Annotated in this window: 50 protein-coding genes, 1 tRNA gene and 2 pseudogenes (2 of these 53 running past the window's edge); 30 read left to right on the top strand and 23 right to left on the bottom strand. The window is 62.4% G+C overall.

Going from position 1 to position 57333, the window contains the following annotated elements; all coding sequences use genetic code 11:
- Positions 1-571 carry the 3' portion of a GT4 family glycosyltransferase PelF gene (pelF, locus tag RTH74_RS07640; protein WP_316914262.1) on the top strand. 956 nt of this gene lie to the left of the window's left edge, so 571 of the gene's 1527 nt are visible here — the last part of the coding sequence; its start codon lies off the left edge, out of view; the stop codon is at positions 569-571.
- Complete coding sequence (pelG, locus tag RTH74_RS07635; protein WP_316914261.1) at positions 571-1941, top strand: exopolysaccharide Pel transporter PelG; 1371 nt, start codon at positions 571-573, stop codon at positions 1939-1941. The genes pelF and pelG overlap by 1 nt, the downstream gene beginning before the upstream one ends.
- 97 nt (positions 1942-2038) lie before the next feature.
- Here pelG and RTH74_RS24175 read toward each other — a convergent pair whose 3' ends face one another.
- From RTH74_RS24175 to RTH74_RS07625, 3 genes and pseudogenes are all read right to left on the bottom strand, one after another.
- Positions 2039-2743 carry a methyl-accepting chemotaxis protein gene (locus RTH74_RS24175; protein WP_420713141.1) on the bottom strand — a complete coding sequence of 235 codons (705 nt, stop codon included), beginning with the start codon at positions 2741-2743 and terminating at the stop codon, positions 2039-2041.
- A gap of 150 nt (positions 2744-2893) precedes the next feature.
- A pseudogene (locus tag RTH74_RS24170) lies at positions 2894-3649 on the bottom strand (MCP four helix bundle domain-containing protein); the annotation flags it as partial.
- A gap of 104 nt (positions 3650-3753) precedes the next feature.
- Entirely contained in the window at positions 3754-4551 is a 798-nt protein-coding gene (locus RTH74_RS07625) for an EAL domain-containing protein (RefSeq protein WP_316914259.1), read from the bottom strand.
- A gap of 448 nt (positions 4552-4999) precedes the next feature.
- Between RTH74_RS07625 and RTH74_RS07620 the strand changes: the two genes are divergently transcribed.
- Entirely contained in the window at positions 5000-6007 is a 1008-nt protein-coding gene (locus tag RTH74_RS07620; RefSeq protein WP_316914258.1) for an AraC family transcriptional regulator ligand-binding domain-containing protein, read from the top strand.
- A gap of 163 nt (positions 6008-6170) precedes the next feature.
- Positions 6171-7151, top strand: a complete 981-nt coding sequence (locus tag RTH74_RS07615; protein WP_316914257.1) for a GntR family transcriptional regulator — start codon at positions 6171-6173, stop codon at positions 7149-7151.
- A 144-nt stretch (positions 7152-7295) separates the two neighbouring features.
- Here the strand turns inward: RTH74_RS07615 and RTH74_RS07610 are convergent, their stop codons facing one another.
- On the bottom strand, positions 7296-8831 hold the full coding sequence (locus tag RTH74_RS07610) for an altronate dehydratase family protein (protein ID WP_316914256.1): 1536 nt from the start codon (positions 8829-8831) through the stop codon (positions 7296-7298).
- A gap of 228 nt (positions 8832-9059) precedes the next feature.
- On the opposite strand from RTH74_RS07610, the gene RTH74_RS07605 reads away from it, so the two are divergent.
- The 7 genes and pseudogenes from RTH74_RS07605 to RTH74_RS07575 all read left to right on the top strand — a co-directional run bounded on the left by RTH74_RS07605 (position 9060) and on the right by RTH74_RS07575 (position 15136).
- On the top strand, positions 9060-9563 hold the full coding sequence (locus RTH74_RS07605; RefSeq protein WP_037001854.1) for a TRAP transporter small permease: 504 nt from the start codon (positions 9060-9062) through the stop codon (positions 9561-9563).
- A 67-nt stretch (positions 9564-9630) separates the two neighbouring features.
- Positions 9631-10911 (top strand): TRAP transporter large permease subunit, encoded by a 1281-nt coding sequence (locus tag RTH74_RS07600; RefSeq protein ID WP_316914255.1) that lies wholly within the window; start codon positions 9631-9633, stop codon positions 10909-10911.
- 103 nt (positions 10912-11014) lie between these two features.
- The gene (locus tag RTH74_RS07595; protein WP_256833981.1) at positions 11015-12037 is read left to right on the top strand and encodes a TRAP transporter substrate-binding protein; all 1023 of its coding nucleotides are present in this window, start codon (positions 11015-11017) and stop codon (positions 12035-12037) included.
- A 59-nt stretch (positions 12038-12096) separates the two neighbouring features.
- Positions 12097-12585: pseudogene (locus RTH74_RS07590) on the top strand (NAD(P)-dependent oxidoreductase); the annotation flags it as partial.
- Complete coding sequence (locus RTH74_RS07585; protein WP_316914318.1) at positions 12559-13023, top strand: NAD-binding protein; 465 nt, start codon at positions 12559-12561, stop codon at positions 13021-13023. The pseudogene RTH74_RS07590 and the gene RTH74_RS07585, both read left to right, overlap by 27 nt.
- On the top strand, positions 13020-13868 hold the full coding sequence (locus tag RTH74_RS07580; protein ID WP_316914254.1) for a fumarylacetoacetate hydrolase family protein: 849 nt from the start codon (positions 13020-13022) through the stop codon (positions 13866-13868). The genes RTH74_RS07585 and RTH74_RS07580 overlap by 4 nt, the downstream gene beginning before the upstream one ends.
- Before the next feature lie 62 nt (positions 13869-13930).
- Positions 13931-15136, top strand: coding sequence for an alpha-hydroxy acid oxidase (locus RTH74_RS07575; RefSeq protein WP_316914253.1), 1206 nt, complete (start codon positions 13931-13933; stop codon positions 15134-15136).
- A gap of 176 nt (positions 15137-15312) precedes the next feature.
- Here RTH74_RS07575 and RTH74_RS07570 read toward each other — a convergent pair whose 3' ends face one another.
- From RTH74_RS07570 to RTH74_RS07555, 4 genes are all read right to left on the bottom strand, one after another.
- Positions 15313-17049 (bottom strand): IlvD/Edd family dehydratase, encoded by a 1737-nt coding sequence (locus RTH74_RS07570; RefSeq protein ID WP_316914252.1) that lies wholly within the window; start codon positions 17047-17049, stop codon positions 15313-15315.
- Between the two features lie 66 nt (positions 17050-17115).
- Positions 17116-18417, bottom strand: coding sequence for a TRAP transporter large permease (locus RTH74_RS07565; RefSeq protein WP_013713415.1), 1302 nt, complete (start codon positions 18415-18417; stop codon positions 17116-17118).
- Between the two features lie 15 nt (positions 18418-18432).
- Complete coding sequence (locus tag RTH74_RS07560; RefSeq protein ID WP_316914251.1) at positions 18433-18987, bottom strand: TRAP transporter small permease subunit; 555 nt, start codon at positions 18985-18987, stop codon at positions 18433-18435.
- 69 nt (positions 18988-19056) lie between these two features.
- On the bottom strand, positions 19057-20082 hold the full coding sequence (locus tag RTH74_RS07555) for a TRAP transporter substrate-binding protein (RefSeq protein WP_316914250.1): 1026 nt from the start codon (positions 20080-20082) through the stop codon (positions 19057-19059).
- Between the two features lie 186 nt (positions 20083-20268).
- On the opposite strand from RTH74_RS07555, the gene RTH74_RS07550 reads away from it, so the two are divergent.
- Positions 20269-21240 (top strand): LysR substrate-binding domain-containing protein, encoded by a 972-nt coding sequence (locus tag RTH74_RS07550; protein WP_316914249.1) that lies wholly within the window; start codon positions 20269-20271, stop codon positions 21238-21240.
- A gap of 119 nt (positions 21241-21359) precedes the next feature.
- On the opposite strand, the gene RTH74_RS07545 is transcribed toward RTH74_RS07550, so the two are convergent.
- The 5 genes from RTH74_RS07545 to RTH74_RS07525 form a co-directional block, all read right to left on the bottom strand.
- Positions 21360-22406, bottom strand: coding sequence for an Ldh family oxidoreductase (locus RTH74_RS07545; protein WP_316914248.1), 1047 nt, complete (start codon positions 22404-22406; stop codon positions 21360-21362).
- The gene (locus tag RTH74_RS07540; protein ID WP_316914247.1) at positions 22403-23938 is read right to left on the bottom strand and encodes a tripartite tricarboxylate transporter permease; all 1536 of its coding nucleotides are present in this window, start codon (positions 23936-23938) and stop codon (positions 22403-22405) included. Before RTH74_RS07540 ends, RTH74_RS07545 begins: the two co-directional genes overlap by 4 nt.
- Positions 23939-23948: 10 nt before the next feature.
- Positions 23949-24398, bottom strand: a complete 450-nt coding sequence (locus RTH74_RS07535) for a tripartite tricarboxylate transporter TctB family protein (RefSeq protein WP_316914246.1) — start codon at positions 24396-24398, stop codon at positions 23949-23951.
- Positions 24399-24467: 69 nt separating this feature from the next.
- Positions 24468-25454 carry a tripartite tricarboxylate transporter substrate binding protein gene (locus RTH74_RS07530; RefSeq protein ID WP_316914245.1) on the bottom strand — a complete coding sequence of 329 codons (987 nt, stop codon included), beginning with the start codon at positions 25452-25454 and terminating at the stop codon, positions 24468-24470.
- Between the two features lie 156 nt (positions 25455-25610).
- On the bottom strand, positions 25611-26549 hold the full coding sequence (locus RTH74_RS07525; protein WP_316914244.1) for a LysR family transcriptional regulator: 939 nt from the start codon (positions 26547-26549) through the stop codon (positions 25611-25613).
- A 168-nt stretch (positions 26550-26717) separates the two neighbouring features.
- Between RTH74_RS07525 and RTH74_RS07520 the strand changes: the two genes are divergently transcribed.
- The gene (locus RTH74_RS07520) at positions 26718-27899 is read left to right on the top strand and encodes a fumarylacetoacetate hydrolase family protein (protein WP_316914243.1); all 1182 of its coding nucleotides are present in this window, start codon (positions 26718-26720) and stop codon (positions 27897-27899) included.
- An 8-nt stretch (positions 27900-27907) separates the two neighbouring features.
- Here RTH74_RS07520 and RTH74_RS07515 read toward each other — a convergent pair whose 3' ends face one another.
- Complete coding sequence (locus RTH74_RS07515; RefSeq protein ID WP_021487613.1) at positions 27908-28843, bottom strand: LysR family transcriptional regulator; 936 nt, start codon at positions 28841-28843, stop codon at positions 27908-27910.
- 121 nt (positions 28844-28964) lie between these two features.
- Here RTH74_RS07515 and araD1 point away from each other — a divergent pair, with 121 nt between their 5' ends.
- Positions 28965-29966: an AraD1 family protein gene (gene araD1, locus RTH74_RS07510; RefSeq protein WP_316914242.1), complete on the top strand. Its 1002-nt coding sequence runs from the start codon at positions 28965-28967 to the stop codon at positions 29964-29966.
- 206 nt (positions 29967-30172) lie between these two features.
- Positions 30173-31756 (top strand): aldehyde dehydrogenase (NADP(+)), encoded by a 1584-nt coding sequence (locus RTH74_RS07505; protein WP_316914241.1) that lies wholly within the window; start codon positions 30173-30175, stop codon positions 31754-31756.
- A 69-nt stretch (positions 31757-31825) separates the two neighbouring features.
- Here the strand turns inward: RTH74_RS07505 and RTH74_RS07500 are convergent, their stop codons facing one another.
- Positions 31826-32599, bottom strand: a complete 774-nt coding sequence (locus RTH74_RS07500; protein WP_316914240.1) for an alpha/beta hydrolase — start codon at positions 32597-32599, stop codon at positions 31826-31828.
- A gap of 102 nt (positions 32600-32701) precedes the next feature.
- Between RTH74_RS07500 and RTH74_RS07495 the strand changes: the two genes are divergently transcribed.
- On the top strand, positions 32702-34132 hold the full coding sequence (locus RTH74_RS07495) for an HD domain-containing phosphohydrolase (protein WP_316914239.1): 1431 nt from the start codon (positions 32702-32704) through the stop codon (positions 34130-34132).
- Positions 34133-34136: 4 nt separating this feature from the next.
- Here RTH74_RS07495 and RTH74_RS07490 read toward each other — a convergent pair whose 3' ends face one another.
- From RTH74_RS07490 to RTH74_RS07475, 4 genes are all read right to left on the bottom strand, one after another.
- Positions 34137-34331, bottom strand: a complete 195-nt coding sequence (locus tag RTH74_RS07490; RefSeq protein ID WP_316914238.1) for a hypothetical protein — start codon at positions 34329-34331, stop codon at positions 34137-34139.
- 117 nt (positions 34332-34448) lie between these two features.
- Positions 34449-36698, bottom strand: a complete 2250-nt coding sequence (locus RTH74_RS07485; protein ID WP_316914237.1) for an ATP-binding protein — start codon at positions 36696-36698, stop codon at positions 34449-34451.
- On the bottom strand, positions 36695-37309 hold the full coding sequence (locus tag RTH74_RS07480) for a biliverdin-producing heme oxygenase (RefSeq protein ID WP_316914236.1): 615 nt from the start codon (positions 37307-37309) through the stop codon (positions 36695-36697). The genes RTH74_RS07485 and RTH74_RS07480 overlap by 4 nt, the downstream gene beginning before the upstream one ends.
- A gap of 238 nt (positions 37310-37547) precedes the next feature.
- A tRNA-Arg gene (locus RTH74_RS07475) sits at positions 37548-37624 on the bottom strand.
- A gap of 348 nt (positions 37625-37972) precedes the next feature.
- Between RTH74_RS07475 and gabD the strand changes: the two genes are divergently transcribed.
- The 4 genes from gabD to RTH74_RS07455 all read left to right on the top strand — a co-directional run bounded on the left by gabD (position 37973) and on the right by RTH74_RS07455 (position 42675).
- Entirely contained in the window at positions 37973-39424 is a 1452-nt protein-coding gene (gabD, locus tag RTH74_RS07470; RefSeq protein WP_316914235.1) for an NADP-dependent succinate-semialdehyde dehydrogenase, read from the top strand.
- A 157-nt stretch (positions 39425-39581) separates the two neighbouring features.
- Entirely contained in the window at positions 39582-40862 is a 1281-nt protein-coding gene (gene gabT / locus RTH74_RS07465; RefSeq protein ID WP_075744809.1) for a 4-aminobutyrate--2-oxoglutarate transaminase, read from the top strand.
- A 119-nt stretch (positions 40863-40981) separates the two neighbouring features.
- The gene (locus tag RTH74_RS07460; protein WP_316914234.1) at positions 40982-41509 is read left to right on the top strand and encodes a helix-turn-helix domain-containing protein; all 528 of its coding nucleotides are present in this window, start codon (positions 40982-40984) and stop codon (positions 41507-41509) included.
- On the top strand, positions 41506-42675 hold the full coding sequence (locus RTH74_RS07455) for an MFS transporter (RefSeq protein ID WP_316914233.1): 1170 nt from the start codon (positions 41506-41508) through the stop codon (positions 42673-42675). Before RTH74_RS07460 ends, RTH74_RS07455 begins: the two co-directional genes overlap by 4 nt.
- A 73-nt stretch (positions 42676-42748) precedes the next feature.
- Here the strand turns inward: RTH74_RS07455 and RTH74_RS07450 are convergent, their stop codons facing one another.
- On the bottom strand, positions 42749-43108 hold the full coding sequence (locus RTH74_RS07450; protein ID WP_036999879.1) for a cupin domain-containing protein: 360 nt from the start codon (positions 43106-43108) through the stop codon (positions 42749-42751).
- 254 nt (positions 43109-43362) lie between these two features.
- Here RTH74_RS07450 and RTH74_RS07445 point away from each other — a divergent pair, with 254 nt between their 5' ends.
- Both RTH74_RS07445 and RTH74_RS07440 read left to right on the top strand, forming a co-directional pair.
- Positions 43363-44856, top strand: a complete 1494-nt coding sequence (locus tag RTH74_RS07445) for an aldehyde dehydrogenase (protein ID WP_106735031.1) — start codon at positions 43363-43365, stop codon at positions 44854-44856.
- Between the two features lie 246 nt (positions 44857-45102).
- Positions 45103-46251 carry an MFS transporter gene (locus tag RTH74_RS07440; protein WP_316914232.1) on the top strand — a complete coding sequence of 383 codons (1149 nt, stop codon included), beginning with the start codon at positions 45103-45105 and terminating at the stop codon, positions 46249-46251.
- Between the two features lie 6 nt (positions 46252-46257).
- On the opposite strand, the gene RTH74_RS07435 is transcribed toward RTH74_RS07440, so the two are convergent.
- Positions 46258-47712, bottom strand: a complete 1455-nt coding sequence (locus tag RTH74_RS07435) for a PLP-dependent aminotransferase family protein (protein ID WP_316914231.1) — start codon at positions 47710-47712, stop codon at positions 46258-46260.
- Between the two features lie 182 nt (positions 47713-47894).
- Here RTH74_RS07435 and RTH74_RS07430 point away from each other — a divergent pair, with 182 nt between their 5' ends.
- Entirely contained in the window at positions 47895-48119 is a 225-nt protein-coding gene (locus RTH74_RS07430; protein ID WP_316914230.1) for a DUF1127 domain-containing protein, read from the top strand.
- A gap of 74 nt (positions 48120-48193) precedes the next feature.
- Here the strand turns inward: RTH74_RS07430 and RTH74_RS07425 are convergent, their stop codons facing one another.
- Positions 48194-49507, bottom strand: a complete 1314-nt coding sequence (locus tag RTH74_RS07425; RefSeq protein ID WP_316914229.1) for an FAD-binding oxidoreductase — start codon at positions 49505-49507, stop codon at positions 48194-48196.
- 228 nt (positions 49508-49735) lie between these two features.
- Here RTH74_RS07425 and RTH74_RS07420 point away from each other — a divergent pair, with 228 nt between their 5' ends.
- A complete protein-coding gene (locus RTH74_RS07420) occupies positions 49736-50089 on the top strand; it encodes a YkgJ family cysteine cluster protein (protein WP_125835249.1) in 354 nt (117 codons plus the stop codon).
- 187 nt (positions 50090-50276) lie between these two features.
- On the opposite strand, the gene dadR is transcribed toward RTH74_RS07420, so the two are convergent.
- A complete protein-coding gene (dadR, locus tag RTH74_RS07415) occupies positions 50277-50765 on the bottom strand; it encodes a transcriptional regulator DadR (protein WP_017678280.1) in 489 nt (162 codons plus the stop codon).
- Positions 50766-50921: 156 nt separating this feature from the next.
- Between dadR and dadA the strand changes: the two genes are divergently transcribed.
- The 6 genes from dadA to RTH74_RS07385 form a co-directional block, all read left to right on the top strand.
- Entirely contained in the window at positions 50922-52220 is a 1299-nt protein-coding gene (dadA, locus tag RTH74_RS07410) for a D-amino acid dehydrogenase (protein WP_125835248.1), read from the top strand.
- A gap of 39 nt (positions 52221-52259) precedes the next feature.
- A complete protein-coding gene (locus RTH74_RS07405; RefSeq protein ID WP_316914228.1) occupies positions 52260-52607 on the top strand; it encodes a RidA family protein in 348 nt (115 codons plus the stop codon).
- Between the two features lie 214 nt (positions 52608-52821).
- A complete protein-coding gene (gene alr / locus RTH74_RS07400) occupies positions 52822-53895 on the top strand; it encodes an alanine racemase (protein ID WP_316914227.1) in 1074 nt (357 codons plus the stop codon).
- Positions 53896-54090: 195 nt separating this feature from the next.
- Positions 54091-54639: a cupin domain-containing protein gene (locus RTH74_RS07395; RefSeq protein WP_099524758.1), complete on the top strand. Its 549-nt coding sequence runs from the start codon at positions 54091-54093 to the stop codon at positions 54637-54639.
- Positions 54640-54752: 113 nt separating this feature from the next.
- Positions 54753-55175, top strand: a complete 423-nt coding sequence (locus RTH74_RS07390) for a c-type cytochrome (protein ID WP_099524757.1) — start codon at positions 54753-54755, stop codon at positions 55173-55175.
- Between the two features lie 126 nt (positions 55176-55301).
- Positions 55302-57333, top strand: partial view of an acetyl-CoA hydrolase/transferase C-terminal domain-containing protein gene (locus RTH74_RS07385; RefSeq protein WP_316914226.1) — the 5' portion only. It continues 101 nt past the right edge of the window; only the first 2032 of its 2133 coding nucleotides appear in the window; it begins with the start codon at positions 55302-55304; its stop codon lies off the right edge, out of view.

The following is a 57333-nucleotide window of genomic DNA, read 5'->3' as shown; positions in this document are numbered from 1 at the left end:
GGTAGCCGGCCTGGTTGGGCGGGTGGTACCGATCAAGGACGTCAAAACCTTCATCCGCGCCATCCGTGGTGTGGTTAGCGTCATACCCGAAGCCGAAGGCTGGATCGTGGGTCCGGAAGAAGAAGATCCGGATTACGCGGCCGAGTGCCACAGCCTGGTGGCCAGTCTGGGGCTGCAGGACAAGGTGCGTTTTCTCGGCTTCCGCCAGGTGCGCGAAGTCGTACCGCAGCTGGGCGTGATGGTGCTGACTTCGATCAGCGAGGCGCAGCCGCTGGTGGTGCTCGAGGCTTGGGCGGCCGGCACGCCGGTGGTGACCAGTGATGTAGGGTCGTGTCGCGAGCTGGTCGAAGGCTCCACGGAGGAGGATCGCCAGCTTGGCTCGGCCGGTGAAGTGGTAGCAATTGCCGACCCGCAGGCCACCTCGCGCGCCATCCTCTCGCTGTTACGCAATCCCGAACGCTGGAAGGCGGCCCAGGCCGTCGGCCTGGAGCGTGTGCGACGTTACTACACCGAAGAACTGATGCTCGCGCGTTATCGCGAGTTGTATCGCGAAGGCACGGAGAGCGCGTAATGGCGGGTATAGGCTTTGAACTGAGGAAGATCCTGTCCAGGGACTCCTACACATCGACGATGCGCGCCTACCTGTATGCCGGCCTGATCAGCTCCGGCCCGTGGGTATTGTCGATCATCAGCGTGATGCTCATCGGTGTACTGAGCCTGGGGGCGGTGCTGCCGGAAACGCTGATCGGTCAGTTCCTGGTCACCGTGACGTACCTGATGGCCACTTCGCTGATACTTACCGGCGGGCTGCAGCTGTTCTTCACCCGCTTCGTCTCCGACCGGTTGTTCGAGAAACGCCTGGATCTGATCCTACCCAACCTGGTGGGCATACTGCTGCTGGTGACCATCGTTTCGGGGCTGCTGGCGATCTGTGTGCTGGGCCTGTTGTTCGATCAGTCGTTTTCCTATCGCCTGCTGGTGATGGCCAACTTCGTGGTGCTGTGCAACCTGTGGCTGGTGATCATCTTCCTGTCCGGGATGAAGGCCTACAACCGCATTCTCGGGGTGATGTTTCTCGGTTACTCGCTGATGGTCGCCTCGGCCTATCTGCTGCGCTTTCTCAATATCGACGGCCTGCTGCTGGGCCTGCTGATCGGTCACTCCAGCCTGCTGTTTATCTTCCTGTTCGACATCCTTCGCGAGTACCCGGCCGAGCGCCTGGTCGCGTTCGATTTTCTCAAGCGTCGCCAGGTATTCGGCAGTCTGTTGCTGACAGGGCTGTGCTACAACCTGGGCATCTGGATCGACAAGTTCATTTTCTGGTTCAACCCCTCGACTTCCGAAGCCGTGATCGGCCCGTTGCGGGCATCGATCCTCTACGACCTGCCGATCTTCCTCGCCTACCTGTCGATCATCCCCGGCATGGCGGTGTTCCTGGTGCGTATCGAAACCGACTTCGCCGAGTGGTACGAGCGTGTCTATGACGCGATTCGCGGCGGGGAAACCCTGCAGCACATCGGCTGGCTCAAGGAGCAGATGATTCTGGCGATTCGTCAGGGCCTGATGGAAATCTGCAAGGTCCAGGGGCTGACTCTGGTTCTGCTGTTTCTGCTCGCGCCGCAGTTGCTGTCCTGGCTGGGTATCTCGCACTACTACCTGCCGCTGTTCTACATCGACGTGATCGGCGTGAGTATTCAGGTGGTGTTCATGGCCTTGCTCAACGTGTTCTTCTATCTGGACAAGCGTGCCATCGTCCTCGAGCTCTGCGTTCTCTTCGTCCTGGCAAACGGTGCGCTGACCTTGTTCAGCCAGATGCTTGGCCCGACTTTCTTCGGCTATGGCTTCACCCTGTCGTTGCTACTGTGCGTGCTCTTGGGGTTGTATCGTCTCAATGAGGCGCTGGACGATCTCGAGTTCGAAACCTTCATGCTCAGCCGCTAAGCAAGGCGACTCGTCCTGCATGCTCTGACACGGACTCAAGTGCGAGCGCACTTGCCCTTGAGTCCAAGTAGCTGAGAGAGACAGTCGTATTGTGGTGTCACAACCGAAAGCGCGTCACCAGCGTGCTGAGGCCGACTGCCAGATGCGACAACTCCTGGCTGGCGGCAGTGGTCTGATCGGCGCCGGCCGAGCTTTGCAACGACAGATCGCGGATGTTCACCAGGTTGCGATCCACCTCGCGTGCCACCTGCGCCTGTTGTTCCGAGGCGCTGGCGATCACCAGATTGCGTTCGTTGATCGCGCTGATGGACTGGGTGATTTCTTCCAGCGCTTGCCCGGCGGACTGGGCCAGGTCGAGTGTCGAGCCGGCACGCTGCATGCTGGTATCCATCGCCTGTACGGCCTGTTCGGTCTCTTTCTGAATCAGCTCGATCATCTGCTCGACCTCGCCGGTCGATTGTTGGGTGCGATGAGCAAGTGCGCGTACTTCGTCGGCCACTACGGCGAAGCCACGGCCCTGCTCGCCGGCACGAGCGGCTTCGATGGCGGCGTTGAGCGCCAGCAGGTTGGTTTGTTCGGCAATGGCGCGGATAACGGTTACCACCTGTCCGATGTTGCGCACATTGTCGGCCAGGCGGCGGATCTCTTCGCTGGTGGTGGAGATGTCTTGCGTCAGCAGGCCGATTGACTCCACCGTTTGGCCTACCTGGTTCCGACCTTGGCGGGCGGTATGGTCGGTTTCGCGCGATGCCTCGGATGTGCTGACGGCGTTGCGCGCGACTTCTTCCACCGCGGCGGTCATCTGGTTGACTGCGGTGGCGGCCTGCTCGATCTCGTTGTTCTGCTGGTGCAGGCCGCGTGTACTGTCCTCGGTCACGGCATGCAGTTCTTCGGAGGCAGAGGCCAGTTGGCTGGACGAGTCGGCGATCTGCTGAATGGTGTCGCGCAGGCTACGCCGCATGGTGGAAAGTGCCGCCAGCAGTTGCGCATGCTCGTCGCGGCCATCGTCGCTGACGTCCTGGCTGAGGTCGCCGCCTGCAATGTCTTCGGCCAGGCCAACAGCTTTGCCCAGGGGAATGATGACGCTGCGAGTGAACAGTAGGGCGAGGATGATCGTGAGTAGCACGGCCACGGCAACGGCGGCCTGCACGATGTACTTCGCGCTCTCATACGCGTCTTCACTCTGCGCCGAAGCGTTGCCGGCGCCAGTCTTGTTGAGCTGCATCAGCGCCCGCATCGATGCCGCCAGGTCGTCGGCCGTTTCGCTCAGGGTGCCTTCTACCAGCTGACTGACCCGTGTGTCGTTATCCGTGAGTATCGCTTCCATCACCTCGGCCTGACTGGCCATGTAGCGTTCCCGGCTGCTGCGAAAGCTGTCGAAGGCTGTCTGTTCTTCGGTCGAGGTGATGAAGGTGGCGTAGGTTTGTTCGACGCGTACAAGGTCCTTCTTCGCCTGTTCGAGAGCAGCTAGATCGACGCTGCGCTTTTCGGCATTGCGGGAGATATAAATGCGCAACGTCAGCGCACGAACCCTCGCTGCGCTCATGTTCATTTCATCCAGCGCCAGTACCGAGGGAAACCACTTTTCTTCGATGGCGTCGGACATATCGTCCATGCGTGACATTTGCGTCAGGGTGATCCAGCCCAGTATCAATACCAGCAGTGCGAGCATGGAGAAGCTGGTAGCGGCACGCCAACCGATCTTCATCTTTCTCAGTAACATGGCGACCTCGTGAAAAGCAGTGTGATGATTGATGGATAGGCGATAAAAGTTGATTGAGTGATCAATTTTTATATCGGTGGCCACGTCGGTTAATTAGTGATGCGAGAAGAGCCCTGCATTCCGCTAATGTCGGCAGTGGGTTGTCCGAATAAATAACCCTGTACCCAATAGCTGCCGAGACTTTGCGCGAGATGTAGGTCGGCAGAAGTTTCGATGCCTTCGACTATTACGCAGGGTGCCAATGTCTTGCATAGTTCCAGCAGATACTTGAGCGTTTTCTCGCCCTGAGTACTATTGCGCGCGCGTTGTATATAGCTCTGGTCGATCTTGATGATGTCCGGCTGGCTTTGCTGAATGAACGACAATGTGCCGAAACCCGAACCGAAGTCGTCGACTGCTACCCGGCAGCCGGCATGGCGCAGGCGATGAACCAGATCGACAGCACTACGGTGGCTGGGTGGCACGGCGCTTTCGGTGATTTCGATGACCAGGCGGCTGGTCACCTCGGGCTCGCTGGAGAAACGCTCCAGCAACTGATCCCAATCGTTGTCGAGTACGGTGCTGAGCGCGGAGATGTTGCAGCCCAGGGTCAGTGTCGGGTTGTCCTGTAGCAGCGTGAGTACAGTGCAGATCACGCGATGATCCAGCGGCCGTATGACGTGCAGCCGCTCCAGCAACGGGAAGGGATTGAAGCCCAGCCCCTCGCCTGTATGACGCAGCAGGCTCTCACGGTACAGCACTCGCTGGGTTTCGCCGGGGGCGACCACGGGCTGGAAGGCCAGGTGAAATTGACCGCGTTGTAGCTGATCGTAAAACAGGTGTGCTCGCTGCAGATCATTCAGCGGGTTGCTGGTTACAAGGCGAAAGAAAGGCTCATGGCTGGTCATGCCAGTGCGTCTCTGAAAAGGGCGGTATCGCGGGGGCTGTGCATCTTTCCCTGTCCCTGTAATGAATTCGTTGGCAATGAAAAAAAGATGCCGTCACCCGCTTTGTCGTGGTGTGCAATCACTGATCGATAGGTAATGGCGCTATGCGCCTTATGAAGTTTTTTGAACTGGCCAAGTGCCTGCGTATTGCGCACTGGCCATATGAGGTTTCACAGCGGTCGAGTGCGAGGCAGTCACATCGTTGCTCACGAAGTGACTATTTACCGATAGAGGCAACTCCAGTTTCTTGTAGAGATTAAGAATGCTGGCAACTCGCCTGCGTCATCCTCGCACTCGATTTATGAGGTGAGAAGTGTTCCGGGAAACCAATCGTATGTCCTCTGGCCCCGCCTTCTTTTTCTCCGTGTTATTTGGGTGGGCCAATTAGGTTGTCGCTCAGGAATACTTGATGCATACGATTACAAATGCCTGTTTCCAGGTAATGACCAAGGCATTTGCGAGCAAAGGTGTAGCGCTGGCCAGGTATCTACCTGGGTTGGATCAGGTCTTGGCCGGAGGCGAGCCGGTCAGGGTGATGCTGGTCTACCGTCTGCTGAGTGCAATCGCGAGCGAAACGGGTGATGCGGATATGGGGCTCAATGCCTACGAGCATTTTCACCCGTGCATTCTTGGTGCGCAGAGCTACGCGTTGATGTCCAGTCCGACGCTGGCTCATGCGTTGCAGCGCTTGGCCGATTATCACCCGATGACCAGCGACGGCTCGCACATGTTCCTGGAGCACCATGTCGACCGCCTGAAGCTGGTTGGCCTGGAGAACGCCACGGTGGCCCAGCGGGCTCCGCGAGCCTTCATCGATGCGGGGGCGGCCTTGATCTTTGCCATCGTGCACTGGCTTTCGCCGTTTCAGCGGTCCATGCCATTGATGCTGGAACTGACCTATCCCGAGCCCGCCGACACTCGGCAGTTACGGCGCCTGTTTGGCGATAACCTGTATTTCTCGGCACGGCGCAATTGCATGACGTTCAGTGTCGAGGCTGGTGCGATCGAACTGCCCACTGCGGCTGCAGCCCTGCATCCCCTGCACGTCGAATATGCGCAGGCGCGCATGAGTGAGCAGGTGGATGGATCGCTGGAAGCCAGGGTAAGGCGCGTTCTGGCCGAGCAACTGAGTCAGGGCATCAGCCCGAGTCTCAGCCAGATTGCCGATCAGCTTGGTATGAGCCGGCGCAGCCTGCAGCATGGCCTTGAGCGTGATTCGGCGAACTTCAGTCTGCTGCTGGACCAGGCCCGCCGCCGGCAGGCTGACAGTTTTCTGCGCAACACCAGCCGCAGTCTCAAGTACATCTCGGCGCAGCTGGGGTTTCGTGATCAGAGCAGCTTTCACAAGGCGTGCATGCGCTGGTTCAACACCTCGCCGAATCAGTACCGTGCTTTACAGGAGGGTCGCGCGTTGTGAGGACGTGCACATCGCCTGGCATATGTCGTCACGCTGCAACGAGTCGTCGATAAAGAGCATTGCATGCAAAAGCTGTTTTGTATGAGGCTGTCATATATAGGAGTATTGCGGGGCATGGAGCTCTGTGGTTCTTTCCCTTCCCACATACGACCCGAAAACAAGAATGAAGAAGCATCTCAACGATCAGTTATTCGAACTCATCGCGTCGAGTATCCGCAAAGGTCGGCTCAAGCCAGGAACGTTACTCCTTGAGGGGCCCTTGGCGGATCTGTTCGGGGTGAGCCGCTCGCCTGTGCGCCAGGCGCTGCTCAGTCTGCATCAGGCAGGTCTTGTCTGTACGTTCGAAGGCCGTGGTTATCTGGTTGGTGCGCAGCCTGGCAAGGTGCTGCGGCGCAAGCTCGAGGCCGCTGATTTCAAGCTGACGGATGACCAGGCTCAGGCTCCGCGCAAGACTGAAACCTGGAAATCCGTATACGACCAGATCGAACGGGACTTGTTGCACCAGTCGCTGTTCGGTACCTATCGCATCAACGAGCTCGAACTCTCCCGCCATTACGCCATCAGCCGCACGGTCTCCAGCCAGGTGCTCACGCGCCTTTCGCTGATGGGGTTGGTCGAGCGCGACGAGCGCTCCCGTTGGCAGCTCGGGCAGTGGGACGAGGCGCGTTTGGCTGAGCTGTACGAAGTCCGTCGACGTCTGGAGCCATACGTGCTCATGCGGGCTGCAGAGTTCCTGCAGCCGGAGCAACTGGACGGCTATATCGAGCGCCTGCACCAGGCCATGGATCTCTACCCGGACATGGACAGCCGCCAGTTCGACGACCTTGAAAGCGACCTGCACATCGAGACCCTGGGCCGCTGTCCCAACCGGCAGATGCTGCAGATATTGCGCCGCACTCACTCGCTGCTGCTGTCGGGCAAGCACATCCTGCTGGACAAGAGTTACTTCCCCGATGAGGAGCCTTTCTTCCGCGAGCACCTGAGCATCTTCGAGAACCTGCAGGCCGGTCGCCCTGACCTGGCGGCGCAAAGCATGGAGGAGCACCTGGTGATCGCCGAGCGCAAGGTCAAGCAGCGCCTGGCGCAGTTCCGCGCGCAGAACGTGATCCAGGCCGTGCCTTATCTGGAGCGGATCGACGCGTAGACGCCGCTGTAGGGGCCCGCTTGCGGGCGATCAAGGTGCCGGCAGAGAAAGTGGGCTGCTACGAGGCGGCACATCACAGATGCACGTCAGTAACGAAAGCGGCCGGGAATCCCCGGCCGTTTTCGTATCAGCAGAACCTGACGATCAGGTCACCGCACCCACCTGCCAAGGCACGAACTCGTTGTCGCCGTAGTTGTACAGCTCACTCTTGGACGGCTCGCCCGAGGCGATCTCGATAAGGATGTCGAAGATCTTCTGCCCGGCTTCGGCGATGCTCAACTCACCGTCGACGATGCCGCCGCAGTTGATGTCCATGTCCTCTTCCAGCTTGCGGAACATCTCGGTGTTGGTCGCCAGCTTGATGCACGGCGCCGGTTTGAAGCCGGACACCGAGCCGCGGCCGGTGGTGAAGCAGATCATGTTGGCGCCGGAGGCTACCTGGCCGGTCACCGATACCGGATCGTAGCCGGGGCTGTCCATGAACACGAAGCCGCGTTCGGTGATCGGCTCGCCCCATTCGTATACGCCGTTGAGCGAGCTGGTGCCGCCCTTGGCCGCCGCACCGAGGGATTTTTCCAGGATGGTGGTCAGGCCGCCGGCCTTGTTGCCTGGCGAGGGGTTGTTGTTCAGCTCGGCACCGTTGATGCGCGTGTATTCCTCCCACCAGGTCAGGCGGTCGAGCAGCTTCTGGCCCACTTCATGGCTGATCGCACGGGCGATCAGCAAGTGCTCGGCGCCGTAGATTTCTGGCGTTTCGCTGAGGATTGCAGTACCGCCGTGCTGCGCCAGCAGGTCTGCTGCGTAGCCCAGTGCCGGATTGGCGGTGATGCCGGAATAACCGTCGGAGCCGCCGCACTGCATGCCGACCATGATGTGTTCGACACTTTCCGAGGTGCGTTCCAGACGGCCGATGGCGTCGAGCATCTCGGTCACCTGCTCGATGGCGCGGGTGATGCTGGCGCGGGTACCGCCGGCATTCTGGATGTTGAAGACGCGGAAGTTCGGTCCTTCGCTGATGTTGTAGCGCTTCATCAGCGAGCTGATCTGATTGGTCTCACAGCCCAGGCCGATGACCAGCGCACCCGCAATATTCGGGTTGCAGGCGTAGCCCCAGATGCTGCGCTCGAGAAACTTGAAGCCTTCCGATTCGGTGTTGATCGCACAGCCGCTGCCATGGGTCAGCGCCACCACGCCATCGATGTTGTAGCGCTTGAGCAATTCCGACCCATTGAAATGCGCCGCCACTGCGCGCGACACCGTCGCCGAGCAGTTCACCGTGGACAGGATGCCGATGTAGTTGCGCGTGCCGACGCGGCCGTCCGGGCGGCGATAACCCATGAAGCGACGACGTTGTTCCGGCGGTAGCACCGGTGTGCGCTCGATGGCCGCGGGCAGTTCGCCGCTGGAGTGACTTTGCGGCATCACCACGTTGTGGGTGTGTACATGTGCGCCGGCGGCGATGTCCTGGCTGGCGACACCGATGACCTGACCGTATTTGAGAACCGGTTGCCCGGCGGCAATGCTGCAGCGGGCGATCTTGTGACCGGCAGGGATATCGTCCAGAGCCTCTAGATCGAGCTTTTCGACTCGGCTGCCCTGGGCCAGGGCGCGGCGTGCGACCGCGACCGAATCGAGATCGCTGAGGATGACCACGGCTGGGGTGTTGGTGATGAGTTGCATGGCTCGTTCTCATTGTTGTTGTGATCGACTGGCGACGATACTGACAAAAATGAACATTGCACGCAATAATTTGTGGTGTTAGTGTCGGCTCCACAGGGCTGCTTGCCAGCTTACAAAAACAACAATGTGAGGCTTTCCCGATGGCTCATTCCCATCCTTCCGGGAGCGTTGGCTGCCAGCCGACATCCTGCCTGTACGCTGTCATCGTCAGCTTGCTGGAGCGCCGTCATGCATAAGCTCGTCGACGGTTATTTCACCCTGCTCAAGGTGCTGGCGATCATCTGCCTGGTGACCATGGTGGTGCTGGTATTCGGCAACGTCGTGCTGCGCTACGGCTTCAACGAAAGCATCCTCATTTCCGAAGAAATTTCGCGTTGGGCCTTCGTCTGGCTGACGTTCCTTGGTGCCGTGGTGCTGCTGCGCGAGCGTGGTCACATGAGTGTGGACCTAGCGCTCCGGGCGCTACCGAGCTGGGGTGAGCGCGGTTGCCTGATCCTTTCCCAATTGCTGATGCTGGCCTGTTCCGGGCTGTTCTTCTGGGGCAGTTGGCAGCAGATGGAAATCAACTGGAACGTACCGTCGCCGGTCGCTGGCTGGTCGATGGGCCTGTTCTACGGCTCTGGTGTGTTCTTCGGCATCTCGGCCTGCCTGATTCATCTCTACGAGATCGCCCGTCTCGCACTGGGCGGCGAAATACCGCGACCTGACCTCTCGGCCGAGCTGCATCAGTAGCGCTTTCCAGTATTTCGCCCGGCCTGCCGCCGGCGCTCAATTTCATAATAAGAATCGGAGTGATGTGATGGTCATCATCGCGATATTCGTACTGTCTCTGCTGGGCGCCATGGCCATTGGCGTACCCATCTCCTACGCGCTGATCCTCTGCGCACTGGCCATGATGTATCACCTCGATCTGTTCGATGCGCAAATCGTCGCCCAGGGTCTGGTCAACGGTGCCGACAGCTTCCCCCTGATGGCTGTTCCGTTCTTCATGCTCGCGGGTGAGCTGATGAATGCCGGTGGTCTGTCCCAGCGTATCGTCAACATGGCCGTTGCTCTGGTCGGCCACATCAAAGGCGGGCTTGGCTACGTCACTATCCTGGCCGCCTGCGTGCTGGCCAGCCTGTCAGGCTCGGCTGCGGCGGATGCCGCTGCGCTGGCTGCGCTGCTGGTGCCGATGATGGTCAAGGTCGGTCACGACAAGGCGACCGCCGGTGGTCTTGTCGCTGCGTCAGGCATCATCGCCCCGGTTCTGCCGCCCTCGATTGGCCTGATTCTGTTCGGCGTGGCGGCCAACGTATCGATCACCAAACTGTTTCTCGCCGGTATCGCGCCCGGTCTGATGATGGGTGTGTCGCTGTGTATCGCCTGGGCCATCATCTCGCGCCGCGAGACGCTGATCACCCGCCCGCGAGCGCCAATGCGCGAAGTCGCCAAGGCGTTCTACGAAGGTGTCTGGGCGCTGCTGCTGCCGGTGATCATCCTCGTTGGCCTGCGCGCCGGGATCTTCACGCCCACGGAAGCGGGCGTGGTGGCAGCTGTCTATGCGCTGTTCGTTTCTCTGGTGATCTACCGTGAGCTGACCTGGAAAAGCATGTACCAGGTACTGGTGTCTTCGGTGATGACCACGGCGATGGTGATGTTCCTGGTCGCCTCGGCGATGGTCGCTGCCTGGATGATCACCGTGGCCGATTTGCCGAGCTCGGTGGTCGAGGTACTGGAGCCGCTGATGGACAGCCCGCGCCTGCTGATGCTGCTGATCGTCGCCATCATCGTGCTGATCGGCATGGCCATGGACATGTCGCCGATCATCCTGATTCTGGCTCCGGTGATGATGCCGGTAGCAGTCGCGGCCGGTATCGATCCTATCTACTTCGGCGTGATTTTCGTCATGACCTGCGCCATCGGGCTGATCACTCCGCCCGTTGGGCTGGTGCTCAACGTGGTGGCCGGTGTGGCGAAGATCGACTTCGTCGCCACCATCCGCGGTGTGTTGCCCTTCCTGCTCGCCGAACTGCTGGTGATCGGCCTGCTGCTGGCCTTCCCGCAACTGCTGCTGGTACCCGCGCAGTGGCTCTACTGATCGACAACACCGCATTCGTCGTGTTCTGACGGCGAATGCGGAGCGGGCTGTTTCGCCCATTTCCCCGCCATTACTGGCGGTAATAACAACAAGAGGAAACCTTATGAAATTCATCCCCAAAGCCCTCGCCGCACTGCTCTGCTCCTCGGCCCTGCTGTTGTCTGCCGCCAGCCAGGCTGCAGAGGAGATCAACCGCCATAACTTCAAGATCGCTTTCGTCCAGGCCAAGGACCACCCGCATGGCCTGGGCGCGCAGAAATTCGCCGAGATCATCAAGGAAAAGAGCGGCGGCAAGATGAAGGTCATGGTGTTCGCCAGTGGCACACTGGGCGGCGATGCTCAGGTGATCTCGTCCGTACAAGGCGGCACTGTCGACATGACGCTGGTAACTCCCGGCCTGCTCTCGGGCATCGAAAAGGGTTTCGCCCTGTATGGTCTGCCGTTCCTGTTCCAGAACTCCGCCGAGGTCGATGCCGTGCTCGACGGTCCGGCTGGACAGAACCTGCTGACCACCCTGGAGCCGCATGGTCTGATCGGCCTTGGCTACTGGGATCATGGCTTTCGTCATGTCACCAACAGCAAGCACCCGGTGCAGAAGCTGGAAGACATCAAAGGCCTGAAACTGCGTCTGCAGCAGATTCCGACCGCCATCGAATCGTTCAAGGCACTGGGCGCCAACGTGGTGCCGCTGTCGTTCACCGAGCTGTACACCGCGATGGAAACCCGCACCGTGGATGGCCAGGAGAACCCGCTGGCAGCTATCGAGACCTCGAAGTTCTACGAGGTACAGAAGTACCTGTCGTTGACCGGCCACTTCTACGATCCGCTGGTGGCGATCTTCAGCAAGCGCACCTGGGACAAGCTCAACGAAACCGAGCGTGAACTGGTACGCAGTGCATCGCTGGAAGCCCAGGCCTACGAGCGCAAGGTATCGCGCGATATGGACGTCAGCTCGCGCGAGGCGCTGGCCAAGCATGGCATGCAGATCAACGAAGTCGCGCCTGAGGAAATCGAGCGCATGCGTGAGCAGGTGCGTCCGACCGTCGAGAAGCTGGTCGCCGAGTATGGCCCGGCGCTGATGGATGAAATGAACGCCGAGATCGCCAAGGTCCGCAACGCTCAGTAACCCTTTACGCCTGTGCTCGGCACGGCTGGTGCCGGGCACAGGCGCTACATGCAAGGTGGAGTCTCATGACCGCTATCAATGTTGGGTTCATCGGCCTCGGGTTGATGGGCCATGCCATGGCCAGCAACATCCAGAACAAGGGCTTCAGCCTCGGAGTCACGGCGCACCGTAACCGTCAGCCGGTCGAGGATCTGGTTAGCAAGGGCGCCCGCGAATACGCCAACGCCGCCGAGTTGACGCGTGCTGTCGACGTAGTGCTGCTATGTCTGCCAGGCACGGCGGAAGTCGGCCGCGCTCTGGCTGGCGAGACCGGTATTCTTGCTGGCTTGCGCCCGGGGCAGATCGTCGTCGATTGCAGCACGGGTGATCCGAACCGCACCGCTGACCTGGCCGCGCAGGTGGTTGCACAAGGCGGCCATTACCTCGATACGCCGGTCAACCGGACCCCCAAGGATGCCGTGGCCGGACGCCTCAATGTGCTCGCCGGTGGCGATGCCGAGGTGCTCGACAAGGTGCGCCCGGTGCTCGAGTGCTTCTCCGAGACCATCCACCACCTTGGCCCCCTGGGCTCGGGCCACAAGGCCAAGGTTATCCACAACTTCATTTCCCAGGGCAACGCCACCATTCTCGCCGAGGCGTTCTGCACGGCGGCGAAGAATGGTATCGACCTGGCCGCATTCGCCGAGATCTGCAGCATGAGCGGCGGCTACAGCCGCACCTTCGAGCGGATCATTCCCTATGTCCTGAAGGGCGACGATTCCGGGCAGCAGTTCGCCCTGGCCAACTGCGAGAAGGACATGCGCTATTACACCGAGCTGAGCAAGATGACGCCGACCACCGGCATCGTCTCCGACGCCGTGTACCAGACCTTCATGCTGGCCAAGGCACTGGGCCATGGCGACAAGTACGTCCCGCGCCTGTTCGATGTGCTGGGTGAGATCAACGGTGTACGCGTACGCGCCTACGCGGAAGAGGAAAATGCATGAAACTGTTGCGTTACGGCCCGCCGGGCCAAGAGAAGCCGGCGCTGGTCGCGGCCGACGGCAGCCTGCGCGACTTGTCGCAGCACGTGCCCGATATCAACCCGCAGACGCTCGACGCCAAGGCGCTCGATGAGCTGCGTGCACTCGATCCCGCCAGCTTGCCGCGAGTCGAAGAGGGTGTGCGTATCGGCACGCCCATCGCCAATATCGGCAAGCTGCTGTGCGTCGGCCTGAACTACGCCGACCACGCCAAGGAATCCAACCTGCCGGTGCCCAGCGAACCGGTGCTGTTCATGAAGGCGACCAGTGCCATCTGTGGGCCGAACGATCAGGTGATCATTCCGCGCGGCTCGGAAAAGACCGACTGGGAAGTGGAGCTGGGCATCGTCATCGGGCGCAAGACGCAATACGTCGAGCGTGAGCAGGCGCTGGAGCATGTCGCCGGCTACTGCATCGTCAACGACGTGTCCGAGCGTGCCTACCAACTCGAAAGGGGCGGCACCTGGGACAAGGGCAAGGGCTGCGACACCTTCGCCCCCATCGGCCCGTGGCTGGTCACGCCTGACGAAATCGCCGACCTGCGCAATCTCGACATGAGCCTGAGCGTGAACGGCGAGACCCGACAGAACGGCAACACCCGCACGATGATCTTCTCCATCGACGAGATCGTCAGTTACATCAGCCAGTTCATGACGCTCAACCCGGGCGACGTGATCTGCACCGGCACGCCGCCGGGCGTGGGCGCGGGCATGAAACCGCCGCAATTTCTCAAGCCCGGTGACCGCATGCGCCTGAGTATCAGCGGCCTCGGCGAGCAGCGCCAGGACGTGGTGGCCTGGAGTCGCTAGGCACTGCCTGAAAGCAGGGCGGTCAGCGGCCGCCCGTCATTCGCGAGTACAGAGACCAGACTATGCAACGACGCCTTTATCCGGGGCGCGATTTTCGTCGTGCGCAGAACATCGAAGAGCTGCGCGAGATGGCTCGTCGCCGTCTGCCCAATTTCTCCTTCGAGTACGTCGAAGGCGGGGCGGACGATGAGTTCACCCTCAATCGCAACCGCACGATCTTCGAGAGCGTGACCCTGCAACCGCGCACCTTGCGTGACGTCGGTCAGCGCAGCCTGGAGCGCAGTTTCTTCGGCCGCGCCTCGCAGTTGCCGTTCATGGTCGGCCCGACCGGCTTCAACGGCCTGCTGACTCGTGACGGCGACCTGCACCTGGCGCGCGCCGCTGCAGGCGCCGGCATTCCCTTCGTGCTGAGCAATGCTTCGACCACCTCCATCGAGGACATCGCCGCTGTCGACGGCATCCGCGCCTGGATGCAGATCTACCTGTATCGCACCCGTGACCACGTGGCCAAGCTGGTCGAGCGGGTGAAACGGCTGAACCTGGAAGCCATCATGGTAACCACCGACAGCGCTATTTTCGGCAATCGCGAGTGGGACAAGCGCAACTACGCCAAACCGTTGCACTTGGACCTGCGCAACCGCCTCGATGTGCTGCGTCACCCCGAGTGGATCTGGGACGTGCTGGTGCCCGACGGCGTGCCGCGCTTTCGCAACCTCGGTGACTTGCTACCGCCCGGCAAGGATTCGGTGAAAGGCGCCGCCAGCGCACTGGCCGCCGAACTTGACCCGACCCTGAGCTGGGATGACATCGCCTGGTTGCGTGATATCTGGCACGGCAAGCTGATCGTCAAAGGCATGATCCACCCGGATGACGCACGTCTGGCGCTGCAGTACGGCGTCGACGGCGTGGTGCTGTCCAATCATGGCGGGCGCCAGCTCGATGGTGCGGTGTCGGCGCTGGAGACGCTGCCGGAGGTGGCGCGCATCAACCAGGGACGGATGGAGATTTTCCTCGATGGTGGTTTCCGTCGTGGCAGCGACATCGCCAAGGCGCTGCTGCTGGGCGCCAGCGGCGTGCTGATCGGCCGCGCCGGCCTATACGGACTGGCCGCGGGCAAGGGCCCAGGCGCCGCGCACGCGCTCGAGATTCTGCGTACAGAACTGGATCGCACCCTGGGCCTGCTCGGCTGCAGCAGCCTGGAGGAACTCACCCCAGACCTGATCCACTCGGCGCATTGGCGCGCCCTGGCTGAGCGGATTCGCAACTAGTTTCCCAACTGCCTCGTACTCCCCACATCTGCAGGTACGAGGCAGTTTTTTATTCCAACACGAAGAAGGGCGCCGAGGCGCCCTTCTTCATACCTGTATAAACCGAAGTGTTTCCCGACCCCACTTTCGCGAGGCCGGATTTGCACGCGCTTCGCTTGCCGCGAGGCTGGATCGACTCAGTGCGAATGTCGCGGCACGGCTGAGCCGCGGCAGCCAACCAGAAAGTCGAAATCGCAGCCTTCGTCGGCCTGTAGCACATGGTCGACGTAGAGGCGGCGGTAGCCACCGTCCCAGAGCAGGCCCTGTGGTTGTTGCCAGGCCGCCAGGCGCGCCTGCAATTCCGCTTCGGGGATGTCCAGATGCAGACGCCCGTCGGCGCAATCGAGCTCGATGAAGTCACCGTTGCGTACGACTGCCAACGGGCCTCCAGCCGCAGCCTCCGGAGCTACGTGCAGCACCACGGTGCCATAGGCGGTTCCGCTCATACGGGCATCGGAGATACGCACCATGTCGGTGATGCCCTTGGCCAGAACCTTGGGTGGTAGGCCCATGTTGCCGACTTCCGCCATGCCCGGATAACCCTTGGGGCCACAGTTCTTCATGACCAGAACGCAGGTTTCATCGACGTCCAGTTGTGGGTCATTGATGCGCGCTTTGTAGTCGTCGAAGTCCTCGAAGACCACCGCGCGGCCACGGTGTTGCATCAGTTCCGGGCTCGCTGCCGAGGGTTTCAGCACCGCTCCCTTGGGCGCGAGGTTGCCGCGCAGCACACAGATACCGCCATCGGCGCGCAATGGATTGTCGAGCTGACGGATCACCTCATCGTCGCCATAGATCGGCGCATCCTTGCAGTTTTCCCACAGGTTCTTGCCATTGGCCGTCAGCGCCTGCGGGTTGGGCAGCAGGCCGTTCTCGCCGAGTCGGCGAATGACGGCAGGCAGGCCGCCGGCGTAGTAGAACTCCTCCATCAGGAAGCGGCCGGAAGGCTGCAGGTCGACGATGGTCGGCGTGCCACGCCCCACGCGGGTCCAGTCGTCCAGTTCCAGCTCGACGCCCATACGCCCGGCGATGGCCTTGAGGTGAATCACCGCGTTGGTCGAGCCACCGATTGCAGCATTGAGCCGGATCGCGTTCTCGAATGCTTCGCGAGTCAGAATCTTCGACAGGCGCAGGTCTTCATGGACCATTTCGACGATGCGCATGCCCGACAGGTGAGCCAGCACATAGCGTCGCGAGTCGACCGCGGGAATGGCCGCGTTGTGCGGCAGCGAGGTACCCAGGGCTTCAGCCATGCAGGCCATGGTCGAGGCCGTGCCCATGGTGTTGCAGGTGCCCGCCGAGCGCGACATGCCCGCCTCGGCGGCCATGAAGTCATGGATCGAGATCTTGCCGGCCTTGACCTCTTCGCTGAGCTGCCAGACTACCGTGCCGGAACCGATGTCCTTGCCCTGATGTTTGCCATTGAGCATGGGACCGCCGGTTACGACGATGGCCGGGACGTCGCAGCTCGCTGCACCCATCAACAGGGCCGGCGTGGTCTTGTCGCAACCGGTCAGCAGGACCACGGCGTCTATCGGGTTGCCCCGGATCGCTTCCTCGACATCCATGCTGGCCAGGTTGCGGGTGAGCATGGCGGTTGGGCGCAGGTTCGACTCCCCGTTGGAGAACACCGGGAACTCCAGAGGATAGCCACCGGCTTCGAGTACGCCCTGTTTGACGTGCTCGGCGATCTTGCGAAAGTGTGCATTGCAGGGGGTCAGTTCGGACCAGGTATTGCAGATGCCGATGATCGGCTTGCCCTGAAACTCATGGTCCGGAATGCCCTGGTTCTTCATCCAGCTGCGGTACATGAAGCCATTCTTGTCGGCGCTGCCGAACCACTGGGCGGAGCGGAGGGGGCGTTTGTCTGTCATGAGAAAAACCTGCCAGGGTGCGAAAGGCCGCTCAGGGCCTTTCGGGTTGATCGAAAAGGGGAAGGGTTACAGCAGCCAGGTCGAGAGCGCCGGCATGTAAAGCAACAGGCCGAGGACGAACAGCTGGATGAAGATGAAAGGCACCATCGACCTGAAGATGTCGGTGAGGCTGATGTCCGGTGGGGCCACGCTTTTCAGGTAGAAGGCTGCTGGGCCGAAGGGGGGCGAGATGTACGACACCTGCATGCTCACGGCGAAGAGGATGCCGAACCACACCGGGTCGTAGCCGAGTTGCACGACAATCGGCACGAAGATCGGCAGGCAGAGCATGGCGATGCCGATCCAGTCGAGGATCATGCCCAGCACCAGGAAAATCAGCATCATCACCAGGATGATGACGAAGGGCGCTACATCCAGGCCGGTGATCGCCGAGGAGACGAAGCGGTTGCCGCCCATCAGGTTGTAGACCCCGACAAGGCAGGCTGCACCGATGCCTATCCAGACGATCATTCCGCAGGTTTCCAGCGTTTGGGTCAGGCTGCCCTGAAGCAATTTGACGCTGAACTCACCGCGCACGATCACCGCAAGCAGTACGCCCAGCGCACCCATAGCCGCGGCCTCGGTGACCGAGGCGATGCCGCCGTAGATGCTGCCGAGTACCAGACCGGCAATGGCCACTGGGTAGAACATGCCGCTGAAAGCCTCGGCGACCGTGAGGCGCGGGGTATGACTATCCTGTTCGAGATTGGCGCCGCCCATCTGCGGATAGCGCGTACACATCACCACCACGTAAATCATGTAGCAGCCCATCAGCAGAAACGCCGGCACTACCGCAGCCTTGAACAGATCGGCGATCGAGACGCTGGCGATTAGACCGTAGATGATCAACACGATCGATGGCGGCACCATGGTGCCGAGGGAGCCACCTGCGCACACGACACCGATGGCGATGCGTTTGTCGTAACCCAGGCGCAGCATCTGCGGCAGTGCCAGCAGGCCTAGCAGGACGATCTCACCGCCGATGATTCCGGAGATGGCGGCCAGGAAGAACGCCACGACCAACGTCTGTACCGCGACCCCGCCGGGCAGACGGCCCGCGAAGAAACGCATCGAGTTGAACAGGTCCCGGGCCAGGCCGGAGCGGTCGAGCAACCCGGCCATGAAGACGAACATGGGAACGGCGACCAGGGAGTATTCGGTGATGAAGCCGAACATGCGACTGGCGACCAGGGGAACGGCCATTGGGCCGAACCAGCCCAGGGTAAAGATTGCCGCCACTAGGCCGGTGACATAGGCCAGGGGCAGACCCAGTATCAGCAGGCCGAAGATGGCAAAAATGATCAGATAAGTTGCGATTTCAATGCTCATGGCGCGATTCCGGGGTCATGGGTTCTTGCGCCAGTGCTGGCTGATGCGTACGACCTGCTGCAGCGCCATGAGGGCAATCGAGACCAGGATGATGATCTTGATGAAGGCGGGTAACGGCGGGTTCCAGGAGGAGCCTGAGGTTTCCAGGCGCCAGCTGCCGTCCGGTGCATGGGTGGCGTTGAAAGCCAGAATCCAGGCGGCGTAGCCAAGGGCCAGGCAGAAGAGAATGCCCAGGACCAGGTTCAGCAGATCCAGCCAGGAGCGTTTTTGCGGCGAAAGACGATCGAGCAGGATACGAATCTGGATATGCCTGTTGGTCGCCAGCGCATAGGGTCCGCCCAGGGCGAAGATGGTCGCGACCAGGAACATGGTGGTCTCGTGAGCCCATTCCGTGGGGGCATTGAATCCATAGCGCATGATCACTTCATAAACACTGACCAGCATGGCGACGAACACCAGCCAGGCGACAGCCTGACCGATACGCTGGATGATCTGGTCGAAGCGGTTCTGGCCAGGTACGGGTTCTGTGACGGAAAGAGGACCGTCGCTCGGTGATTGCGGCAGTTTCACTGTAAAGCTCCTCGTCAGCCCCGACCGTAGCCGGGGCTGTGTGCTCTGAGTGTGGTTTGGAGAGGGGCGTCAGAGCAGGCCTTTGCTCTGCAAGTAGGCCTGGATCGAGTCGACGGCTTCCTTGGCCTCAGGGCTGCGATCACGCCAGGCGCTCCACTCGGCGCGGGCAATCTGGCGGAATTTCTTCAGCTCTTCGGCGGTGAGCGTGGTCAGGGTCACGTCGCCTTTCTGCTTGGCGATTGCCACCTGCTCTTCGTCCTTGGTCTGCAGGTCTCCGATCAACTGGGCGGTGAAGGCGTCCACCGACTCTTCGAGAATGCGCTTCTGCTCGTCGCTGAGCCCATCCCAGGTGGCCTTGTTGATGGAGATGTCCTTCATCGGCATCGAATGGAAGCCGGGGTAAATCGCGAAAGGAGCGTACTTGTGGTAGCCCTGCTGATAGTTGGTGGCGAACACGGTGTAGTCGGCGGCATCGATCACGCCCTTTTCCAGGGCCGTGTAGACCTCGGAGGTCGGCAGGTTCACCGGTGCTGCGCCGATCAGCTTGAAGGCGTTCGAGACCATGCCTTCCGGGGCCCGGACCTTGAGGCCCTTGAAGTCGTCGAGTTTTTCGATGCGCCGCTTGGTGATCAGCGACTCGACGCCGACGGCGCCGGCGCGGATCAAGTGCACGTTGTAGGGCTCGACCAGGCGGTTGTAACCGTCCTCACCGCCGTTGCGCATGTAGTCGAGGAAAGTCGAGGTATCGCTCCAGGCACCGACCATGTTGCCGTAGACGGCGAAGGCCGGATTCTTGCCGGAGAAGTAGCCGGGGTCGGTGATGTGGCCCTGGATGATGCCGGCGCCGACTGCGTCCAGGGTCTCGTTATTGCCAACGATGGTGCCGGTTGGCATCACCTCGATGAGGATTTCGCCGTTGGTCTTTTCGCCGACGCTCTTGGCCCATTCCTGGGCGATGCGGAATTCGTCATCGCCGGCATTGACGTTGATCTGGAACTTCCATTCCTCTTTCGCCAGTGCGGTGGTCGAACTCAGGATCAAAGCCAGGGCGGCGAGGCCCTTGCTTAGGCGGTAAGGGGTTGCAGTGAGTTTCATGGTGCCTCTCCGGTTATTTTTATAAGGGCATTTTCTAGCGCATAGGCCCGCGATAGAGCCTCGGCAGAAAACAGACGGGCAGTGCGACATCTGTAATTCTGAGGGTAGAGAGTAGACAGACGAGGGATCATCAACAAATATGTAATTGCGCCTTCTACATATCCAAATGGATATACCTGATTCTTTATGAAACCTCTCAATAGCAGTTGGTTTGTCCGGGCCCGGCTGAAGAGCCGGCACATTCCCCTGTTGGTGGCGCTGGGTGATACCGGCAACCTAAATCGTGCCGCCGAAGGTCTGGGTATCTCCCAGCCGGCCATCTCCAAGCTGCTCAAGGAGCTCGAGGATGGCCTGGAAGTGGCGCTGTTCGAGCGACATGCCCGTGGCGTGGTGCCGACGCTCTATGGCGAGGCGATGATCCGTCATGCACGGAGAATCCAGACCAGCCTCGAGGATGCCTTCGATGAAGTCTGTGCGATGCGCGGTGGGCAACGCGGGCATGTGCGCATCGGCACCATCCTCACCCCCTGTGCCGAGCTGCTTCCGGAGCTGACGCGACGAGTCAAACAGAACCATCCGAATCTTGAGTTGAGTATTCGTACCGGGTCGAGCCTCGATCTGATGGCGATCCTTAACGATGGTGAGCTGGATTTCCTGGTTGCGCGCTTCTTTGCCGACAGTGCCCAGACCGGCATGTGCTTTGAGCCCTTGTACAAGGAACCACTGTGCGTCTGTGCGCGGGCAGGACTGATCAACCATGTACTGTCGCGCGAGGACCTGCACGCTGCCGATTGGGTGCTGCCGCCGTCGGGTAGTGTGCTGCGGCATGAGTTCGATGCTCTCTTCCAGCACGTCGGCATGTATCCGCCGAGCAAGGTGGTGAATGCCGAAAACCTGTTGATGGTGACCACGCTGCTGGAGCAGAACGACATGCTGACCGTGCTGCCGCGCGAAGTGGTGGCGCACTACGCACGCTACGGCATGCTGGCGATCGCCGAACTGGATGCTGGAATAGAGGAGGACCTCAATCGCAACCTGATGGCCTACGGCATCATCACCAAGAACGAGGAGCTGCTGTCTCCTGCTGCCAGGAGCGTGCTGGCGTTGTTGCGCGAGAGCGCGCAGCTGTTGCCGACGGTGGAGCGGTCGGCAGTCTGAATTGCTCGTCCACTGTTCACGATGTGCGTGCTGGGGGGATTTCCGGGACGAGAGCTGGGCCCTCTACGTCCCGGTTACTGCCACGTGTCGCTGAGCCTATCCGAGCACGCTGCGCACTATCAGAAGGGGTATTCGCAACCGGCTTCGCTTGCTGCCCCACGCAGCGCTGCCAGCACATCGTCTGGCAACTCCAGCCCTTGCTCGAAGGCTTTGGCGCGGCGCGCGATGCCGGCGTGACCCGGCATGCGCACCGGGTTTTGCGCCACGCGCGGGCGGCTTTCCAGGCATGCACCGACGAAGTGATCCATCTCCGCTTTCAGTTCCTCGACGCCACCGAAGAACGCTGGGTCGAAGGTCAGCACGGTCACCGCAGCGCCCCATTGCTTGACCCCGTCCTTGCGGCCGAAGCCACCCAGGCCGGCAGTCAGCGCCTCGACCATGGTGCCGAGGGCGAAGCCCTTGTGGCCGAACTCCAGGCTGCCCAGCGGCAGGATCGCGCCCGGCGGCGTGCCGAAATAGGCCGCCGTGTCACGGGTCGGCTGGCCGTTCTGGCCGATCAGCGCGGCGTGTTCCAGCTGGCCGCCGGCCTGGTGGGTCTTGTTCACCAGACCATTGGTGATGGTCGACATGCTGACGTCGATGAGGATCGGCTTCTCGCCGGTGGGAATGCCGATGCCCAGCGGGTTGGGCGTGTATACCGGGTCGAGGCCGCCGTGCGGCGCCACCGAGGCCACGGCCGGGTCGGAGGTCAACACCAGCGGGATCAGATCCTGCTCGGTGTAGCGTTGCAGGTACGCAGCCAGGCAGGCGATATGGTGCGAGCGGCGAATGGTCGCCACACCGATACCGAAGGTGCGGGCGGCTTGGGCGGTGAAGTCCAGTGCTTGCTCGACGCAGTAGGGGCCGAGCAGGTAGTCGGCGTCGTAGAGCCGTGCCGCCGGTGTCTGGCGGATGATCTGCAGGCTGTCGGCGTTACCTTTGGCCTGGCCGCTGCGCAAATCCTTGAGGTAGCCCTGGGCCAGTTTCACACCGTGGGTGTGATGACCGAGCAGGTCACCTTCGACCAGCACGCGGCTGACCACGCTGGCGACCTCGGGGCTGACGTCAGCGCCGAGAAAGAGTTGTTGGATGAAGTGTTCCAGCTGTTCAGGGGCGATGCGGCTCATTCGATAGCTTCCTTGGGCGAGGGCAGGGCGCGTGGGTAGCGCATGCGCCAGTACTTGGCGAGTACCGGGAACAGGGCCACCAGCAGTACCAGCAGGGCCAGGCCGATGCTGATCGGACGCTCGACGAAGGCCAGCAGGTTGCCGTCGGCCTTGATCATCGAGGTCATGAAGTTGGTTTCGAGAATGTTGCCCAGCACCAGGCCGAGAATTGCCGGGGCGATGGGGAAATCAGCGGTTGCGATCAGGTAGGCGACGATGCCGCAGACCAGCATGATCCATACATCGGTCAGGCTGTTGTTGATGGCGAAGGCACCGACGATGCAGAAGCACAGGATGATCGGCATCAGCACGCGTGTCGGCGTTACGGCAAAGATATGCGCGCTGCGAATCGCCAGGTAGCCGATGGGGATCAGGATCAGATTGGCGACGAAGAAGGCGGTGAACAGACCGTAGGCCATGGCACTGTTGTCCATGAAGATGGTCGGCCCTGGGTTCATGCCCTTCATGTACAGCACGCCAATGACGATGGCGGTGATCGAGTCCCCGGGGATGCCGAATACCAGCGCCGGTACCCAGGCACCGGCTACTGCAGCGTTGTTCGCCGAGCCCGCGTCCACCAGGCCTTCGACATGGCCCTTGCCGTAGGCTTCAGGGGTTTTCGAACGCTTCTTGCTTACGGCGTAGCAGATCCATGCCGCGATATCGGCGCCGGCGCCAGGCAATGCACCGATGAAGGCGCCCAGGCTGCTACCGCGGATCACGTTCTTCCAGTAGCGTTTGAGGTGCGTCGGCACCATGCCGAAGACGCTGCCGTGCTGGGGCGCGATGGTTTGCGTCGCATCCTGCCCGTTGGCCTTGTCGCGGGGGATGGAATAGAGCTTCATCACCTCGTACATGGCGAAGAAACCAATCATCACCGGGATGAAGTTGATGCCCCCCATCAAGTCGGGCGCATCGAAGGTGAAGCGCGGCGCGCCGGTGACCATGTCCAGGCCGACCGTGGCCAGCAGCAGGCCGACCATCAACGACAGAAAGCCTTTTACCGCCGAACCGGTGGAGATGAACACCGCGCTGCCCAGGCCGAGCACGGCCAGCCAGAAGTATTCGAAGGAACTGAAGTTCAGCGCGAACTCCGCCAGCGACGGGGCGATCATCACCAGCACCAGTGTGCCGGTCAGGCCGCCGATCACCGAGCAGGTGACGTTCAGGCCCAGCGCCTCACGCGCACGCCCGGCACGGCCCAGTGCAGCCGAGTCAGCCACGTAGGCGGCGGAGGCCGGTGTGCCCGGAATGTTCAGGTAGGTGCCGGGAATGTCGCCGGCGAAGATGGCCATGGCTGCGGTGGTGATGATTGCCGCGATCGCAGCGGTCGGGTCCATGGCGAAGGTGATCGGGACCAGCAGCGCGACCGCCATGGTGGCGGACAGGCCCGGAATGGCGCCGACGAAAACACCGAACAGAGCGGCCAGCAGGATCACCAGCAGCGTCTGGAAATTGAAGACGAGCAGAATGCCGTCGAGTAACTCGTTCATGGTTGGCTCCTCAGAAACCTAGGGGCCCGACGGGCAACGGAACTTTGAGCAGGTGACCGAAGGAGAGGCTGATGACCGCCGTGGCCACGCAGCTGATGACCAGAGATGGCATCAGGCGTACGCCACGCTGGATCAGTAGCGTCAGCATGATCAACAGCATCATCGGAGCGGCGCCGATGACTTCGCTGAGGTAGATGTAAGCCACGACCGATGCGCAAGGCAGTAGCACAGCCATTGATGGCAGGCTGAATCCGGCAGTCTTGCCCGCCCCTTCCGTGCGCAGCTGGCGCAATGCATTGAAGCTGAGCACGGCACCGCCACCGGCCATGCCGATGGCGATCAGCGTGGGGAAAAAGTCGGCGCCGTACTGCATGCCGGGCACGACCGGAAACTCGCGGGCCATCAGCCATACGGCCAGGCCCAGAGCGATGAAGATCAGACCGAACAGAAGGTCTTTCATGGGGGAGCTCTCATACAACCGAGTAAAGGCAAACGGCACCCCGCAGGAGTGCCGTATCGACAGTCGGGCTTACTTCTTCATGCCGATCTTTTCGATGATGCCGCCCATGTAGGTGTTGTTTTCCTCGAGGAAGGCATTGAAGTCGGCGGTGTTGCGCCACTCCGCACCGAAGCCCAGTTTGTGCATGTAATCCTGATACATGTCGGACTTGTAGGCTTTTTCCAGCGCCGCTTCGAGGGTAGCGACGATTTCCGGCGACAGGTTCTTGGGCCCGGCGATACCGCGCCATTCGCCGAGGGAGTAGTCACTGCCCAGGCTTTCCTTGAGGGTCGGGATATCCGGGAAGGCCGGGTTGCGTTCGGGCGAGAGAATGGCCAGGCCCTTGGCCTTGCCGGCGTCGATCATCGAGCGGGCTTCCGGCACCGAGGTCGGCACCAGCTGGATGCTGCCGGCCGCCAGTTCGACCATGGCCGGTGCTGCACCCTGGCTCGGTACGAAGGTGATCTTCTGCGGGTCGATGCCCTGCTCCAGCAGCAGGCCGGAGAAAGCCACGTGCCAGATGCCGCCCAGGCCAGTGCCTGATGCCTTGATGGTGCCCTTGGGTTCGTTGCGAATGGTTTCCAGCAGTTCGCCGACGCTGTTGTACGGCGCATCTGCCGCGACCTGCACGCCAGGATAGTCATAGTTGGTCATGGCTATCGGGGTGTAGTCCTTGTAGGTCAGCTTGGTCAGCCCCTGCCAATGCATCATGTTCAGCTCGCCGGTGATGAAGCCCAGCGTGTAGCCGTCCGGCTTGGCGGTGGCCATCACGCTGTGCCCGACCACACCGTTGCCGCCCGCACGGTTGACCACGTTGATGGTGACGCCCAGTTCCTTCTCCAGCGCCGCCGCGATACCGCGTGCCGCCGCATCGCTGCCACCGCCGGCAGCCCATGGCACGATCAACTGGATAGGCTTGTCCGGATACGCCGCCATGGCCATGGGCGAGACCAGCAGGGCGGAGAGCAGGAGGGATTTGAGGGTGCGGCGCGTGGCGCCAACCTGGTTGGAAAGCATGGATGTCACCTATTGAAATTATTGTCAGTGATCGCGCCGTGACCGCAGTCGTTCGGTCGCGATAGCCCGTGTCAGAGGGTTGGGCATGGCCTGCACACTATTGTCTGACAAAGCGGGCTGTCTAATGAGGCTTAGTAATCAACCCATAACGAGTAGTTATCTGGGGGTGTCGAGCACGCTTTGCAGCGCCTCATAGAACTCCCTGGCGTTGGCGGACAGCGGCTCGTCCTTGCGTTGCAGCAGGCCATAGCCGAGTGACGGGGTCTGTAGTGGCGGTTGCAGCAGAACCAACTGTCCCAGCGCGACCTGCTGCAGGACGATGGCTTCCGGCAGAAGTGCCAGCGCCTGGCTGTGATGCAGCAGGTGCAGGGTCGACTGTACCGAAGCGGTCTCCACTCGGTTGACCGGGAACTGGATGCCGGCGTCGGTGAAGGACTGCTCGATCATCCGTCGCAATGGCGTATTGGGCGGGTACACCACCCAGGGCCACTGTTCCAGGTCACGGGCGCTGGGCGTGGCCTCGCGGGCCAGCGGGTGAGCCGGGTCGGCGCAGAGCAGGAAGGGTTCGCTGGCTACTTCCTGATAGCTGAAATGCTCCTGCTGGCGTGGTTCGGTGAAGCGGCCGATGGCCAGATCCAGCTGTTTGTGCAGGAGCATCTGCAGCAGGTAATCGCTGGTGTGCTCGACCAGCTCGATGGTCAGCAGCGGGCGCTGGCGTTTGAGCTGCAGCAGGGTCTTCGGTACGACCTGGGCGGTAGCGGCGAAGATCGCGCCGACGCGCAGATGGCCATAGCCGCCCTGGCGCAGGGTATCGAGTTCCTGGGCGAAGTGCTGGCAGTCGTTGAGCGTGCGGCGGGCATAGGCGATCACGGTCAGACCAAGCTCGGTGGCCACCAGCTCGCGTGGCTGGCGGTCGAACAGGGCGAAGTCGAACATCTGCTCGATCTCGCGCAGCATCTTGCTCACTGCAGGCTGACTCAACCCCATCTGTTGAGCCGTGGCGTGCATGTTGCCGGTGTCGGCGAGGGTTTCTATCAGCTGCAGATGGCGAAGGCGCAGCCAGTTATGCAGGGTGGGCAGCTTGTTCAGGCTCACGACTACGGAACTCCCTGTGAGGCGGTGCGATAACCAGTGTGTATCGGGCGTTGACGATTCGTCATTGGTCGAGTGCACGAACGCTTGGCTATGGTCGCACAGCAGCGGCCGGGCATCCATTTGGGGTGCCGTGCGGTCGCCTCCCAACAACAATTCAAGAGTCCGCCCATGGCCCGCCCCCTGATCCTCACCCCCGAAAACACGCTTCCCGAAGATGGCCTTGCCGGCACCCTGATCGCACGCATCTGGCTGCCAGGCGACCTGGCCGGGCCGGTTCCCGTGCTGTTGCATGAAGATGGCGTGTTCGACCTCAGCCCGCTATCGCCCACCCTGGCCGGCCTGTGCGAGCTGGAAAACCTGGCCATGCGCGTGCATGACTGCCGCGCTCGGCGCCTGTGCAGTGTCGCCGAGCTGCTGGCCAACAGCGGCACCGAGCGCAACACCGCCTTGCCAAGCCTGCTGGCGCCTGCGGACCTGCAGGTGATCAAAGCGGCAGGCGTCACTTTCGCGGCCAGCATGCTTGAGCGCGTGATCGAAGAGCGCGCTGGCGGCGATCCGCAGCGAGCGGAAGAAATCCGCGGCCAGGTGCGCGCGGTAATTGGTGACAACCTGCGTAGCGTCGTCCCCGGCTCAGAAAATGCAATGCGCCTGAAGGCACTGCTGCAGGAACAGGGACTGTGGTCGCAATACCTGGAGGTCGGCATCGGCCCGGATGCCGAGGTCTTCACCAAGGCACCGGTGCTGGCGGCCGTTGGCAGCGGTATGGATATCGGCATCCACCCTGGTTCTGCCTGGAACAACCCCGAGCCAGAAGTGGTGCTGGTGGTCAACAGCCGTGGCCAGGTGCTCGGCGCGACCCTCGGCAATGACGTCAACTTGCGCGATTTCGAGGGCCGCAGTGCACTGCTGCTGAGCAAGGCCAAGGACAACAATGGCTCCTGCGCCATCGGTCCGTTCATTCGCCTGTTCGACCAGAGCTTCAGCATTGACGACGTGCGTAACTCCGAAGTCGATCTGCGCGTCGAAGGCGATGAGGGCTTCGTGCTCAAGGGCCGCAGCAGCATGAACCAGATCAGCCGCGACCCGCTGGATATCGTCGGCCAGACACTCAACGCCAACCACCAGTACCCCGATGGTTTCCTGCTGTACCTGGGTACGCTGTTCGCCCCGACCGAGGATCGCGACCAGCCTGGCAATGGCTTCACCCACAAGCTGGGCGATCACGTCAGCATCAGCAGTCGCCAGCTCGGCGCGCTGCACAACCGCGTGCAGCACAGCAGTGCACTGGCGCCCTGGACGTTCGGCCTGCTGGCCTTCATCGACAACCTGGCCCGCCGTCAGCGGGCCTGATCGCGCTTCTAGGTCAGCGCCTGCTGCTCGCTACGCAGGTGCTCCAGCAGCAGGCTCGCCAGCGGCGACAGGCTGCTGCCGCGGCGATGGATGATCGAACAAGGCTCGTTGCGCGCCTGCAGCTCCAGGGGCAGGCGGCGCAGCAGGCCGAAGCCTTCGCTGGAGCAGGCGATGGAGTGGGGCATCACCGCCACCAGCTGCGGGTCTTCCTGCAGCAGGCTGAGCATGGTGAAGGTCGAGGAGGTCTCCAGCGGGTAACGCGGGAACTCCAGGCCAGCCTCGCCGAACTCGCGCTCCAGCACCGTGCGCATCGGCGTGCCGGTCGGGTAGACCACCCAGCTATAGGCGCTCAGGTCGGTCAGGCTCAGTGCCGGGTTGGCCTGTTGCGGGTGCTGCGGCGCGGCCACCAGCGCCAGGCGCTCGGCGTGCAGGCTCAGGCATTCGTAGTCGTCCGGGTGCTGGCTGCCGCTGGTGCGGGCAATGGCCAGGTCCAGGCGGCCTTCGTCGAGCAGCTTGAGCAAGCGCGGGCTGATGTCTTCGACGATCTGCACGGAGATGTCCGGTTGCATCTGTCGCAGGCTGGTGAGTGCGCGCAGCACCAGCGGCACCGAGCCAGCGATGGTGCCTATCGCCAGGTGGCCGCCGTGGCCTTGCAGGATGCTCTGCATTTCCTCATGCAGGTGCGCCAGATCCGAATGGATGAGCCGCGCATAGCGGATCACGCAGCGGCCCAGGTCATTGGCCTGCAGGCCCTGTGCGGAGCGGGTGAACAGCGGCGTACCGAAGGTCGTCTCGATTTCGTGCAGCGCCTTGGTCGCGCCCGGCTGGCTGATGGCGATGCGTTCAGCGGCGCGATGCAGCGTGCCCAGTTCGTCGAGGGCGATCAGCAGTCGCAACTGGCGAATACGCAGGCGGGAAACGATGTAGGTCAGAGGTGGCAGCATGGGGATGACGAAAAGTTATCACCTAATCAGAAGCTTTCATTAGGCAGCACCGCGGGCAGTTTTTAAAGTGCCGGCCAGCAACGTCGCAATCGCGACGCACAAGAACAACAGGAGTAGCACAATGCGGCTGATTCAGTTTGAGAACGAGCAGGGCCAGCGTCAGGTCGGCGTCGTCGGCGAAGCGCGCGTCAGCGTGATCAAGGGCGTGGCCACGACCCGTGAGCTGGCGTTGCAGGCGATTCGCAACGGCCATGGCCTGATTGCCGAGATCGAGCGCCTGGGCGTCGAGCCTGGCCCGGTCTATGCCGAACTGATCGAGCAGCGCCGCGTGCTGGCTCCGCTGGATCACAGCGACCCGGCGCACTGCCTGGTGTCCGGCACTGGCCTGACCCATCTGGGCAGCGCCGCCACCCGCGACAAGATGCACCAGCAGGTCGAGGCGCAGCAGGCCGAAGGCAAGCTTACCGACACCATGCAGATGTTCCAGTGGGGCATGGCCGGCGGTCGCCCGGCTGCAGGCAGCGAAGGCGCACAGCCGGAGTGGTTCTACAAAGGTGACGGCAGCATCGTGGTTCGCCCCGGTGAGGACTTCCCGGTGCCGGACTTCGCCGAAGACTTTGGTGAGGAGCCCGAGCTGACCGGCCTCTACGTGATTGCTGACGATGGCCAGCCGTATCGCATCGGCTTCGCCCTCGGCAACGAGTTCTCCGACCATGTGGTCGAGCGCAAGAACTACCTGTACCTGGCTCACTCGAAGCTGCGCTTCTGCTCCTTCGGTCCGGAAATGCTGATCGGCGAGCTGCCGCGTCATCTGTCCGGCATCAGCCGCATCCGTCGTGGCGACCAGGTGCTGTGGGAGAAGGAGTTCCTCTCCGGCGAGGACAACATGTGCCACAGCCTGGAGAACCTCGAGTACCACCACTTCAAGTACCGCCAGTTCCTGCGTCCCGGCGATGTGCACGTGCACTTCTTCGGTACCGCGACGCTGTCGTTCGCCGATGGCATCAAGGCGCAGCCGGGCGACACCTTCGAGGTCAGCCTCGATGCGCTGGGTGAGCCGTTGCGCAACGGTATTCGCGTGCATCAGCCCGCTGTGAAGGTCGGCGGGGTACGTCAGTTATAAGGTTTTGCGGTCCGGCAGCAGGCTGTCGGACCGCGATTCTGCTCGGCAGATTGCGGATTGTGCCCTCACAAGGGGACGAATGCCGAAGTTATCACTTATCATATGTCTGACAACTGCAGTAGAGTTGTCACCCCTCGACCCAAAAGGTCGAGGCCTCATTCATTGTCCCGGGGCGGCGCTGCCGTCCCTCCTGACAGGAGTACACCATGCTGAGTCTGACTGGCCACAATTACATCGGCGGTGAGCGCCGCGCCGCCGGCACCGTCGAGCACAAGAGCCTCGACGCCAGCAGCGGTGAAGCGCTGCCGTACACCTTCATCCAGGCCACGCCGGAAGAAGTCGACGCTGCCGCCCAGGCTGCCGCTGCCGCTTATCCGACCTACCGTAACCTGTCGGCCGTGCGCCGTGCCGAGTTCCTCGAGGCCATCGCCGACGAGATCGACGCTCTCGGTGATGACTTCGTTGCCCTGGTCACCCGTGAAACCGCACTGCCGGCTGCCCGCATCCAGGGCGAACGTGGTCGTACAAGTGGCCAGATGCGTCTGTTCGCCAAGGTGCTGCGTCGTGGTGACTTCTACGGTGCGCGCATCGACCGCGCTCTGCCGGATCGCCAGCCGCTGCCGCGCCCGGATCTGCGTCAGTACCAGATCGGTGTTGGCCCGGTTGCCGTGTTCGGCGCCAGCAACTTCCCGCTGGCCTTCTCCACCGCTGGTGGCGATACCGCCTCTGCTCTGGCTGCCGGTTGCCCGGTGGTGTTCAAGGCGCACAGCGGCCACATGGCCACTGCCGAGTGCGTGGCTGACGCAGTGATTCGCGCCGCCGAGAAAACCGGCATGCCCAAGGGCGTGTTCAACATGATCTTCGGCGGCGGCGTCGGCGAGATCCTGGTCAAGCACCCGGCCATCCAGGCTGTCGGCTTCACCGGTTCGCTGAAAGGCGGTCGCGCCCTGTGCGACATGGCCGCTGCCCGTCCGCAGCCGATCCCGGTGTTCGCCGAGATGTCCAGCGTCAACCCGGTGATCGTCCTGCCGGGCGCCCTGAAAGCGCGTGGCGCCACCGTGGCCAAGGAGCTGGCGGGTTCCGTGGTACTGGGTTGCGGCCAGTTCTGCACCAACCCGGGCCTGGTCATCGGCATTCGCAGCGCCGAGTTCAGCGACTTCGTCGCCGGCCTGGCCGACGCCATCGGCGCGCAACCGGCGCAGACCATGCTCAACGCCGGCACCCTGCGCAGCTACGCCAACGGTGTGGCGCAGTTGAGCGGCCATGCCAAAGTCAGCCGTCTGGCTGGCAACGAGCAGGCCGGCAACCAGGCACAACCGCAGCTGTTCAAGGCTGACGTGAGCATGCTGCTCGAAGGCGACCACCTGCTGCAGGAAGAAGTCTTCGGCCCGACCACCATCGTCGTCGAAGTCGCCGACAGCGCCGAGCTGACCCGTGCCCTGCAGAGCATGCACGGCCAGCTGACCGCGACCCTGATCGCCGAGCGTGAAGACCTGAGCGCCTTCCGCGATCTGCTGCCGCTGCTGGAGGTCAAAGCCGGCCGTGTGCTGCTCAACGGCTACCCGACAGGCGTGGAAGTCTGCGACTCCATGGTCCATGGCGGCCCGTACCCGGCGACTTCCGACGCCCGTGGTACTTCGGTCGGCACCCTGGCGATCCACCGCTTCCTGCGTCCGGTGTGCTACCAGAACTACCCGGACGAGGTACTGCCGGAGGCGCTGCAGAACGCCAACCCGCTGGGCATTCAGCGTCTGGTTGACGGCGTGCACAGCCGTGACGCGCTGAGCTGATCCGAGCGCTGCAACGAAAAATGCCGCACCCGTGAGGGTGCGGCATTTTTCATTCTGAAGGCTGCGTCTTTATTTGGCAGCGGCCTGGGTTTTCTCCACCGCCTGGATGATCACCTTGGCCACATCGGCCGGACGCGACTGCTGCGGCACGTGGCTGGCAGCGACCTCGGTGGTCTGCGCGCCGATCTTCTTGGCGAAGTCGCGCTGCATCTCAGGCACGATCATGCGGTCATCGCTGGCCACGAGGTACCAGGACGGCTTCTGCTTCCAGGCCGCGACGCTGGTGCGTTCATCGAAAGCCGCTGCGCGGATCGGGCCTTGCGTGGCGGTCATCACCGCCGTCTGCGCGGCTGGCAGGTCCTGGGCGAAATCGGCGGCCATGCCCTGCGGAGTCAGGTACAGGAAGCCATTCTTGTCCGCCGCGATCTGGCTCGAGCCTGGCGCGGTGCGGTAGCCGCTGTAGAGCTCGCCGCTGGACTGGCCGGCGTTGGGGGCGAACGCCGCGACGTAGACCAGGCTGCGCACTTTCTCGTCGGCACCGGCCTCGGTGATCACCGTGCCGCCCCAGGAGTGGCCGACCAGAACCACGTCACCTTCCTGGTTGTTCAGCACGCGCTGGGTGGCGGCCACGTCGTCGACCAGTGAGGTCAGCGGGTTTTGTACCACGGTGACCTTGATGCCTTTTTCCTGCAGCAGCGGCACGACCTTGGCCCAGTCGGAACCGTCGGCGAATGCACCGTGGACGATGACCACCGAAGGCTTGGCCTCGGCAGCCTGGGCATTGATGGCGAAGAAGGGGCTGGCGATGGCAAGTGCGAGGATCAGCGGCTTGGTATTGAACATGGTGGAATCTCCTGTGCTTGGGGGAGTTCAGTGTCGATAATGCGCCGGTGTCCCGGTATCGGTCGTTTATCCGAGGCCGGCAAAAAAACAGGAGAGCTGCCCATGCAGGTGAATGACGCCGTCGCGCTCGAAGACGCCATACTGGCCCTGGCCATGGTCGGTGACCTGAGCATGGGCCAGCCCATCGACCAGTCGCGGCGTACCGCGCGCCTGGCGCAGTGGCTGGTGCAGGCTGCTGGCGGCGATCAGGCGCAGATCGATGCGGCCCGGCAGGTGGCGCTGCTGCGTTGGTCCGGCTGTACGGCCAACGCCGAGGGCTTCATGCGCCTGTTCGGCGACGATGTCGGCGGGCGCCGCGACATGCTCGCACACACTCTGGATGCCGCCGGCCAGCGCGCCATGCTGCGCACCACACCCTTGGCCGTGGTGCACTGCGAAGTGGCCGGTGAGGTGGCCCGCACCCTCGATTTGCCAACGCAGGTCGAGGTGGGGCTGCGGCATATCTTCGAATGCTTCGACGGCAGCGGCCGGCCGCTGGGCCTGCGTCATCCCGATATTCCGCAGGTGGTCTATCACGTGGTGCTGGCCGGCGATCTGGAAATCCTTTCGCGCGTCCACGGTCTGGAAGCGGCGCTGGAGTGGATCGGTGCGCAGGGCGATCGCCGCTATCCTGCGGACCTCGCCGAGCTGATTGTCCGCCACGCAGCTGATTGGCTGGAGGCACTGCGTACGCCCGAGAGCATGCTGCCTGGCGTCGGGCCGCAGGTCTCGCTGACCCTGGTGGGCGACGTGATCGATCTCAAGCTGTCCTGGATGGCCGGCTATTCACGTCAGGCGTCGAATCTGGTGCGCGATGCCGGCCGGCTCTGGGGCCTGCCCGAGCCGCGTGTCGAACTGCTGGCCAAGGCCGCGCTGATCCATGGCCTGGGGCGCGCGGCCGTGCCCAATCGCATCTGGAGCACGCCTGGCCCGCTGCTTGAAGGTGACCTCGAATCGGTACGCCTGGTGCCCTACTGGACGCACCGCGCCAGCAGTCAGATCGGTGGTTTGAGCGAAGCCGGACAACTGGCTGCGCACGCCTACGAACGGCTGGATGGCAGCGGCTATTTCCGTTCGCTGAGCGGTGACGCCCTGAGCGCCGAACACCGACTGCTGAGCGCCGCACTGGCCTGGCTCGCATTACGCGGTGAGCGCCCCTGGCGCCCGGCCTTCAGCGACGATCAGGCCGTTCGCGTATTACTGGATGAAGCCGAGCAGGGCCGCTTCGACCCACGCGCCTGCCAGGCGGTGATCAGCGCTGCGCACGGCGAGCAGGCGCCGCTGGCCAGCAAGCCCGGCAACGGCCTGCTCAGCGAACGCGAGACGCAGATCCTGCAGCGTATCAGCAGCGGGGCGAGCAACAAGGAAGTGGCACGCGATCTGGGCATCAGCCCGAGCACGGTGCGCACCCATGTCGAGAGTGTGTTCCGCAAGCTGCACTGCTCGACGCGTGCGGCGGCGACCTTGAAGGCGCTGACCTTGGGGGTGATTTGAGCGATCAGTCGCCTCCACCGCCGCCGCCATCGCCCCCTCCGCTGTAGTCGAAGCCTCCGTCAGTGAAACCTGAGCCGGAGTCCTGTCCGCTCAGGCCGCTGTGCTTTCTCTTGCGCGGCAGAGGCCTGGGGCGCGAGCGCCGCCAGCTGTAGATGAGGAGCACCACGAAGGCGACGGTGATCAGCAGCAGAATTTCCATATGTGTTCTCTCCATTGCCTGGCGATGCAGTGGCCTACCTATCCCGGACGCCAGTGGCGGCGAAAATCCTCGCCGCCAGAGAGGCTTCAGATGGGCGAGCGTGTGTAGATAGCAATACTACGCGGGGCTCTCTGCAAGCGCTGGCACAGTGAACTGAAACTCCGAGCCCTCACCTGGCTCGCTTTCGACAGCGATATGTCCGCCATGAGCTTCCACGATGCCTTGGGTAATGTACAAACCAAGCCCAGTACCGGTTGGATTCCCATCCTTGGCCGTCCAGTAACGGTCGAACACATGAGGCAGGTGTTCCTTGGGGATGCCCTCGCCGCTATCGCGCACGGTGAATACGATGTCATCGCCGACGGATTTCGCGCGGACGCCGACAGTGCCCCGTCGAGGGGTGAACTTGATCGCATTGCCGATCAGATTCGAGAGCACCTGAAACAGCCGCTCGGGGTCAGCGTGAATCCGCAGATCGGGATCCGCCTCGAAGGAGATGCTGATGTCCTTGTCGAGAGCCAATGGTGCGAGCAGCGATTGCGCTTCTTCGAACATGTGCCCGACATCGAGCTTTTGCGGGGTAATGGTGTAGCGCCCGGCGTCGATCTTCGACGTGTCGAGTAAATCCTCAAGCAGCGTATTCATCCTGCCGGCCGCCTGTTGCATTGTGTCGAGCGCCGTGGCGATGCGTCGCGAAGTGTGCGGACCGTCAGAGCTGAAGGTCTTCTGCATCATGCCGCAGAGCATCGAAATCACCGTCATGGGATTTCTCAGATCATGCGATACCACGGCAACCAGCTCGTCACGGGCACGCACCGCCTCCTGCTCGCGGCGTACTTGCCGGGCGAGGTCATGTTCCAGCGCTGAGCGACGGAGGTCGTTGGCGGCAAACAAATCCCCGTGGCTCCATTTGGTCGAGATACCAGCCATCTCGACCTTCCAGATTTCGAAAGACGTGCGAGGGCGCAAGCGCAGGCCCGCATCGGAGTTCTCCAGATCCATGGGTTTGCGCGGATCGCCGCTCCAATTGACGCTCTCCTTTACCTCCGGGCGAAACCACATCACACCGTTATCCACCGGTTTGGGCAGGCTCATCGCGAGTACGCCGCTCGCCATCTGCGGATACTGCGCGGCGGGTGGGTAGACACCAGCAAGGTGGTGACTGGAAAACACCGGTTCACCTCTTTCCTGCAACCATTTGTGCAGCGCGCGGATTTCCTGGGGCTCCGGGCAGTTGCCGTAGCGGTGCAACTGCTTGTCTTCGATGATGGCGACGCCGCCTGCTCCGGTCAGCGCCATCAGCACCTCAGGTTGCCCTGCGAGCCCATCGAAAACATTCTGCGGCGAATCGATCATTGCCTGATTGAGCAGCGTCAGCTCATCGATTTTCTCTTCGCGCTGGCGGTTGATTTCCAACGATTCCATGGCGCTGATCTGCAACGACAATACCTGGCCGATCGTCTGGCAGGCGCTGCGCAGCTCATGCGGTACGTGCAACGGCTGGCGATTGCCACAACTGATCAGGCCCCAGAGTTTGTCGTCCTTGAGCAGAGAAATGCTCATCGACGACAGCACGCCCATGTTCTTCATGTATTGGCAGTGAATCGGTGAAACGCTGCGCAAGGTAGCGAAGCTCAGGTCCAGCGGGGTCTGCGTGTCGGGTCGCAGTTTCGGCACCAGGGGCACGGGTTGGTAATCGGCATTGGGGATGATCCGCAGCCAATTGGTGCGATACAACTCACGAGCCTGCTCGGGGATGTCCGAGGCGGGGAAGAACAAACCATTGAATACCTCCATTGACGGGGCGGAGGCTTCAGCGATGACCTGACCATGGCCCTCTTCCTCGAAGCGATAGATCAGCACCCGGTCATAACCGGTCATCGCCTGAATTTCCTTGACGCTGATGTCATACAGCTCTTGCAGCGTGGTCGCCATTTGCAAGCGCTGGAGCATGCGTCCCAGGTTGGTGTTGAGCCCGGCGACGTTGCGCGGCTGGAAATTTTCGACGTGGATTTCCAGCTCCAGGATCAACACACCCTGATGCCGGTGCAGCAAGCCCTCGAAGGTCGTGCCATTGATATGAACGTGCAGTGGGCCGGCGTCGGCGAACGCTGGCTGTACCAGCGCCTCGCGCACTGCTTCGGCATGAGTCTCGCCAATCAGCCGGTGTAATGGCTGGCCGATCAGTTCTTGCGGCGTGTGCGCCAGCAAGGTTTCGACGTTGGCGCTGATCTGGATGATCGCAAGGTCGGGCTCGCTGAGTGTCAGCAGCAAACCATGGGGTTGAATCGCCCCGGGGAAGCGGATGGGCTCGTCGGCGCAGTTGGCCAGCAAGTCCTCAAAAGCATCTTTGTTCTGCGGGGTCATATCAGTACCTCTCTGCTTTCAAGCCAGCGCTCGAAACAGCTAAATGTGGCTTGGGCTGTCATGACAACAGCCCTACGTTCGACCGTATCCAGTGGTCGACTACTCAAATAATCGATGAAATTGCGCCAGCGCCGCCCTGTTTCCGCCCCGTAGATGTCGAGAAATGCCGCCCCGTTGTCGGCATTCAGCTCCAGCCGTGAAGCCATTTCCCGGCGCAGAATTTGCCCACCAAGTGTTGCCCCTTCGAGCACATATAAAACGCCCAGGCAGGTGGATCTGTCGCTGATTACGGGCAATGACTGGCAGACCGGCAAGCCCTCGATGTCCTCATCCGAGAGGCCCAGAGCAAGCAGGTCTTCGCGCAGGGTGGGTGCTTTGAGGCGTGAGGCGAGATCGAAATCAGCAGGCGTCACGGCGGCATCGAGCAAAGCGTGTTCAAGCGGCAGATAGAAGCCGTAGTACGCCTGCATCAGCCGTTGAAAGGCATTCGTGTCGAAATGGTCTGAAAAAAAAGGAAGCTTTTTCTCCAGACTGACGTGCAGTTTAGCCGTTCCGGCCCGCAGATCTTGCAGCACCGGCGGCACAGGAACTTCGTGGGCCTTGGCTTGCATCTAGATCGCTCTTGTGAGGGCCTCGAGTGCCCAGTTTTAAGGTGAGCAGGAGCTAACACCTTACCATGCGGGCTATTCCAAGCTAAAACGGCTCGATTCGAATGAGCGCGTTGCCGAGCTGTTGAAGGCTGGGCTGGATAGGCTAGCCAGGCCCTTAAGTGAGCAGTGAAGTGCTGATATCCGCTGCTCCGGCCAAACAAAAAAGGCCCCAAGTTTTCACTTGGAGCCTTTGATGATCTGGCGCACTCGGCGGGATTCGAACCCACGACCCCTGCCTTCGGAGGGCAGTACTCTATCCAGCTGAGCTACGAGTGCGTTGCGGGGCGCAATCATACGCATCTCGGCGGTTAGCGTCCATTCTGCATGAGTGTGCATTATTCAGAACGGACTTTACACTTTTGGGCAGCCTGAACCTTAGTTTCAGAAGTTTTTGTCATTATTTTATCGATTTTGCTTGGTCGCCTATTGCCCTTTACCCCTGCCGATCCTAGGATTCGTTTGAGATTTCAAACGGCGTGTTCGGTCATTCTGAACCCTCGCGCGTTCAACGGCTCTGAATCCATTACCAGGCCCCGCACGGCTCCCTTTTCGGCCTTGCGGGCTCTGTCCGTGACTCCAACGACTTACGCCGACGCCCGGGCGCCGGAACTGAAGGAGACTGCCATGCAACTGAAAGACCCCCAGCTGCTGCGCCAACAGGCTTATATCGATGGCCAGTGGTTGGACGCCGACAGCGGTCAGACCATTGCCGTGAACAACCCGGCCACTGGCGAGATCATCGGCCATGTTCCGAAGATGGGCCGCGCTGAAACCCGTCGCGCCATCGAGGCCGCCGAGAAGGCGCTGCCAGCCTGGCGTGCGCTGACTGCCAAGGAGCGTGCGAACAAGCTGCGTCGCTGGTTCGAGCTGCTGATGGAAAACCAGGATGACCTGGGCCGTCTGATGACCCTGGAGCAGGGCAAGCCGCTGGCCGAAGCCAAGGGCGAGATCGCCTACGCCGCTTCCTTCATCGAGTGGTTCGCCGAAGAGGCCAAGCGCGTCTACGGTGACGTGATTCCGGGTCACCAGCCGGACAAGCGCCTGATCGTGATCAAGCAGCCGATCGGCGTCACCGCGGCCATCACGCCGTGGAACTTCCCCGCCGCGATGATCACCCGCAAGGCCGGCCCGGCCCTGGCCGCCGGTTGCACCATGGTGATCAAGCCGGCTTCGCAAACGCCGTTCTCCGCCCTGGCCCTGGTCGAGCTGGCCGAGCGCGCCGGCATTCCGAAAGGCGTGCTGAGCGTGGTCACCGGTAGCGCTGGTGAAGTGGGCGGCGAGCTGACCAGCAACCCGATCGTGCGCAAGCTGTCCTTCACCGGCTCGACCGAAATTGGCCGCCAGCTGATGGCCGAATGCGCCCAGGACATCAAGAAGGTGTCGCTGGAGTTGGGCGGCAACGCGCCGTTCATCGTCTTCGATGACGCCGACCTGGACGCTGCCGTCGAAGGCGCGCTGATCTCCAAGTACCGCAACAACGGCCAGACCTGCGTCTGCGCCAACCGTATCTACGTGCAGGACGGTGTCTACGATGCCTTCGCCGAGAAGCTGATCGCGGCAGTGGGTAAGCTGAAGATCGGCAATGGTCTGGAAGATGGCACCACCACCGGTCCGCTGATCGACGAGAAGGCCGTGGCCAAGGTGCAGGAGCACATCGAGGACGCCGTGAGCAAAGGCGCCAAGCTGGCCCTGGGCGGCAAGCCGCACGCCCTGGGTGGCACCTTCTTCGAGCCGACCATTCTGCTCGACGTACCGAAAACCGCCGCCGTTGCTAAAGAAGAGACCTTCGGCCCGCTAGCGCCGCTGTTCCGCTTCAAGGACGAGGCCGAAGTGGTCGCCATGGCCAACGATACCGAGTTCGGCCTGGCTTCCTACTTCTATGCCCGCGATCTGGGCCGCGTGTTCCGCGTGGCCGAAGCGCTGGAGTACGGCATGGTGGGTATCAACACCGGCCTGATCTCCAACGAAGTCGCGCCGTTCGGCGGCGTGAAGGCGTCCGGCCTGGGTCGTGAAGGTTCCAAGTACGGGATCGAGGACTACCTCGAGATCAAGTACATGTGCCTCGGTGGAATCTGATTCGGAAATCCGCTGATTTCCAAGACGGGGCAAGGTGCGAAAGAGCGTGCGGCGCCCCGGTTGTAAGTCGTAACCCTATTGAGTCCCTTGCGGGCTCGGTTCAGTCGATCATCGCATGCTGAGCCGACCTCCCGCCGGGGATGACCATGAGGACATCATGAGCAAGACCAACGAATCCCTGCTGCAACGCCGTGCCGCCGCTGTTCCGCGCGGCGTCGGCCAGATCCATCCGATCGTCGCCGAGCGCGCCGAGAACGCCACTGTGTGGGACGTCGAAGGCCGCGAGTACATCGACTTCGCCGGCGGTATCGCTGTGCTGAACACCGGCCACCTGCATCCGAAGGTGATCGCTGCCGTTCAGGAGCAATTGACCAAGCTGACTCACACCTGCTTCCAGGTGCTGGCGTACGAGCCCTACATCGAGCTCTGTGAGGAGATCGCCAAGCGCGTACCGGGCGACTTCGCCAAGAAGACCCTGCTGGTCACCTCCGGGTCCGAAGCCGTCGAGAACGCCGTGAAGATTGCCCGTGCCGCCACCGGTCGTGCCGGCGTGATCGCCTTCACCGGCGCCTACCACGGCCGCACCATGATGACCCTGTCGCTGACCGGCAAGGTCGTGCCGTACTCCGCCGGCATGGGCCTGATGCCTGCTGGCGTTTACCGCGCCCAGGCGCCGTGCCCGCTGCATGGCGTGAGCGAGGACGAGTCCATCGCCAGCATCGAGCGCGTGTTCAAGAACGACGCACAGCCGCAGGACATTGCCGCGATCATCATCGAACCGGTGCAGGGCGAGGGTGGTTTCTACGTCAACTCCCCAGCCTTCATGCAGCGCCTGCGTGCCCTGTGCGACCAGCACGGCATCCTCCTGATCGCTGACGAAGTACAGACCGGCGCAGGCCGTACCGGCACCTTCTTCGCTACCGAGCAACTGGGCGTGGTGCCCGATCTGACCACCTTCGCCAAGTCCGTTGGCGGTGGCTTCCCGATCTCCGGCGTGTGCGGCAAGGCCGAGATCATGGACAAGATCGCCCCCGGTGGCCTGGGCGGCACCTACGCCGGCAGCCCGATCGCCTGTGCTGCGGCCCTGGCCGTACTCAAGGTGTTCGACGAAGAGAAGCTGCTGGATCGCTCCAACGCCGTTGGCGAGAAGCTCAAGGCGGGCCTCAAGACCATCGCCGAGAAGCACAAGGTGATCGGTGACGTGCGTGGCCTGGGTTCGATGGTCGCCATCGAGCTGTTCGAAGGCGGCGACCACAGCAAGCCGGCTGCCGAACTGGTCGGCAAGATCGTTGCCCGTGCGCGCGACAAGGGCCTGATCCTGCTGTCGTGCGGTACCTACTACAACGTCATCCGTTTCCTGATGCCCGTCACCATCCCTGACGCGCAACTGGAGAAAGGCATCGCCATCGTTGCCGAGTGCTTCGACGAACTGGCCTGAGCCGTAAGCTGAGCACGCGCCTGCGTGCTCATCAAAAGACCCGCCTTGTGCGGGTCTTTTTTTGCCTTGGATTCTCTATCTGGTTGACGAGGTAAAGTGATCGTTTTACCTTGGCCTCCATGAATATAGATACCAAACTCATCTCAGCCGCCGAAAATCTGTTCGACTGTCACGGCTTCAGCGCAACCGGCATGGATCGACTGGCCCAGGCCGCAGGGATGTCCAGCCGGACGTTGTACAAGCACGCCGGCAGCAAGAACGAGCTGATTGCCGCAGTGCTGATGACCCGTGGGCAGCGTTTCCTGCAGCGCCTTGAGGTCGACAGTGTCGAGGCGCTGTTCGATGCCTTGGCCGGCTGGATGAGCGAAGAGGGCGCGCGCGGCTGCCTGTTCCTGCGTGCCCAGGGCGAGCTCGGCAGCGCGGTATCGGAAGTCACCGAGGCGGTACTCGCCTACAAGGCTCGATTCGCTGAGACGGTTGCGCAGATTCTCACGCGTCAGCTCGGAGCGAACGCCAATCCCGAACTGGTTGAGCAGATCGTCATCCTCATCGAGGGGGCGACGGCTGCAGCCAGCTACCGTGGCCTGGATGCCGTCGCCAGCGCACGCAAGGCCGCGAGCCTGCTGGTCGAGCGAGCGCGGCAATGACCCGCGGCTTTTCTCTCGGTGCCACCGGCTTTGGGCTGATCGCCATTTGCTATGGATTCGCGCGTTTCGCGTTCGGCCTGTTCCTGCCACAGATCGAGGCTGACCTCGTGTTGCCGGATGCCGTTGGCGGTCTGATCGCCGGTGGCTCCTTTCTCGGCTACTGCCTGGCCATTGTCCTGGCCGCACAATTGACCGAGCGTATTGGCGCTCGTGCTGTTGCGCTGTGCGCGGCGCTGGTTGCCGCCTTGGGCATGCTGGGTATAGCGCTGGCACCCACGGCTGCTTGGCTGGCCGGTGCAGTGCTGTTGGCGGGGATGAGTACCGGCTTGGCTTCCCCTCCCATGGCCGCAGCGGTGGCGGCAGTGATAGAGCCGCGACGACAGGACGCCACCAATACCCTGATCAATGCCGGTACCAGTGCCGGAGTCATCCTCTGCGGCCCTGTCGCGCTGTTGCTCGGTGCTGAGTGGCGTTTGGCCTATGCCGTGTTCGCCTGCTCGGCACTCGCCATGGCGCTGTTTGCGTACTTCTGCGTGCCCGATACCGCGCGCTCGCGGGCGCCAGTCACCAGGGGCGGGCCGCGGTTCAGCATCACGCTGAAGCGCCTCGTCGTCGCTTCGTTACTGATGGGCGCGGCCAGCACGGCGCTGTGGTCGTTCGGTAGTCAGATTGTCGCGCAGCGCCTGAGTTGGGGGAGCGCGGGCTCTGGTCTGCTCTGGGTGGTGATCGGCGCTGCCGGCATCGCTGGTGCAGGTGCCGGCAGCCTGATCGCTCGGCTAGGCGTGGACTGGGCGAATCGACTGTGTCTTGGCGCATTGGCGGTCGCCATCGCACTGGTCGGCATGGGCAACATGCCCGCTTCGGCACTGCTCGGCGGTGCGTTGTTTGGCGCGGCCTACATCACCCTGAGTGGCATCTATCTGGTCTGGGGTGTGTCGGCGCTTCCCGAGCGGCCTGCCACAGGGCTTACCGTCGCCTTTCTCAGCATCGCCATCGGTCAGACGCTGGGGGCGCCGGTCTTCGGTTTGCTGATGAGCAGGCTGAGTATGGATCACGCGGTGTGCCTGTTCGCGCTGTTGGCACTGGCCGCCGGGGCGATGCGCTCGACCGTCGCCGAAACTGTGCGTTCGAGCTCTATCGACTGCGCAGAAAAAGGCCCGCACTAGCGGGCCAAAGGGTGACAAGCAACAACAGGATTCGATGCGGCGGGAACCTGCCGGGCAGATTCCAGTCGAGTGCTTACTTGGGCTCGAAGATCACGTAGACCTTGCGGCAGGCTTCGAGCACTTCCCAGGTACCGGAAAAGCCGGCGGGAATCACGAAGCGGTCGCCAGCGCGCACGGTCTTGGCGTTGCCGTCGGCATCACGCAGTACGGACACGCCCTGGAGAATCTCGCAGTACTCGTGCTCGGTGTAGCTCACCGTCCACTGACCGACTGCGCCTTCCCAGATACCGGTGCTGAACTGGCCACACGGGCTGCTGTAGTGGTTTCGCACGCTTTGCTCGGGGTCGCCCTTGAGCACTTTTTCCGGCGCTGGGCGATAGTGTTCAGCGGCCGTGCCGGCTTGGGCGAAGTCGACGATCTGCTCGATGTTCATCTGGCTGTTCCGTGGTGTCGGTGGCGGCAACCGCGCGACCAGCGGGGCTGTCGCGGGAAAGTCGTGGCAGCAGTCTATGTTTAAAAAAACGAACATGACAAGGGCTTTTGCTGGCCTATGTCAAAAATATTGAAAAGCTACAGCCCTCTGGTTTAGTGTGGCGAACAGGATTTGGCCAGCGATCTGGCCTTGCAGAATTATTGACAGCGCGCGCCCTGATGCGCGCCGCTTCCACCCATTGAGAGGATGCCGGAATGACTAGCCTGACTCGTGCCGACTGGGAACAGCGTGCCAAGACCCTGACCATCGAAACCCGTGCGTTCGTCCATGGTGAGTACCGGGCTGCCGAGTCCGGTGCCACCTTCGAATGCATCAGTCCGGTCGACGGTCGCCTGCTCGGCCTGGTGGCCAGCTGTGACCAGGCCGACGCCGAAGTGGCGGTCAAGGATGCCCGCGCCACCTTCGAATCTGGTGTGTGGTCGCGCCTGGCCCCGGCCAAGCGCAAGAAGGTGATGATCCGTTTCGCCGAGCTGATCGAAGAGCATGGCCAGGAGCTGGCCCTGCTGGAAACCCTCGACATGGGCAAGCCGATCAGTGACTCGCTGAGCATCGACGTCGGCAGCGCCGCCAACGCCATCCGCTGGAGCGGCGAGGCCATCGACAAGATCTACGACGAAGTCGCCGCCACCGCCCACGATGAGCTGGGCCTGGTCACCCGCGAGCCGGTTGGTGTGGTCGCTGCCATCGTGCCGTGGAACTTCCCGCTGCTGATGACCTGCTGGAAGCTCGGCCCGGCGCTGGCCACCGGTAACTCGATCATCCTCAAACCATCCGAGAAGTCGCCGCTGACCGGTATTCGCATCGCCCAGCTGGCCATCGAGGCCGGTATTCCGGCGGGCGTATTCAACGTGCTGCCGGGCTTCGGCCACACCGTGGGCAAGGCCCTGGCCCTGCACATGGACGTTGACACCCTGGTGTTCACCGGCTCGACCAAGATCGCCAAGCAACTGATGATCTACGCTGGCGAATCGAACATGAAGCGCGTCTGGCTGGAGGCCGGTGGCAAGAGCCCGAACATCGTCTTCGCCGACGCGCCGGACCTGCAGGCCGCTGCCGAATCTGCCGCCAGCGCCATTGCCTTCAACCAGGGCGAAGTGTGCACCGCCGGTTCGCGCCTGCTGGTGGAAAATTCCATCAAGGACAAGTTCGTGCCCATGGTGGTCGAGGCGATCAAGGCCTGGAAACCGGGCAACCCGCTGGACCCGGCTACCAACGTCGGTGCGCTGGTCGATACCACGCAGATGAACAACGTGCTGAGCTACATCCAGGCCGGCCATGACGACGGTGCCAAACTGGTGGCCGGCGGCAAGCGGGTGATGGAAGAAACCGGCGGCACCTACGTCGAGCCGACCATCTTCGACGGCGTGAACAACGCCATGCGCATTGCCAAGGAAGAGATTTTCGGCCCGGTGCTGTCGGTGATTGGCTTCGATGACCAGGACGAGGCCATCGCCATCGCCAACGACACCATCTATGGCCTGGCTGCAGCGGTGTGGACCAGCAACCTGTCGCGTGCCCACCTGGTCGGCAAGGCGCTGCGCGCCGGCAGCGTGTGGATCAACCAGTACGACGGCGGCGACATGACTGCGCCGTTCGGTGGTTTCAAGCAGTCCGGTAACGGCCGTGACAAGTCACTGCACGCCTTCGACAAGTACACCGAGCTGAAGTCCACCTGGATCAAACTGTAACGGTAGCGGGGCGATCTTATGGTCGTCGGCCATACGGCGTTGCGTCCTCGCTTTCAATGCTCACGTACTGCAGTACGCTGCGCTTGAAAGCTCCGGGGCGCCTTGTCTGGCCTTAGCCCAGGAGATCTTTATCGATGTTGGTTCCGGGCGAAGATCTGTTTTAAAACGCCCAACTTGCGGCCGGGCTCCCTGAAGAGGAGTCCGGCCGTTGTCTTTGCAGCCACTCGTTAACCAAGGAACTCGGCAATGCGTTGGGGCACCTATTTCGCCGTTTGCTCGGCGGTCATCAGCATCGGCCTCGCACTGGGTGTGACCATGCCGCTGGTTTCGCTGCGCCTGGAAAGCTGGGGCTACGACTCCTTCGCCATCGGCGTGATGGCGGCGACTCCGGCTGTCGGCGTGCTGCTCGGTGCCTTGCTGGCTGGGCGTCTGGCGGCGCGCTTCGGCACCACCGTGCTGATGCAGCTGTGCCTGCTGCTCGGCGCAGTGTCGGTGGCCGGGCTGGCGCTGGTGCAGAACTACGCGGTCTGGGTCGGCCTGCGCCTGTTCATCGGTGTGGCGCTGACCGTGGTGTTCATCCTCGGCGAAAGCTGGATCAACCAACTGGCTGTAGAGAAATGGCGCGGCCGCCTGGTGGCCTTGTACGGCACTGGCTATGCCCTCAGCCAGCTTAGCGGGCCGCTGTTGCTGACAGCGCTCGGCACGGCGACCGACCGGGGTTTCTGGACGGGCGTGTGCCTGCTGATCGGCGGCTCGCTGATCCTGCTCGGGCGCACCGGTGCGCCCAAGGTTGATGCGCACAGCGCTTCGGGGCGCGGCCTGCTGGTGTTCTGCCGCAAGCTGCCGGCGATTGCCTGGGCGGTAATGCTGTTCGCTGCCTTCGAGGCGATGATGCTGACCCTGTTGCCGATCTACGGCCTGCGCCAGGGCTTCACCCAGGAAGTGGCGCTGTTCATGGTCAGTGTGGTGGTGGTCGGCGATGCGGTGCTGCAGCTTCCCATCGGCTGGCTGGCCGACCGCATGTCGCGGCAAATGCTGTTCCGCGCATGCGGCTGCGTGCTGTTGGTATCCAGCCTGGCCATTCCACCGTTGTTGCACACGCCGGTGATCTGGCCGGTGCTGGTGGCCTTTGGCGCCAGTGCCGGTGGCCTGTTCACCTTGTCGCTGATCATGATCGGCGAGCGTTATCGTGATGACGAGCTGGTGCGCGCCAATGCTCACGTCGCCCAGTTGTGGGGGCTGGGCTGCCTGATCGGGCCACTCACCACAGGCGCCGTCAGCCAGTGGCTAAGCGGCCATGCGCTGCCACTTATGATGGCTACTGGCGCGTTCGTGTTCATCATCCTGGCGAGCAAGCGCGGTGCCTTCAGCGAGATGGAAACGGCGCGTTCCTGAACCGCCTCAGCGCCAATGCCCGAGATCCTGCGTGTGCTGCAGGTCGGCTTCTTCGATCAACTCGGCGATGGTCGCGCCGATCTGCTTCACCGCCGCCTCGATCACGTCGCTCGGCGGTTCGGCGTAGTTCAGGCGGATGCAGTTACGGTACTTGCCGGCTGCCGAGAAGATACTGCCCGGCGCGATCTGGATCTTGTGCGGCAGCAGCGCGCGATTGAGCTTCTGGCTGTCGAAGCCCTGGGGCATCTCCACCCACAGCATGAAGCTGCCCTGCGGGCGACTGACCCGAGTGCCGGCCGGGAAATAGCGGCTGACCCAATCCACCATCAGGTCGCGGCTACGCAGGTACTGCGCGCGCATACGCCGTAGGTGCGGTTCGTAGTGCCCGTCCTTGAGGTATTCGGCAATGGCCAACTGCGGCAGCTGGGCGGTGCTGCCGGTACCCAGGTACTTCATGTGCACCACCTGCTCCAGATAGCGCCCGGGAGCGATCCAGCCGACGCGCAGGCCCGGTGCCAGGGTCTTGGAGAAGGAACTGCAGAACAGTACACGGCCGTCCTCGTCGAACGACTTGATGCTGCGCGGCCGTGGGTAGCTGTAGGCGAGGTCGGCGTAGACGTCGTCCTCGATGATGGCCACGTCGAAGCGCTGCGCCAGGGCGACCAGGGCGCGTTTGTTGGCGTCGGGCATGATGTAGCCGAGCGGGTTGTTGCAGTTCGGCGTGAGCTGGATGGCCTTGATCGGCCACTGCTCCAGGGCCATTTCCAGAGCATCGAGGTTGATCCCGGTGAGCGGGTCGGTGGGCAGTTCCAGCGCTTTCATGCCGAAACCCTTTAGTGCCTGCATCACACCGTGGAAGCTCGGCGAGTCGACCGCGACGATATCGCCGGGCTGGCAGATGGCGCGTACCGCCGCCGACAGTGCTTCGTGGCAACCGGTGGTGATCACCAGGTCTTCGGCGGCCAGCTGGCAGCCGGAGTCGAGCATTAGCCGGGCGATCTGTTCGCGCAGGCGGATGTCACCGCGAATACCGCCGTAGGTGAGCACGTCCGGGTCCTGGCGACGGGCCTGGCGCGACAGGTTGCGCAGCAGCGGTTTCAGGGTTGGGCTGCTGATGTCCGGGCGGCCACGGCCCAGCTGCAGCATGTCGTGCTGCGGTGAGCTGCTGATCAGCTCCAGCACGTGATCCCACTGCGAAACTTCAACCGGCCTCTGCGCCGCGCGGCTGATCTGCGGCAGCGCGGGCATCTGTCGTCCCAGTGGCACGAAGTAGCCGGACTTCGGCCGCGGCGAGGCCAGGCCCATGTCCTCCAGATGGCGGTAAGCCTGCTGCACCGTGCTGAGGCTGACGCCGTGCTCCTGGCTCAGGCTGCGTACCGACGGCAGGCGGTCGCCGGGACGGTACAGTCCCTGCTCGATGCGGGTGCCGAGCAACTCGGCCAGGTTCAGATAGAGCGTCATGACAGTCGTCCGGTTGATGCAGCGTGTATGAACTGAGACCAGTACAGATCAGCGCGAAAATTCCCATTCAGGGGAAAATGCGTGAAATCTGTATGGAGTTAATAAGAGTTTTTTGAATCTGTCATGACTTTTCTTAAGGCGGCATTCTGATCTCCCATGACAGAAGACAACGGGAGAGAGCCATGACTGGGTTCAGCAATACAGATTTCGTCGCAGTGGGTGAGGCCGTGCGGGTCGCGACGCACAAGAGCGAGGTTCGTCACTTTGGCCGCAACTGGCCGGCCTTCTGGCGGCGTCTGAGCACCCGCCGCATGCTGCTCAAACTCAATGACCAGCAACTGCGCGATATTGGCCTTACCCGCGCCCAGGCCGAGCGCGAGGCGAACCTGCCGTTCTGGAAGCTGTAGCCCGGATGCAGTCCGGGTCTACAACTGTGCGGACTATGGGTAGGAGCGGCTTCAGCCGCGATTGTTGTCTACGCCTAGAGCAATTCTTTCAAGCGATGCCAGGCCATCCCCAGTGCCAGCAATGGCGAGCGCAGATGCTTACCACCGGGGAAGGTCATGTGCGGCACCTGGGCGAACAGGTCGAAGCCGCGACTTTCCTGACCAGCGATGGCCTCGGCCAGCAACTTGCCGGCCAGGTGTGTGGCGTTGACGCCGTGGCCGGCATAGGCCTGGGCGTGGAAGACGTTGGGCTGATCCTTGAGTCGGCCGATCTGCGGCATGCGGTTGGCACCGATGCCGATCATGCCGCCCCACTGGTAGTCGATGCGCACCTCGGCCAACTGTGGGAACACCTTGAGCATCTTCGGTTTCATGTAGCCAGCAATATCGGCCGGATCACGCCCGGAATAGTGGCAGGCGCCGCCGAACAGCAGGCGGCGGTCGGCGGAAAGGCGGTAGTAGTCCACGGTCACACGCTGGTCGCACAGCGCCATGTTCTGCGGGATCAGCTGGCGGGCCTGCTCTTCGGAGAGTTGCTCGGTGGCGATGATGTAACTGCCGGCCGGTAGCACCTTGCCGCTGAGTGTCGGATTGAGCCCGTTGATATAGGCATTGCAGGCCAGCACCAGGTATTTGGCGCGCACCTGGCCGTTGGCCGTGTGCACGCGCACCTCGCTGCCATAGTCGATGCGCGTCACCGGCGACTCTTCGAACAGTTGCACGCCCAGCGACTGGGCGGCGGCGGCTTCGCCGAGCGCCAGGTTGAGCGGGTGCAGGTGGCCCGAGCCCATGTCGATCATGGCGCCGTGATAGTTGTCGGAGCCGACCACTTCACGGATGCGCTCCTTCGGTACCAGGCGCATTTCGTGGCGATAGCCGAGGCTTTCCAGCTCGGCCTTGTCTTCGGCGAAGCCGTCCATGTGCGCCGGTTTGTTGGCCAGGTCGCAATAACCCCAGGTCAGGTCGCAATCGATCTGAAACTGCTCGACCCGGTTGCGCACGATCTCTACCGCCTCCAGCCCCATCAGCTTGAACTGACGCACGCCTTCCTTGCCGACCACCGATTCGAACTGTTCGACATCATGGCCGACGCCACGAATCAGCTGCCCGCCGTTGCGCCCGCTGGCACCCCAGCCGATCTTGCGCGCTTCCAGCAGCGCCACCGACAGGCCTTTCTGAGCCAGCTCGATAGCGGTGTTCAGGCCGCTGAAACCGCCACCGACGATGCACACGTCCACCTGCAGCTCACCGCCCAGGGGCGGGTAGGCCTGCTGACGATTGACGCTGGCGGCGTAGTAGGAGGCGGCGTGCTGAGGGCTGTGGACGGGCTGTTGAACGCGGGCGTTCATGTGCGAAATCCTGATTTTGTTGTGTGGAAAATTCAACGCAGCATAAGCGCGTGATCCGTCCGGCGCCAAGTGTCAGTCGGAAAAAACACGCGGGACAGCAGGATGTGGCGTGCTCCGCTCGCGGATCGGCGTATAGCCAATGCGTCTTTGAGGGGACTGGCCGTCAGCCTGCGGGCAGGCGCCAGCATGGCGCGGTAAACTGTCGCCTTCGTTGCCAGGCGCCCGCGTATGAGCTGCACAGACCGCAAGATCGATCACCTGCGTCGACAGATTCCGCGCTTCGACTGTGTGCCCGGCTGTCACGATTGCTGCGGGCCGGTCACGGCTTCGTCTGAGGAGCTGGCGCGCCTGCCGGTCAAAAGCGATGCCGAACATGATGCAGCACTGGCCGAGTACAACTGCGTGCACCTGGGACCGAACGGTTGCGAGGTGTACGACCAGCGGCCGCTGATCTGCCGCCTGTTCGGCACGACACCGCGCCTGCCTTGCCCGCATGGGCGTGGGCCGGAGCTGCCGATCGAACCGGCGGTGGAGCGTCAAGTGCACCGGCTGATCGCCACCACTCGCCAGCGACTCGTCTAGGCTCATGGCTCCCATGCTCTGTGGGTAGCCCCTGCAGTGGCGCTTCGCGCCATAACTTGCCGCATGCAGCAGGCTGGCGCAAAACGTCCGGCAGGGTGTGGGAACGATCAACCATCCCGTAGGAGCGAGCTCTGCTCGCGAACCATGCCACGTAAAAGCTTCGCGAGCAGAGCTCGCTCCTACAGATTCACTCCGGCACCGGCAGCGCCAGGCTTTCCTTCACCTCTTCCATGACGATATAGCTCTTCGACTCGCGCACGTGCGGCAGCTTGAGCAGGATGTCGCCGAGCAGCTTGCGGTAGCTGGCCATCTCGTTGATGCGTGCCTTCACCAGGTAGTCGAAGTCACCGGACACCAGGTGGCACTCCAGCACGTGCGGCAGCTTGAGCACGGCGCGGCGGAACTCCTCGAAAGTGTCGCCGGACTTGTAGTCCAGGCTGATCTCGACGAACACCAGCAGGTTGGCCTTGAGGTTCTGCGGATTGAGGCGGGCGTGGTAGCCCATGATGATGCCTTCGCGCTCCAGGCGGCGTACGCGCTCGGTACAGGGCGTGGTCGACAGCCCCACGCGCTCGCCCAGTTCGGTGAAGCTGATGCGCCCATCCTCCTGCAGGATACGGAGGATGTTGCGGTCGATCTTGTCCAGTTCACGACGACTCTGATGCTGGGTTCTCATGGGGAATCCGCCTCTGTAAAACGGCTTTTTGCCAAGAATTCTCGCCAAATATAGCTGTGTATATGGTGAAAAGCACTGCACGGCTCTTCCTATACTGCGCCCATCGACAACAATGGCCTGTAACGCACGCGCCTTGGGCGCGGCGGGGAGAAAAACATGCGTGTTCTGGTTCTCGGCAGCGGTGTGATTGGTACCGCCAGTGCTTACTACCTCGCCCGTCAGGGCTTCGAGGTGGTGGTGGTCGACCGTCAGAACGGCCCGGCGCTGGAAACCAGCTTCGCCAACGCCGGCCAGGTTTCTCCGGGCTACGCTTCGCCATGGGCTGCGCCGGGCGTGCCGTTGAAAGCCATCAAGTGGCTGTTGCAGAAACACGCCCCGCTGGCGATCAAGGCCACCGGCGATGTCGACCAGTACCTGTGGATGGCGCAGATGCTGCGCAACTGCACCGCCAGCCGCTATGCGATCAACAAGGAGCGCATGGTGCGTCTGTCCGAGTACAGCCGCGACTGCCTCGACGAGCTGCGTGCCGAGACCGGCATCGCCTACGAAGGCCGCCAGCTCGGCACCACCCAACTTTTCCGCACCCAGGCCCAGGTCGACGCTGCCGCCAAGGACATCGCCGTACTGGAAGCTTCCGGTGTGCCGTTCGAGCTGCTCGACCGCGACGGCATCGCCCGCGTCGAACCGGCCCTGGCCGGCGTCAAGCACAAGCTGGCCGGCGCCCTGCGCTTGCCCAACGACCAGACCGGCGACTGCCAGATGTTCACCACCAAGCTGGCGGACATGGCCAAGGCGCTCGGTGTCGAGTTCCGTTTCGGCCAGAACATCCAGCGCCTGGACGCCGTCGGTGATCGCATCAATGGCGTGTGGATCGACGGCAAGCTGGAAACCGCCGACCGCTACGTACTCGCTCTCGGCAGCTACAGCCCGCAACTGCTCAAGCCGCTGGGCATTCGTGCTCCGGTTTACCCGCTCAAGGGCTACTCGCTGACCGTGCCGATCACCAACCCGGACATGGCACCGAACTCGACCATTCTCGACGAGACCTACAAGGTCGCCATCACCCGCTTCGATGGCCGCATCCGCGTCGGTGGCATGGCCGAGATCGCTGGTTTCGACCTGTCGCTCAATCCGCGTCGTCGCGAAACCCTGGAGATGATCACCTCCGACCTCTACCCGGAAGGCGGCGATCTGCAACGCGCCGACTTCTGGACCGGCCTGCGTCCGGCCACGCCTGATGGCACGCCGATCGTGGGGGGCAGCGCCTTCCGCAACCTGTTCCTCAACACCGGTCACGGCACCCTGGGCTGGACCATGGCCTGCGGCTCCGGTCGCCTGCTGGCCGACCTGATGGCCAACAAGCGCCCGCAGATCAGCGCCGATGGCCTGGATATCTCGCGTTACTCGCGCAAGGCGCGTGAAGTGCAAGCAGCACCGCAGCCGCTGCGCACCTGATAGCCTTCGCGCTTTCGCAATCCAAGGAGCTTTACCCCTATGTCGATCCAGCGCCTGCATGTGGCCAAACGCTACAGCGAAGTGGTGATCCACAACGGCACGATCTACCTCGCCGGCCAACTCGCCGATGACTTCGACGGTGACATTCGCGAGCAGACCCGCCAGACCCTGACCAACATCGACAAGATGCTGGCCGACGGCGGAAGCGACAAGAGCAAGATCCTGTCGCTGACCATCTTCATCAAGGACATGGCCGACTATGACGGCCTCAACGCCGAGTACGACGCCTGGGTGGCCGATGGCCATGCGCCTGCTCGTGCCTGCGTCGAGGCGAAGATGTACAAGCCCGAAGTGCTGGTGGAAATGTGTGTGGTGGCTGCTGTCTGAGGCGGCCACCGCTTTTTGTTGCCTGCCATCCATGGCGGCAACCCTCCGGGCCGTCGCAAGCGACGTCAAAAAATTCTCCCGGAATTTTTTTGTGTTGGCTTTTCACCCGGCTCCCCCGCCGGGTTTTTTTTGAATGGCGATTTGTCGGCATGACCCGGATGTCACCGGGCTACGAAAAATCGTCGCCTCAGCAAATGATTGAGAGAAACGAACCATGCGCCCCGCCCGTGCCCTGATCGACCTCGACGCCCTGCGTCATAACTACCGTCTGGCCCGCGAAATGAGCGGCGCTCGTGCTTTGGCCGTGGTCAAGGCCGATGCCTATGGGCACGGAGCGGTGCGTTGCGCGCAGGCACTCGAAGCCGAGGTCGATGGTTTTGCCGTGGCCTGCATCGAAGAAGCGCTGGCGTTACGCGAGGCCGGCATCAGGGCGCCGATCCTGCTGCTCGAAGGCTTCTTCGAGGCCGACGAACTGGCGCTGATCGATCAGCATGACCTGTGGTGCGTCGCCCATGCGCAGTGGCAGATCGAGGCTATCGAGCAGGCCCAACTGAGCAAGCCGCTGACCGTCTGGCTCAAGCTGGACAGTGGCATGCACCGTGTCGGCCTGCATCAGGCCGAGTACCAGGCCGCCTATCGGCGTCTGCTGGCCAGCGGCAAGGTCAGCAAGATCGTGCTGATGAGCCACTTCGCTCGCGCCGACGAGCCCGAGTGCGAGCGCACGAGTGAGCAACTGGCGGTGTTCCAGCAGGCTCGCGAAGGCCTCAGCGCCGAGGTCAGCTTGCGCAACTCGCCGGCCGTGCTTGGCTGGCCGCAGGTGCCCAGTGACTGGGTGCGCCCCGGCATCATGCTCTACGGCGCCACTCCGTTCGAGCAGGCTCAGGAGCAGGCCGCGCGTTTGCGCCCGGTGATGACCCTGGAGTCGAAGGTCATCAGCGTGCGTAAGCTACCGGCCGGCGAGCCAGTAGGGTATGGCGCACGTTTCGTGGCCGAACGGCCGACCCGCGTCGGTGTCGTCGCCATGGGCTATGCCGACGGTTATCCGCGTCACGCTCCGACCGGTACGCCAGTGGTTGTGGACGGTCAGCTGACCCGCCTGATCGGCCGGGTGTCGATGGACATGCTCACCGTCGACCTGACCGATCTGCCGCAAGCCGGTCTCGGCAGCCGTGTCGAGTTGTGGGGCAAGCAGGTGTTGGCCAGCGACGTGGCCATGGCAGCGGGCAGCATCCCCTACCAGATTTTCTGCAACCTGCGACGGGTGCCGCTGCTCTATCTCGGCAACTGAGCCCGGATCGGAAGGCCACTTGCGCTGTGCACTCCACGGCGCACCAATTGCTGACTCGAACGGCTCTAGCTCGAGGCTTTTCGAAAGAGCATATGGGCCGTGTAGGCGAAGGGTGAACGCAAGTGTTGTAAATTCCGAACGCTATGCCATGATACGGACACTTTTCCGTCTCATATCCCAAGGGGGATTCCAGCATTGGACGTCGGCGTTCGACTGCAATCGATTCGTAAGCTCAAAGGCCTATCCCAACGTGAACTCGCCAAGCGGGCGGGCGTCACCAACAGCACCATTTCCATGATCGAGAAGAACAGCGTGAGCCCCTCGATCAGCTCGCTGAAAAAGGTGCTCGGCGGCATTCCCATGTCGCTGGTGGAGTTCTTCTCCCTCGACATGGAACAGGAGAACCAGGTTCAGGTGGTCTACCGGGCCTCCGAGCTGACCGATATCTGCAGTGGCGCCATCACCATGAAGCTGATTGGCAAGGCACATCCGAGCCGCGCCATTTCCTTCCTCGACGAAACCTACCCGGCTGGCGCCGATACCGGTGACGAAATGTACGCTCACGAGGGCGAGGAAGCCGGCATGCTGGTCGAAGGCAAACTGGAACTGACCGTAGGCAACGAGGTGTTCATCCTCGAGCCGGGTGACAGCTACTACTTCGAGAGCAGCAAGCCGCACCGCTTCCGCAACCCGTTCGATGTGCCGGCGCGCTTGATCAGTGCCACGACGCCAGCGAACTTCTGATCAATAACCCTGCGACAATATGGGTTGTTTCGGTGGGCCGCGCTTGCCGTTATACTGACGCCCGCTCGCGAAACCGTGGCCGCGGGCGTGACTAGCCACGAAGAGGGTGTACCGTGAATCTGATGAAGAAAATGCTGGCAGTACCGGCTGCCGTATTGGCCCTGTGGGCAGTGACTGCTCAGGCCACGACCGATGAAGCTATCGCCGAGCGTCTCAAGCCTGTAGGCGACGTGTGCATCATGGGCGAAGAGTGCAAAGGCGTCGAAACCGTCGCTGCATCCGCCGGTGGTGGTGCACGTACCGCTGATGACATCATCGCCAAGCACTGCAATGCCTGCCATGGCTCTGGTGTATTGGGCGCACCGAAGATCGGTGACACCGCTGCCTGGAAAGATCGTGCCGATCACCAGGGCGGCCTCGACGGCATACTCGCCGCTGCCATCTCCGGTATCAACGCCATGCCGCCGAAAGGCACCTGCGCAGATTGCTCGGATGACGAACTGCGCGAAGCGATCAAAAAGATGTCCGGTCTGTAAGACTCGCCGCTTCCCTGAAAAAACCGCCCTCTGGGCGGTTTTTTCGTTTCTGGCGGTGGCATGCAACCATGCCGATGGCTCAGTAGTCCAAGCAGCATTCGTCATGGATGTCGCGAGGAGCGCCAGATGCCGCACACCTGTACCCTCGAACAAGCCGTCGACCACGTGCTGAGCGAGATCGACGGGCCAATTCATCTGGGCCTGCCCCTTGGTCTGGGCAAACCCAATCGCTGGGTAAACGCGCTCTATGAACGCGTGCGCAATCTGCCCGAGCGGCAACTGACCATCTACACCGCGCTGTGTCTGGCTCGCCCGCGTGCCGGCCAGGACTTGCAGCGACGCTTTCTCGAACCCTTCGTTGACCGGGTCTACGGCGATTATCCCGAGCTGGACTTTCTCGCCGATCTGCACGCCGGCAACCTGCCGGCCAACGTGCGCGTCGAGCAATTCTTCTTTCAGCCGGGCAGCCTGCTCGAATGCGAGCCAGCGCAGCAGGACTACATCAGCAGCAACTACAGTCATGTCGCCCGTGACCTCAATGCCAAGGGCTTGAATCTGATCGCCCAGCTGGTCGCCGTTGACCCAGCGCACCCCGAGCATTTCAGCCTGAGCTGCAACCCGGACATCACCCTCGATCTGCTGCCGCTGCTGGATAAGCGCCGCGAGGCTGGCGAAACCGTGCTCAGCGTCGCCCAGATCCACAGTGACCTGCCCTACATGGCCGGCGATGCCCAGGTGTCGCGCGATACCTTCGATGTCCATATCGGCGAGGACGAGCGCACCACGCTGTTCTCCACGCCGAACATGCCCGTGACCTTGCAGGATCATTGCATCGGCCTGTTCGCCAGCACCCTGGTGCGTGACGGCGGCACCCTGCAGATCGGCATCGGCGCGATGGGTGATGCCCTGGCGTCGGCACTGATGGCCAGGCAGGCCGACAATGCTCGCTACCGCGCGCTGCTACGGGCGCTCCGTGCTGATGATTGGGCGGATGAGATTGCCGCCTGTGGCGGTCTCGAACCGCTCGCTCACGGGCTGTATGGCTGCAGTGAAATGTTCGTCAACGGCTTGCTGGCATTGGCCGAGGCCGGCCTGTTACGGCGCCGGGTTTACCCGGATCTGCGCCTGCAGCGTCTGGCCTGTAATGGTGCGTTGGATGAACAGGGTCGGCCACACAGCGTTCAGGCGCTGGTCGACGCAGGGCTGCCAGCGACGTTGCAGCCGAGCGATCTGGTCTGGCTGCGCGATAGTGGCCTGCTGCGCGGCGATATACGACTGCAGGCGGGCGAACTGCAGTTGTTTGACGGTAGCCGCGTCGCCGCGGATCTCAGTGATCCCCAGACGCAGGCTCGCCTGCAGTCCTGTCTCGGCGGCGCGCAGGGCGGCGTGGTGCTGCACGGCGGTTTCTTTCTCGGCCCGGAAAGCTTCTACCGACGTTTGCGCGAGTTGGATGGTGCTGAACGGCAGCGCTTTGCCATGACCGGCATTCGCTATATCAACGAGCTGTACGGCGAAGAGGAGCTCAAGCGTCTGCAGCGCCGTGATGCACGCTTCATCAATACGGCTTTCACCATGACCCTGCTCGGCGCGGGGGTGGCCGATCAACTGGAAGACGGCCGCGTACTCAGCGGCGTAGGCGGCCAGTACAACTTCGTCGCTCAGGCCCATGCACTGGAGGACGCGCGCTCGATCCTGCTGCTGCGTAGCTGGCGCGAGTCGGGCGGCGAGGTGAATTCGAACATCGTCTGGGAGTACGGCCACGCCACCATCCCGCGGCACTTGCGCGACATAGTGGTAACCGAATATGGCATCGCCGATCTGCGCGGCAAGACCGACGCCCAGGTGATCGAGGCGCTGCTCAAGGTCAGCGATTCGCGCTTTCAGAGCGAACTGATCGAGCAGGCGCAGCAGGTCGGCAAGCTGCCGGCGGATTTCCGGCTCGATGAGCGCTTCTGCAACAACCTGCCCGAGCGGCTGGAGGCTCTGCGTGCAGAGCATTCGCAGCTGTTCGCCGAATACCCGCTAGGCAGCGATTTCAGCGCGGTAGAGCAAGACCTGGTGCGGGCGCTGAGCTGGCTCAAGAGCAAGCTGCGTCTGACCGAAGTACTGGCGTTGGGCAAGGCCACGCTCGATGCGCCAGAGCCAGGTGCCTATCCTG

This window comes from Pseudomonas sp. zfem001 (assembly GCF_032621725.1).
In the GTDB taxonomy this organism is placed as follows: Bacteria; Pseudomonadota; Gammaproteobacteria; order Pseudomonadales; family Pseudomonadaceae; genus Aquipseudomonas; species Aquipseudomonas sediminis.
The sequence above is the reverse complement of the archived record's forward strand: the minus strand, read 5'-3'. Positions and strand labels throughout refer to the sequence as shown.

Bases quoted from the DNA above. Each gene is read 5' to 3' on its own strand.
- pelG (WP_316914261.1), top strand. From the start codon at position 571: ATGGCGGGTATAGGCTTTGAACTGAGGAAGATCCTGTCCAGGGACTCC.
- RTH74_RS24175 (WP_420713141.1), bottom strand. From the start codon at position 2,743: ATGACCGCCGCGGTGGAAGAAGTCGCGCGCAACGCCGTCAGCACATCC.
- RTH74_RS07625 (WP_316914259.1), bottom strand. From the start codon at position 4,551: ATGACCAGCCATGAGCCTTTCTTTCGCCTTGTAACCAGCAACCCGCTG.
- RTH74_RS07620 (WP_316914258.1), top strand. From the start codon at position 5,000: ATGCATACGATTACAAATGCCTGTTTCCAGGTAATGACCAAGGCATTT.
- RTH74_RS07615 (WP_316914257.1), top strand. From the start codon at position 6,171: ATGAAGAAGCATCTCAACGATCAGTTATTCGAACTCATCGCGTCGAGT.
- RTH74_RS07610 (WP_316914256.1), bottom strand. From the start codon at position 8,831: ATGCAACTCATCACCAACACCCCAGCCGTGGTCATCCTCAGCGATCTC.
- RTH74_RS07605 (WP_037001854.1), top strand. From the start codon at position 9,060: ATGCATAAGCTCGTCGACGGTTATTTCACCCTGCTCAAGGTGCTGGCG.
- RTH74_RS07600 (WP_316914255.1), top strand. From the start codon at position 9,631: ATGGTCATCATCGCGATATTCGTACTGTCTCTGCTGGGCGCCATGGCC.
- RTH74_RS07595 (WP_256833981.1), top strand. From the start codon at position 11,015: ATGAAATTCATCCCCAAAGCCCTCGCCGCACTGCTCTGCTCCTCGGCC.
- RTH74_RS07580 (WP_316914254.1), top strand. From the start codon at position 13,020: ATGAAACTGTTGCGTTACGGCCCGCCGGGCCAAGAGAAGCCGGCGCTG.
- RTH74_RS07575 (WP_316914253.1), top strand. From the start codon at position 13,931: ATGCAACGACGCCTTTATCCGGGGCGCGATTTTCGTCGTGCGCAGAAC.
- RTH74_RS07570 (WP_316914252.1), bottom strand. From the start codon at position 17,049: ATGACAGACAAACGCCCCCTCCGCTCCGCCCAGTGGTTCGGCAGCGCC.
- RTH74_RS07565 (WP_013713415.1), bottom strand. From the start codon at position 18,417: ATGAGCATTGAAATCGCAACTTATCTGATCATTTTTGCCATCTTCGGC.
- RTH74_RS07555 (WP_316914250.1), bottom strand. From the start codon at position 20,082: ATGAAACTCACTGCAACCCCTTACCGCCTAAGCAAGGGCCTCGCCGCC.
- RTH74_RS07550 (WP_316914249.1), top strand. From the start codon at position 20,269: ATGAAACCTCTCAATAGCAGTTGGTTTGTCCGGGCCCGGCTGAAGAGC.
- RTH74_RS07545 (WP_316914248.1), bottom strand. From the start codon at position 22,406: ATGAGCCGCATCGCCCCTGAACAGCTGGAACACTTCATCCAACAACTC.
- RTH74_RS07540 (WP_316914247.1), bottom strand. From the start codon at position 23,938: ATGAACGAGTTACTCGACGGCATTCTGCTCGTCTTCAATTTCCAGACG.
- RTH74_RS07535 (WP_316914246.1), bottom strand. From the start codon at position 24,398: ATGAAAGACCTTCTGTTCGGTCTGATCTTCATCGCTCTGGGCCTGGCC.
- RTH74_RS07530 (WP_316914245.1), bottom strand. From the start codon at position 25,454: ATGCTTTCCAACCAGGTTGGCGCCACGCGCCGCACCCTCAAATCCCTC.
- RTH74_RS07520 (WP_316914243.1), top strand. From the start codon at position 26,718: ATGGCCCGCCCCCTGATCCTCACCCCCGAAAACACGCTTCCCGAAGAT.
- RTH74_RS07515 (WP_021487613.1), bottom strand. From the start codon at position 28,843: ATGCTGCCACCTCTGACCTACATCGTTTCCCGCCTGCGTATTCGCCAG.
- araD1 (WP_316914242.1), top strand. From the start codon at position 28,965: ATGCGGCTGATTCAGTTTGAGAACGAGCAGGGCCAGCGTCAGGTCGGC.
- RTH74_RS07505 (WP_316914241.1), top strand. From the start codon at position 30,173: ATGCTGAGTCTGACTGGCCACAATTACATCGGCGGTGAGCGCCGCGCC.
- RTH74_RS07500 (WP_316914240.1), bottom strand. From the start codon at position 32,599: ATGTTCAATACCAAGCCGCTGATCCTCGCACTTGCCATCGCCAGCCCC.
- RTH74_RS07495 (WP_316914239.1), top strand. From the start codon at position 32,702: ATGCAGGTGAATGACGCCGTCGCGCTCGAAGACGCCATACTGGCCCTG.
- RTH74_RS07490 (WP_316914238.1), bottom strand. From the start codon at position 34,331: ATGGAAATTCTGCTGCTGATCACCGTCGCCTTCGTGGTGCTCCTCATC.
- RTH74_RS07485 (WP_316914237.1), bottom strand. From the start codon at position 36,698: ATGACCCCGCAGAACAAAGATGCTTTTGAGGACTTGCTGGCCAACTGC.
- RTH74_RS07480 (WP_316914236.1), bottom strand. From the start codon at position 37,309: ATGCAAGCCAAGGCCCACGAAGTTCCTGTGCCGCCGGTGCTGCAAGAT.
- gabD (WP_316914235.1), top strand. From the start codon at position 37,973: ATGCAACTGAAAGACCCCCAGCTGCTGCGCCAACAGGCTTATATCGAT.
- gabT (WP_075744809.1), top strand. From the start codon at position 39,582: ATGAGCAAGACCAACGAATCCCTGCTGCAACGCCGTGCCGCCGCTGTT.
- RTH74_RS07460 (WP_316914234.1), top strand. From the start codon at position 40,982: ATGAATATAGATACCAAACTCATCTCAGCCGCCGAAAATCTGTTCGAC.
- RTH74_RS07455 (WP_316914233.1), top strand. From the start codon at position 41,506: ATGACCCGCGGCTTTTCTCTCGGTGCCACCGGCTTTGGGCTGATCGCC.
- RTH74_RS07450 (WP_036999879.1), bottom strand. From the start codon at position 43,108: ATGAACATCGAGCAGATCGTCGACTTCGCCCAAGCCGGCACGGCCGCT.
- RTH74_RS07445 (WP_106735031.1), top strand. From the start codon at position 43,363: ATGACTAGCCTGACTCGTGCCGACTGGGAACAGCGTGCCAAGACCCTG.
- RTH74_RS07440 (WP_316914232.1), top strand. From the start codon at position 45,103: ATGCGTTGGGGCACCTATTTCGCCGTTTGCTCGGCGGTCATCAGCATC.
- RTH74_RS07435 (WP_316914231.1), bottom strand. From the start codon at position 47,712: ATGACGCTCTATCTGAACCTGGCCGAGTTGCTCGGCACCCGCATCGAG.
- RTH74_RS07430 (WP_316914230.1), top strand. From the start codon at position 47,895: ATGACTGGGTTCAGCAATACAGATTTCGTCGCAGTGGGTGAGGCCGTG.
- RTH74_RS07425 (WP_316914229.1), bottom strand. From the start codon at position 49,507: ATGAACGCCCGCGTTCAACAGCCCGTCCACAGCCCTCAGCACGCCGCC.
- RTH74_RS07420 (WP_125835249.1), top strand. From the start codon at position 49,736: ATGAGCTGCACAGACCGCAAGATCGATCACCTGCGTCGACAGATTCCG.
- dadR (WP_017678280.1), bottom strand. From the start codon at position 50,765: ATGAGAACCCAGCATCAGAGTCGTCGTGAACTGGACAAGATCGACCGC.
- dadA (WP_125835248.1), top strand. From the start codon at position 50,922: ATGCGTGTTCTGGTTCTCGGCAGCGGTGTGATTGGTACCGCCAGTGCT.
- RTH74_RS07405 (WP_316914228.1), top strand. From the start codon at position 52,260: ATGTCGATCCAGCGCCTGCATGTGGCCAAACGCTACAGCGAAGTGGTG.
- alr (WP_316914227.1), top strand. From the start codon at position 52,822: ATGCGCCCCGCCCGTGCCCTGATCGACCTCGACGCCCTGCGTCATAAC.